Genomic DNA, 56,284 nt, shown 5'->3' on the forward strand with positions numbered 1-56,284 from the left:
AAGTGGGGCGCATTATAAGGGGATTCGAGAGGGCGTCAACCGTTTATTTCAATAAGTTGAAATGGGGCATGTACAAGCCTTCATATGACCCCTGTATCTCTCAGCCGCTTCAATTGAGCGGCGTCCAGCCCCAGCACTTCAGCCAAGACCGCATCGGTATGTTCACCCAGTAACGGCGGCGCACGCCGATACTCAACCGGGGTTTGCGACAGCCGTATGGGGCTTGCCACTTGCGGTACGCTGCCACCCAGTGGGTGCGGCATGCTGACGGCCAGGCCTCGAGCCAGTACCTGCGGGTCCTGGAACACCTGGGCCAGGTCGTTGATCGGCCCGCATGGCACACCAGCAGCCTCCAGCTGGCTCACCCACTGCGCCGTGGTCTTGAACACGGTGGCCTGCCTGATCAACGGGATCAGTTGCGCCCTGTTGGCCACGCGCAGCTTGTTGGTGGCGAACCGCGCATCGTCCGCCCACTGCGGCTGCCCGGCCACCTCAGCGAACTTGCGGAACTGGCTGTCGTTACCCACCGTCAGGATGAAGTCACCATCTGCGGTAGGGAAATCCTGGTACGGCACTATATTAGGGTGCGCATTGCCCAGACGCCGCGGTGGGTTACCCGTGGTCAGGTAGTTCATGGCTTGGTTCGCCAGGCAGGCCACCTGCACGTCCAGCAGTGCCATATCTATGTGCTGGCCGATACCTGTCTGCTCCCGGTGCGACAAGGCAGCAAGCATGGCAACGGTCGAATACAGCCCGGTAAGGATATCGGTAAGCGCTACGCCCACCTTCACCGGCCCTTCACCGGCTTCCCCCGCCGGGCGCCCCGTGAGGCTCATGAGGCCACCCAGCCCCTGAATCATGAAGTCATAACCAGCGCGCTTGGCATAAGGGCCTGTCTGGCCGAACCCGGTAATCGAGCAATAGATAAGCCTGGGGTTGACCGCCTTCAGGCCCTCATAGTCCAGCCCATAGGCCGCCAGGCCACCCACCTTGAAGTTCTCGATGACAATATCGCAGGTGGCCGCCAGCTCACGCACCAGGCGCTGGCCCTCTGGCTGGGTGAAGTCGATGGTTACCGAGCGCTTGTTACGGTTGGCCGACAGGTAGTAGGCAGCCTCACTGGTATTATCGCCTTCAGCGTTCTTGAGGAAAGGCGGCCCCCAGGCGCGGGTATCGTCCCCAGACCCGGGGCGCTCCACCTTGATCACGTCGGCCCCCAGGTCCGCGAGGATCTGCCCGGACCAAGGCCCGGCCAGCACGCGCGAAAGGTCCAGCACCCGCAGATGTGATAGCGCGCCCATGGGCCGGCTCCTTATAAGCAGATCAATAGAAGGCCTGGATACCCGTCTGGGCACGCCCCAGAATCAGCGCATGCACGTCGTGGGTACCTTCATAGGTATTGACCACTTCCAGGTTCACCAGATGACGCGCTACACCAAACTCATCGGAAATGCCGTTACCCCCCAGCATGTCCCGCGCCATACGGGCGATGTCCAATGCCTTGCCACACGAATTACGCTTCATGATGGAAGTAATCTCTACCGCCGCCGTGCCCTCATCCTTCATACGCCCCAAGCGCAGGCAGCCTTGAAGGGCCAGGGTGATTTCGGTCTGCATGTCGGCCAGCTTCTTCTGGATAAGCTGGTTGGCGGCGAGCGGGCGGCCGAACTGCTGACGGTCGAGGGTGTACTGACGTGCCGTGTGCCAGCAGGCCTCCGCAGCACCCAGCGCACCCCAGGAGATGCCATACCGGGCTGAGTTCAGGCAGGTGAAGGGCCCCTTGAGGCCGCGCACGTCCGGGAAGATGTTGTCCTCGGGGACGAACACGTTGTCCATGACGATTTCGCCAGTGATCGACGCACGCAGTCCCACCTTGCCATGGATCGCTGGCGCGCTCAGGCCCTCCCAGCCCTTCTCGAGCACAAAGCCCCGGATGTCACCCGCATCGTCCTTGGCCCATACCACGAACACATCAGCGATGGGGCTGTTGGTAATCCACATCTTGCTGCCGGTAAGGCGATAACCGCCTTCTACCTTACGGGCACGGGTGATCATCGAACCTGGGTCGGAACCGTGATTGGGTTCGGTGAGGCCGAAGCAGCCGATCCACTCGCCACTGGCCAGCTTCGGCAGGTACTTCTGCTTCTGCCCCTCGGTACCAAACTCATTGATCGGCACCATGACCAGCGAGGACTGCACACTCATCATCGAGCGGTAGCCGGAGTCGATACGCTCCACCTCACGGGCGATAAGGCCGTAGCACACATAATTCAGGCCACTGCCGCCGTACTGCTCGGGGATGGTCGCCCCCAGCAGCCCAACCTCACCCATCTCGCGGAAGATTGCCGGGTCAGTCTTCTCATGGCGGAAGGCCTCGAGGACCCGCGGCGCGAGCTTGTCCTGGGCAAACTGATAAGCGCTGTCACGCACCATGCGCTCTTCTTCAGTGAGCTGCTGGTCCAGCAGCAGCGGGTCGATCCAGTTGAAGCTTGCCTTGGGGGCCATGAGCGTATTCCTCGAATGCGGCAACAGTTCGGTATGCATTGATCCTAGGCCGCAACGGCACGCACCACAAACGACGATTACGCACCAATCAGTGATAATTTCTCACTTCGTAAACCTGTTGAAGCCCAGCTTCACCGCCTACCAAGTGAGGGATAAGCATGCGGCGCAAAATTCCCAGTACCACAGCCCTGATCTGCTTCGAGGCATCGGCCCGCCACGAAAGCTTCACCAAGGCAGCCCAGGAGCTTTCCCTGACCCAGGGCGCAGTCTGTCGCCAGGTAGGCGGGCTCGAAGTGTTCCTTAATGTGGAACTGTTCAGGCGATCACGCCGAGGCGTGAAGCTGACTGAAGCAGGGCTATCTTATAGCCGGCAGGTTGCAGCCCAGCTGGACGCGGTAGAGCGCGACACGCTATCGGTAATGCGCCAGCAGGGCGCCAACGTCATCGAGCTGGCGGTAGTGCCCACCTTCGGCACGCAATGGCTATTGCCCCGGCTGAAGGATTTCCAGCAACGCCACCCCGACGTCACCGTCAACCTCACCAACCGCACCCGGCCGTTTCTGTTCGCCGATACGCCCTTCGACGCTGCCGTGTATTTCGGCGACGGCGACTGGTCGGGTACCCAGGCCCACAGGCTGATGGGAGAGAACCCGGTACCCGTGTGCAGCCCTGCGCTGCTGCACGGGCTGCCGGCCCTGGAGGCACAGCGTATTGCCGAACTGCCACTGCTGCAGCAGAGCACACGCCCGTACGCCTGGCGCCAATGGTTCGCCAGCGCAGGGCTAAGCGTGGAGGGGGACATGACCGGGCCTCGCTACGAACTGTTTTCAATGCTCTCGCAGGCGGCCATCCACCAGATGGGCATCGCCCTGATCCCTCCATTTCTGATCCAGCGAGAGTTGGAGGAGGGTAGGTTGGTGGTCGCTAACAGGCATGTTCTGAGCAGCCACAAGGCCTACTATCTGATGATTCCGGAGCGCAAGGTACAGTCGGCATCCCTGGTTGCCTTCCGTGACTGGCTCACCGAGCAGTCACACGCGTATATAAAGACAGCCAGCGCTAACTGACCCCGTAGTCAGCTTTACCCAAAGCCTACAGATATAAATATATGTCGCACTTGATTAATTTTCATGAGCTGCACCAAAATGGTCGCCAGCCCCTTCACAGCACGTTTTGAAGCGTCATTTTGCGACATTCACCTTTCCAAACACGAATTAGGCAGAATTTATTCTGTTTTTTAGCCTAATCTGCCGACTGCCCGAATTTGCAGGGCTGCGTGAGATGCACTGCGACATGCAGTCACAGGGTGACTTGTAGTTTTACGATGGTTTCGCTCCAGAATGGCTTGTAGGGCCTGAGGTTCGTCTGCAAAATGCTTCGCCCGCCCAGGATTCGGCGGGTTGGGGCTCGATAGCCGCCCCAGCACACCACCCGAAGTGTGCTGGCATTTACAAAGACAAAAGGTCACCGCAGGAGAAATGTCGTGCACATAGGTGTTCCTCTCGAAACGCAGGCCGGTGAGGCCAGGGTCGCTGCGACCCCGGAAACCATCAAGAAACTCATTGGCCAAGGCCATCAGGTCACGGTGCAGCGCGGGGCAGGGCTCAATGCCAGCATTCCCGACAGTGCCTTCGAAGCGGTGGGTGCGGCCCTGGGCAGCGCAACTGATGCCTACGGCGCGCAACTGGTGCTCAAGGTGGTCGCGCCAAACGACCAGGAGCTGGCGCAGGTCAAGCCTGGCACCTTGCTGGTGGGCATGCTCAACCCGTTCAACAGCGAGCTGATCGCCCGAATGGCCGAGCACGGCGTCACTGCCTTCGCCCTTGAAGCAGCGCCACGTACCTCACGCGCTCAAAGCCTGGACGTGCTGTCGTCCCAGGCCAACATCGCAGGCTACAAGGCCGTGCTGTTGGCAGCGCAGCACTACCCGCGCTTCATGCCGATGCTCATGACCGCGGCCGGCACCGTCAAGGCCGCGCGCGTGCTGATTCTGGGTGCCGGTGTTGCCGGCTTGCAGGCCATTGCCACAGCCAAGCGGCTGGGTGCCGTGATCGAAGCCTCCGACGTACGCCCCGCAGTAAAGGAGCAGATCGAGTCGCTGGGTGGCAAATTCATCGACGTGCCCTATGAGACCGACGAAGAGCGCGAGTGCGCCGAAGGGGTAGGCGGCTACGCACGCCCAATGCCGGCCAGCTGGATGCAACGCCAGGCACAGGCTGTGCACGAGCGCGCCAAGCAGGCAGATATCGTCATTACCACGGCGCTCATCCCGGGCCGCAAGGCGCCTACCTTGCTCAGTGCCGAGACCGTTGCCCAAATGAAACCTGGCTCGGTGGTGATCGACCTGGCAGCCGCGCAGGGCGGCAACTGCCCACTGACCGTCGCCGATCAGGTGGTGCAGGCGCACGGCGTAACCATCGTCGGGCCGACCAACCTCCCCGCGCAGGTAGCCGCCGACGCCTCGGCATTGTATGCCCGCAACCTGCTGGACTTCATGAAGCTGCTGTTCGACAAGGACGGCGCGCTGACCATCAACCTGGAAGACGACATCGTCGCGGCCTGCCTCATGTGCCGCGACGGGCAGATCGTCCGCAAGAACGGCTGAGGAGCACGACAATGGAAGACATGCTGATTTCCCATGGCATCTACAACCTCATCATTTTCGTGCTGGCGATCTACGTGGGCTACCACGTGGTGTGGAACGTTACCCCGGCGCTGCACACCCCACTGATGGCGGTTACCAACGCCATTTCTGCCATCGTCATCGTCGGCGCGATGCTGGCTGCGGCACTGACCGTAACCCCCGCCGGCAAGGTGATGGGCACCCTGGCCGTGGCGCTTGCGGCAGTCAACGTCTTCGGTGGCTTTCTGGTCACCCGGCGCATGCTTGAGATGTTCAAGAAAAAAACCAAGAACGAGGGGCAGAAGTCAGCATGAGCATGAATCTGGTAACGCTTCTGTACCTGGTTGCCTCGGTGTGCTTCATCCAGGCACTCAAAGGCCTGTCGCACCCCACCACGTCACGGCGCGGCAACCTGTTCGGCATGATCGGCATGGGGATCGCCATCCTCACCACGGTTGGCCTCATCTATAAGCTGGGTGCCGAGCTCGCTACTGCCGGCATCGGCTACGTGCTTGTCGGCCTGTTGGTCGGTGGTACGGCCGGTTCGATCATGGCCAAGCGCGTCGAGATGACCAAGATGCCGGAGCTGGTCGCCTTCATGCACAGCATGATCGGCCTTGCGGCAGTGTTCATCGCCATTGCTGCGGTACTCGAACCCCAGTCCATGGGCATCGTCGCCGCCATCAGCGACCCGATCCCCACGGGCAACCGGCTGGAACTGTTCCTCGGCGCAGCCATTGGTGCCATTACCTTCTCCGGTTCGGTGATCGCGTTTGGCAAACTGTCGGGCAAATACAAGTTCCGCCTGTTCCAGGGTGCGCCGGTGCAGTTTGCCGGGCAGCACAAGCTGAACCTCATCCTGGGCCTGACCACCATCGCCCTGGGCCTGCTGTTCACGTTCACCGGCCACTACAGCGCCTTCACCCTCATGCTGGCCCTGGCTTTCGTGATGGGCGTGCTGATCATCATTCCGATCGGCGGGGCAGACATGCCGGTGGTGGTATCAATGCTCAACAGCTACTCGGGCTGGGCGGCTGCCGGTATCGGCTTCTCGCTGAACAACTCGATGCTGATCATTGCGGGGTCACTGGTCGGTTCGTCGGGTGCGATTCTGTCGTACATCATGTGCAAAGCCATGAACCGCTCGTTCTTCAATGTGATCCTCGGCGGCTTTGGTGGGGATACAGATGCGGGTGCGGCACAAGGCTCGAAGGAGCAGCGCCCGGTGAAGTCGGGTTCTGCCGATGACGCCACCTTCCTGCTCAGCAACGCCGACAGCGTGATCATCGTGCCAGGTTACGGCCTGGCAGTGGCCCGCGCCCAGCATGCCCTGAAGGAACTGACCGAGAAGCTGACCCACAACGGGGTGACGGTGAAGTATGCGATTCACCCGGTAGCAGGGCGTATGCCCGGCCACATGAACGTGCTGCTGGCCGAGGCAGAGGTACCCTACGACCAGGTGTTCGAAATGGAAGACATCAACGCCGAGTTCGGCCAAGCCGACGTGGTGCTGGTGCTGGGCGCCAACGACGTGGTCAACCCGGCTGCCAAGAACGACCCCAAGTCACCGATCGCCGGCATGCCCATCCTCGAAGCCTTCAAGGCCAAGACCATCATCGTCAACAAGCGCTCCATGGCCAGCGGCTATGCGGGGCTGGATAACGAACTGTTCTACCTGGACAAGACCATGATGGTATTTGGTGACGCCAAGAAGGTCATCGAGGACATGGTCAAGGCTGTGGAGTAACCACTGCTGCTGCATTGGCCTATATAAGCAGAGCCCCGGCCTGATCCAACGGGGCTCTGCTTTTTTGATCCGGATCAACGGCAGCCAACCCTGCAGGGTCATACGACCATGGTCGCGGGACGGCAACGGGCGAAAACACTAGACTGCGCTGCAGTAGCTTAGTAGCCCGAGATAACAATCCATGTACCGTGATCGTATCCGCTTGTCCTCCCTGCACAGCAAGGTAATGAGTGCGGCTGATGCCGCTGGCCTGATCGAGGACGGCATGACCGTCGGCATGAGCGGCTTCACCCGCGCCGGTGAAGCCAAGGCCGTTCCCCACGCACTGGCCGAGCGCGCCAAGCTGACCCCGCTGAAAATCAGCCTGATGACCGGCGCCAGCCTGGGCAACGACCTGGACAAGCAGTTGACCGAGGCCGGCGTGCTCGCCCGCCGTATGCCGTTCCAGGTGGACAGCACACTGCGCAAGGCCATCAACGACGGCAAGGTGATGTTCATCGACCAGCACCTGTCCGAAACGGTGGAGCAACTGCGCAACCAGCAGCTCAAGTTGCCGGACATCGCGGTCATCGAGGCGGTGGCGATCACTGAACAAGGCCACATCGTACCCACCACGTCGGTGGGCAACTCGGCCAGCTTCGCGATTTTCGCCAAGCAGGTGATCATCGAGATCAACCTGTCGCACAACCCCAACCTCGAGGGTTTGCACGACATCTATATCCCAACCTACCGCCCCACCCGTACACCGATCCCACTGGTGAAGGTGGACGACCGTATTGGGAGCACCGCTATCCCAATCGACCCGGCCAAGATCGTTGGTATCGTCATCAGCGACCAGCCGGACTCGCCCTCCACCGTGTTGCCGCCCGATGGCGAAACCCAGGGCATCGCCGACCACCTGATCAACTTCTTCAAGAAAGAAGTGGCGGCGGGGCGCCTGACCAACCGGCTGGGCCCGTTGCAGGCCGGTATCGGCAGCATCGCCAACGCAGTGATGTGCGGCCTGATCGAGTCGCCATTCGAAGAACTGACCATGTATTCCGAGGTGCTGCAGGACTCCACCTTCGACCTGATCGATGCGGGCAAGCTGCGTTTCGCCTCTGGCAGTTCGATCACCTTGTCCTCGCGCCGCAACGCTGACGTGTTCGGCAACCTGGAGCAATACAAGGACAAGCTGGTACTGCGCCCGCAGGAAATCTCCAACCACCCGGAAGTGGTGCGCCGCCTGGGCATCATCGGGATCAACACCGCGCTGGAGTTCGACATCTACGGTAACGTCAACTCCACCCACGTGTGCGGTACGCGCATGATGAACGGCATTGGTGGCTCGGGCGATTTCGCGCGAAATGCGCATTTGTCGGTATTCGTGACCAAATCGATTGCCAAAGGGGGAGCCATCTCCAGCGTCGTACCCATGGTCAGCCACGTGGACCACACCGAGCACGATGTCGACATCCTGGTCACTGAACAAGGCCTGGCCGACTTGCGTGGCCTGGCGCCGCGGGAGCGGGCGCGGGTGATCATCGATAACTGTGTGCACCCAGACTACCGCGCCGCGCTGAACGACTACTTCGACAGGGCCTGCGAGCGAGGTGGGCATACCCCGCATATCCTGCGCGAGGCACTCAGCTGGCATGAAAACCTGGAAGAGACGGGGCGCATGTTGGCAAGCTGACCGGCAACCCGCCTGCTTGTGCAACACAATCGAGGGCCGCGATGCGGCCCTTTTTCTTTGCCTGCTACAAACTGCCAGGCATTACCAAAATAAACTGTACTACTGTACTGGTTAAACCTTCAGTTCTCTGCCTGACCAGCCGAAAAAACCGCCAAGATGCACCAAAATAAGGCAGACCAATACAGTTAGGCTGCTTTCGGGTGCAACAGTACCGTTACACAGTTAACTGGCCCATTATCTTTTGAAGGAACTGTATCTACTGTTATGGACAAGAGGGGAGGATCATTGGCATCAGTTAAATCACTATCTAATGCCGCCATAAGCGGAAGGATGATCATCATGGAACGTACCCTCAGTTCCGGTCTGGTTTTTGAAAGCGAAGCTCAGCAATCCCACGCCTCTCTGCCTCTGCGTGTAGCCTCCACCCTGCTGTTGTGGCAGCGCCGCATGGCCAGCCGTCGTCAACTGGCTCGCCTGGACGCCCGCCTGCTGGCGGATGCCGGTATCAGTGAGTCGCAGCGTTACGAAGAGCTCAGCAAGCCTTTCTGGCGCTAAGCGCTGGGTTGCCAGCCAGGCTGGCACCATGAACTTCCTAAACCCGCCGCAGGCAACTGCGGCGGGTTTTTTGTTGGTGTGAATAGCGACGCCAGTCTCGTACCAGTACAATTTCCCTTGCATTGCATGAGACAGGTACAGTTGTTGCCAACGGCTGTGTTTAACATTCTGATACACCTACGCGTGATACGCTTCGGCCAACAGTCTGGTAGAACCCACCTTTGTGGGTGTCCAAAACCGCCACATTAACGTCCCAGTAGCATTACGACCCAAGCCAGGAGTTTCCCTACATGCCCCGTAACTATCTGATTGGCGCTGCCTTGATGCTGAGCCTGGCCGGCACTGCACAGGCCAGCAGCTTCATCGTGACCACCGACAGTGTGGTCGGCGCGGTAGCGGCCTCCACCGATGCCACCTCCGACGCCACCTCGTCGCTGCGCGACGACAAAGTGGTGCAAGCGGCGCGTGACGACGCCGCCAGCTTCGTCGCCAGCCAGGGTGATATCCGTGGCGCCAAGCTGGAAAGCGCGTTGCTGCACATCCGCTCACAAATGCCAGACCTGCAAGCCAGTGACGCACAACTGGCCCAGGCTATCCTCGCACTCTGAGCAAGCTCCGGCTGCCTCGTTCAACCACCATGCGCTATTTGTTGCTGCCGTTGCTGTGGCTCGCCAGTATCGCGGCAGCCCACGCCATGGATACCACCACCCAGGGGTTGGTGATTTCCGGCTATGTCACCAGCCAGGTCACCAGCGCGCCGTTCGACCGCAAACTGGTGCTAAAGGCGCGCGATGACGCTGCAGCCTTCGTGGCCAGTGGAGGGCAGTTGCGGGGTGCATGGCTGGAAGCAGCGCTGGCATCATTAAGGCGCGATTGTACGTGCGGTGGCGCCAGTGACCTGGAACTGGCGCAGGCTATCCTCGTCCAATAACTACCCCTCACTCCCTGTATTTTCGGAGATGCTCCATGCGCAAACCGCTGATTGCCGCGACCCTCGGCATGCTGTTGCTGGCCGACCTGGCTCAGGCACAGACCCTGGTGGCCACCAGCAACATCATCGTGCGTGCCTTTGGCCGCTCGATTGACTTCACGTCCGATACCACCACCTCCATCCGCGACTCGAAGGTGGTGCGTGAAGCCCATGACGACGCCGCCAGCTTTGTCGCCAGCAACGGCGACATCCGCGGGGCCCAGCTTGAAGCCGCCTTCGACACATTGCGCGAACGCGTGCCGCAGGCACGTGACGCCAGCGACCAGGTGCTGGCCGAAGCCATTCTCGCGCTGTGAACACCGTGCGTGCCTGGTTGCTCGGCTGCGCCCTGACGCTGACCGGCACGCCCGCACTGGCAGACCTGCAGCTTGAGCTGCAGGTGGCCGGCCTCGACGCGCAACAGGTAGAGGCCAGCCAGAGGCTGCTCGACGAGGCCATGGCCAAACTGCCACCTCTGTTCAAGCAGCGGCTTGACCGCACTGTTCAGGTCGGCTGGAGCGACCACATGCCGGCCAACGCCTACGGCCAGGCTTCCCCGGTGTCCACCCTCGAACTCAACCGGCGCCTGCTACCCAGCCTTGCCGACGGCAGCGCGGCAACTGAGCCTACGCAGCGCCCTCATGGCACCGTGCGCGCAGAGCTGCTGGCCACCGTGCTGCATGAACTCACCCATATCTACGACCGCGCCCGGCTGTGGCCCAGCCAGGAGCAGTCGCTGATCGCGCGCTGCAAGCGCCAGCAAGGCACGCTGGGCAAAGTGGGCTTGCCCGGCCAGTGCCGCGGCCAGGCCGAGCGCCGCTTCACCCTCAGCGACGACCCGCGCCTGCTCGACCTGGCCGGCTGGCAGCAATACGTAGGCCGGCGCGGCGAGCGTGAGCAGCACAACGGCCAGTTCGTGCGCAGCCCCGACAGTTACGAACTGAGCACCCCGAAGGAATACATCGCGGTCAACATGGAGTACTTCCTCCTCGACCCGAGCTACGGGTGCCGCCGCCCGGCGCTCAACCAGTACCTGCGCGACCATTTCGGCTGGGCGCCCCCTCAGGACACCTGCGCCAAAACCCTGCCGTTCATCAACGCCGGCAGCGACTTCGCCCGCCAGCCACTGGGTGAAGTGGACCCCGAGCGTGTGTACGAAGTGGACTTCCTGCTGGCCGAAGCCAATCAGAACCTGGTCAGCCGCTGGGGGCACAGCATGTTGCGCCTGGTCATCTGCAAGCCAGGCCGCCCACGGGGCCCGGACTGCCGGCTGGACCTGGACCAGAGCCTGGTGCTCTCGTACCGCGCATTCGTCAATGACGTGCAGTTGTCCAGCTGGGATGGCCTGGTAGGGGTGTATCCGTCACGGCTGTTCGTATTGCCCCTGGGCCAAGTGATCGACGAGTACACCAAGACCGAGCTGCGCAGCCTGGCTTCCGTACCGCTCAAGCTCAACCGGGAAGAGATCGAAAACCTGGTGCGCCAGGCGGCGGAAATGCACTGGAGCTACGACGGCAATTACTGGTTCCTGTCGAACAACTGTGCGGTGGAGTCGTTGAAGCTGTTACGCAGCGGCACTGCCAACCCCAAGCTCAACGACCTCGACAGCATCATGCCGAACGGCCTGCTGGCCGTGCTCAGCGGCCGCGGGCTGGCCGATACCCGCGTGCTCGACAACCCCCGCGAAGCGCTGCGGCTGGGTTACCGCTTCGATTCTTACCGGGACCGCTACCAGGCCATGTTCGAGGTGCTGAAGAAGCAGTTGCCGGTCGAGCAGAAAGCAGTGGAAGACTGGCTGGCGCTGGATGCCGAGCAACGCCGCAGCTGGTTCGCCAAGGCTGACCTGCGCACCAGCGCCGCGTTGCTGCTGCTGGAACAGGCTGGCCTGCGGCGGCAATTGCTGCTGGCCCAGGATGAAGTCAAGCAACGCTACCTCAATGCCGCGGCGCTCAAGGACGGTAGCATCGACAAGGCTGACGCCACCCTCAAGCAGATGCTCGCCAACAGTGGCTTCCTGAGCCGGCCGGCCGAACTGCTGGATTCAACCGGCTACGGGCTGCCTCAACCTGAGGAACGCAAGCACCTGGAAACAGTCAGCCGCGAACGCCAGGCGCAACTGCTGCGGCTGAGCACCAGCCTTGACCAGGAGGTGAGGGCGCTGCTGGAGCCGTCGAGGGCCAAGCAGATTGCTGCAGTTGAAGCCAACGTAAAACAGATCGGCGAGCACCTGCGGGCGCTGCACAAGGCAGCGGGTGGCCTGCAGTTGTGACTGTGCTGGCCATACAACCCTATAACCTTTCGCCAAACTCCGCAGGCAAATGCTCGTCCAGGTGCAACCAAGGCACCCGGCTACCCACCCAGATATGCCGATTGGCCCGCACCCGTTCCGGCTGCTCCAGCGTCGCGACCGTTACATCCACCGTGTCAGGGCTGTGCGAAGTCACCAGCGCCAGATGAGCACCGCAGCGCCCGCAAAAATAGCGGCTGCAACTGGCCGGTGCCACATAGCAGCTCGGCACCCCCTGCAACCAGCTGAAGCCCGAGCGGGGCAGCGTGACCCAGGTCACCACCAGCCCGCCACTGACCCGTCGGCAAATGGAGCAATGGCAGTGGGCGACATCTGACAAATCGCCCTCCAGCCGGTAGCGCAGGGCGCCGCAATGGCAGCCTCCTTCCGTCATATCACCCATGCATAACCTCCTGTCGACTTTGTTGCAGCGAAAGCTGGCTGAAAGCTTGCCCACCTAGGATAGCCCCCATTGCCGGCACAGACCGGTCAGCCAGGGCACGGAATACCGCGCCCGGCGCAATCCAACAACAACAATGGTGACCCCGATGCCTTTCCGTGCCCGACTCGTCGTAGCCCACATCCTGCAGCTCCATGCACAGCGCCCTAAGCGCTGACCCGCCCGAATCGCCTTAACTTTCGCGCCCCGCCTGGAGTACTGCCATGCTGACTTTCCTTGGCTTTGCCATGGTCATCACCTTCATGTACCTGATCATGACCAAGCGCCTCTCGGCCTTGATCGCACTGATTCTGGTACCCATCCTGTTCGCCATGTTCGGCGGTTTTGCCAGCAAGATCGGCCCCATGATGCTAGAAGGCATCAGCAAACTCGCGCCCACCGGCGTGATGCTGATGTTCGCCATCTTGTATTTCGCCCTGATGATCGACTCCGGCCTGTTCGACCCGGCCGTGCGCAAGATCCTCAAACTGGTCAAAGGCGACCCGCTGAAAGTGTCGGTGGGTACCGCCGTGCTGGCCCTGGTGGTTTCGCTGGACGGTGACGGCGCTACCACCTACATGATCTGCTGCGCGGCCATGCTGCCCATGTACAGCCGCCTGGGCATGAGCCCGCGGATCATGGCCGGCCTGACCATCCTGGCCGGCGGCGTAATGAACATGACCCCGTGGGGCGGGCCGACTGCACGTGCAGCCAGCGCACTGCACGTCGACCCTTCGGACATCTTCGTCCCGATGATCCCCGCCATGTTGTTTGGTGTGGTGGCCATCCTGGGTATCGCCTACCTCTACGGCAAGCGCGAGCGGGCTCGCCTGGGTGAGCTGCACCTGCCCACTGACGATATCGACCACAGCGAAATCAGCGTGTCGCAGTACCCGGAAGCCCGGCGCCCCAAGCTGCTGTACTTCAACGGCGCCCTGACCGCCGCCCTGATGGTGGCCCTGATTGCCGGTGTACTGCCGTTGCCCGTACTGTTCATGATCGCCTTCAGTATCGCCATGATCGTCAACTACCCGTGCCTGCAGCAGCAGAAGGACCGCATCGCCGCCCACGCCGGCAGCGTGCTGGCCGTGACCGGGCTGATCTTCGCAGCCGGCATTTTCACCGGCATCCTGTCGGGCACCGGCATGGTCGATGCCATGTCCAAGAGCCTGCTGGCGGTCATCCCCGAAGCGCTGGGCCCCTACCTTGCGGTCATCACAGCCATCGTCAGCATGCCGTTCACCTTCTTCATGTCCAACGATGCGTTCTACTACGGCGTGCTGCCCGTGCTGGCCGAAGCCGCCAGCCATTACGGCATCACCCCGGTCGAAATGGCCCGAGCGTCAATCGTCGGCCAGCCCGTGCACCTGCTCAGCCCCCTGGTACCCTCCACCTACCTGCTGGTGGCCCTGGCCGGCATCGAGTTCGGCGACCATCAGCGCTTTACGCTCAAGTGGGCGGTGCTGGTATGCCTGTGCATAATGTTTGCCGCGCTCTTGATGGGCATCTTTCCGCTGTTCAGTAGTCTTTAATACACTCGCATTCTCCCTTGCCGCACGCCTGGCGTGCGGCCTTTACCGCTTGAAGGAAAACACATGGAATGGCTGACCAGCCCGGAAATCTGGGTTGCCTTTTTCACCCTTACCGCACTTGAAATCGTGCTGGGGATCGACAACATCATCATGATCTCGATCCTGGTCAGCCGCATGCCCAAGCACATGCAGCCGCGCACCCGGATCTTCGGCCTGGCCTTGGCCATGGTCACCCGCATCATGCTGCTGCTGTCCATCACCTGGGTGATGCGCCTCACCAACGACCTGTTCGTGGTGCTGGGCCAGGGCATTTCCGGGCGTGACCTGATCCTGTTCTTCGGTGGCCTGTTCCTGTTGTGGAAAAGCTCCCAGGAGATCTACCACGGCCTGGAAGGCGAAGATGAAAACGCCGAGGAGCCCAAGGGCTCGGGCGGCAAGTTCTTCTACACCATCATCCAGATCGCGATCATCGACATCGTCTTCTCGCTGGACTCGGTCATCACCGCAGTGGGCATGGTTTCGCACGTACCGGTCATGATCGCCGCCATCGTGGTCGCCGTACTGGTGATGATGGCCTGCGCCGGCGCCATCAGCGACTTCATCGACAAGCACCCTTCGTTGAAGATGCTCGCCCTGTCGTTCCTGATCGTGGTGGGCACCGTGCTGATCGCCGAAGCATTCGACGTGCATGTACCCAAGGGCTATGTGTACTTCGCCATGGCGTTCTCGCTGGCGGTGGAAGCCATCAACATCCGCATGCGCACCGCCGTTGCCCGCAAAGCCGGCAAGGATCACGACCCGGTGAAACTGCGCAAGGACATCCCGGGTCAATAAACCCAGGAAGCCGCAAATCCCAAAGGGCCTTTCCAAGGCCCTTTTCTTTTTTGGGCAGCCCGCCCCATGGCATAAATGTTTCAAAATGATGACTGCCATGCGAAGCTGGCGATCGCTGCACAAAACAACTAAAGCTTTGAGTGGGCAATGGAAATTTCCACGTGCCCGCGCTTCGTCTTCTGGCCCACTGGCCAGTGCAACAGGGGGTTCCCGCCATGCTGACCCTACTCAACCTGCTCTCGGCAGTCACACTCCTGGTGTGGGGCACGCACATCGTGCGTACCGGCATCCTTCGGGTGTTCGGTTCCGACTTGCGGCGCATCATCGGCCAGAACATGGACAAGCGCCCGCTGGCGTTCATTGCCGGCATTCTGGTGACGGCCATGGTGCAAAGCAGCAACGCCACTGCCATGCTGGTGACCTCATTCGTGGGCCAAGGCCTGATGGCCATGACCCCGGCACTGGCGATCATGCTCGGGGCAGACGTGGGCACGGCGCTGATGGCGCGGGTGCTCACCTTCGACCTGTCGTGGCTGTCGCCGCTGCTCATCTTCCTGGGCGTGATCTTTTTCCTGTCGCGCAAGCAGACCCGCGCCGGCCAGCTTGGCCGGGTGGGCATCGGCCTGGGCCTGATCATTCTTGCGCTGCAACTGATCGTGCAAGCCGCCGCGCCCATTACCCACGCCCAAGGGGTGAAGGTGCTGTTCGCCTCGCTCACCGGGGATATCCTGCTCGATGCTCTGGTAGGTGCCATGTTTGCCATGGTGTCCTACTCAAGCCTGGCGGCGGTGCTGCTCACCGCCACCCTGGCCGGTGCCGAGGTAATCAGCCTGCCGGTGGCGATCGGCCTGGTGGTCGGGGCCAACATCGGCAGCGGCCTGCTGGCCTTTATCAGCACCAGCATGCAGAACGCGGCCGGGCGCCGGGTAGCACTGGGCAGCCTGCTGTACAAACTCATTGGCCTGGTGCTGATCATCCCGGTGCTGCACCCGCTGGTAGCCTGGATGGACTCGCTAAGCTTCAGCCCCCAGGAGCTGGTCATCGGCTTCCACCTGCTCTACAACACCCTGCGCTGCTTGATCATGCTGCCTACCGTCAAGCCCATGGGCCGGCTGTGCAACAGCTTGTTGCCAGAACGCGAAGCCAGCAATGGCCAGATACGCCCACGCCACCTCGACGCCTCGGCGCTGGAAACCCCTAGCCTGGCCTTGGCCAATGCCGCACGCGAAACCCTGCGCCTGGGCGATATCGTCGATAACCTGCTCGAAGCCATGCTGGGTGCACTGCGCGGTACCCAGGCTGCCCTGCCGCAACAGGTGCGGGCGTTGGGCGAAGATGCAGAAGCCCTGTACAGCGCCATCAAGCTGTACCTGGCGCAGATGGCCCGCGAAGACCTCAGCGAGCATGACAACCGCCGCTGGGCCGAGATCATCGAGCTGGCGATCAACCTGAAACTGGCCTGCGACCTGGTCGAACGCATGTTGCGCAAGGTGCAGCAGCAGAAGACCAGCCAGCGCCGCGCCTTCTCGCAAACAGGCCTGGAAGAGCTGACCGGCCTGCAGGAACAGCTGCTGGCCAACCTGCGCCTGGGCCTCTCGGTGTTCCTCAGCGCAGACCCGGAAAGCGCCCGCCTGCTGCTGCGGGAAAAGCGCCGTTTTCGCGCCCAGGAACGTCGCCTGGCTCACGCCCATGTCAGCCGCCTGCAACGCAAGGTGGTGCAAAGTATCGAAACCAGCTCACTGCACCTGGAACTGATTGCGGACATGAAGCGTTTGAACTCTTTGTTCTGTAGCAGTGCCTATGTGGTACTGGGCGGCTCGGACACGGGCGGGCTGATGCTCGACAGCGTGCCGGACGAAGCCCCTCTGCCATGATTGTGCCGACCCGAGGACCCTAGCTCGCCCATGCGTTGCCTGATGTTCATCTGCCTGCTGATCTGCAGCCTGCCTTCGTTTGCCCTGGACCGTTCGCGAGTGGAAGGTTATCTGTTGCCCAACGGCCTGCAGGTCATCCTGAAAGACGGCTACGAACGGGATCATGTATCGATCCGCCTGGTGGTAGGCGTAGGCCTGGACGACTTCGGCTGCGAGCAGAAAGAACTGCCGCACCTGCTTGAGCACCTGCTGTTCAGCGGTATCGACGAAGCAGGCGAGGGTGGCCTGGAGCGGCGCCTGCAGGCGCTGGGTGGTGAGTGGAATGCCTACACCAGCAATGCCGACACTACCTTCGTGATCGAAGCCCCGGCGCGCAACCAGCGCAAGGTGCTGGACCTGTTGCTGGCGATCCTGCAAGACACGCACATTGATGCCAAGGCACTGGCTACCGCCAAACGCATCATCGAGCGCGAGGACGGTGGCCACTACGGTCATCTGCAGCGCTGGCTGGACCGCCAGGACATCGGCCACCCTGCCAGCCAGCAACTGGCCACCGAACTGGGCCTGAAGTGCCCGGAGCGTTCCAACCTGGATGACATGACCCTGGAACAGGTACAAGGGCTGCGCGAACGCTGGTACGCGGCCAACAACATGACGCTGATCATGGTAGGTGGCCTCGATCGCCTGCTGCCCGCCTACCTGGAGCGCACCTTCGGTGAACTGCCGGCTACCGAGCCCGAAGAACGCCGCGACCTGGAAACCATCAGCCACAAGGCAGACCAGCGCCGCGACCTGATGCACGGCTGGCTGGGTGATAGCGCCAAACTTCACTGGCTGTTCATCGAGCCGGTGCTGGACAACGATCACCAAGCCACCCTCGACCTGCTGTCGCGCTACCTGGACTGGGCGTTGTACGACCAACTGCGTTTGCGCAACGGCCTGTCCTACGGCCCCTCAGTACAACGTGAAAGCTATGGCGACACCGGGCTGATCAGCCTCAATGCAGACCTTGAGCGTGACGACATCGGCCGCGCCGTTGACGTGATGCAGTCGCTGTTCGAGCACCTGCGCAAGGACGGCCTGGATGCAGACACCTTCGCCCGCATCAAGCAGGCCAGCATCGCCAGGGAAAGCTGGAGTACCCAGGGCAACAGCGCGCTGGCCGATTATTACTGGGGGGCGCTGAACGACTACACCGATGGTCGCTTCGCCAGCCCAACCCGCCAGTTGCGCCATGTCACGCTCGAGCAAGCCAACCAGGCCCTCAGGCAGCTGCTCAAGGGCGACGGGTATATCCGCATCGAAAAACCGCTGCTCGGCTACGACGAGCTGTATGGCCTGGTGTTTCTGGTGCTCGGGCTGATACTGGCGGCTGGCCTGCTGCGCTGGCGCCGGCAGGCGCCCCACAAGCCCAGTGGTGCTACACGGCAGCGGTGAATCGGCGGTATTCTTTTGCCGGTATCGGGCTTGCGGTCGCTTGCGCGTCATGGGCCTGGTACAGCCACTTCACTCTTGCGTCGTAGCCCTCAATGCCCCCAATACCCCAGATCGTCCAGCGCATCATCGAACTGCTCAAACGCTACCCGGGCGTCATTGCCCTGGGCGGTTTTCTGTCGGGTATCGGCAGCTTCATCCTGGTCGACCGGCAGGCTGGCCTGGCCAGCTGGGTAGCGGTGCTGTTGCTGGTCAGCTGGGTGTGGCTGATGCTGGAAAACACCCTGACCGGCCTGTTCGCCCGTACCTTCAAGCGTGAAATACCCCAGCCGCTGCTACGTTACGCCACGCAGATGATCCACCAGGAATCGCTGTTCTTCGTTCTCCCGTTCTTCTTCATCACCACCACCTGGAACAGCGGCCAGCTGGTGTTCACCGGCCTGCTGGGTGTGGCGGGGCTGATCTCCATCATCGACCCGCTGTACTACCGGTGGCTCGCGCCCCGGCGCTGGCTGTTCATGGCGCTGCACACCTTCACCCTGTTCGCGGCACTGCTCACCGCGCTGCCAATCATCATGCACCTCACCACCGCGCAGAGCTTCAAGCTGGCGCTGATCGCTGCCATGGCGCTCTCGTTCCCGAGCCTGGCCAGCAGTTTCCCGATCAACAGCTGGCGGCGTGGCCTGGCCCTGGTGGCCATGACCCTGGTGGTGGGCGGCGGGGGCTGGTTGCTGCGCTCATGGGTACCCCCGGCCACCCTGTGGATGACCGAGGTTGCGGTCAGTACCGAGGTGATCAACCGCCAGCCCGGCGAATCGCTGGATGAAATCGCCGCCAGCCGTATCCGCAGCAGCGGCTTGTACGCCTATACCGCCATCAACGCGCCCCGCGGCCTGAACGAGCGCATTTATCACGTGTGGCAAAAGGACGGGCAGGAAGTGGACCGCATTGCCCTGGACATTCATGGCGGGCGCAAGGAAGGCTATCGGGCCTGGACGCACAAGCAGAACTTCCCGCCCAACCCGGTGGGCAGGTGGCAGGTGAGGGTGTTGACAGAGGATGGTCAGGTGATAGGGGTGTTGCGCTTCAAGGTAGTGGACGACGCGCAGGCGGGATAAGGCAATGGCGGGTGATCCGGCGCCCACATGCGCTATGATCAGCCCCTGAGCCCTAGCGCAGAGCCTGTAGCATGGAGCCGTTGTCACCCCCCAGCGCCACCCTCGATACATCCAGCCACCCAGCCTGCCTGCGCATCGCCGGTGACTGGACGCTGGCGCACTATGCCAACCTCAGGCGCCAGAGCCAGAGCTTGCACACCCAGTACGGCGACGATGCCGTCGCCGACCTTAGCCAGCTGGGCCGCCTGGACACTGCCGGCGCCTCGCTGCTGGCTGAGCTGCTGGGGGCGCAACGCCTGGCCCGCTGTACGGCTCAGTTGCCGGAGGCAAACCGCGCACTGCTGAACACCGTCTATACCTCGGTCGAAAACTACTGCATCCCGGTGAGGGAACCTGAGCGCAATGCGCTGCTGATGCTGCTGGAACGCATCGGCTGTGCAGTGGGCACGTTGTGGCGGGACACCCTGCAATTGCTCGGTTTCGCCGGCGTAATCCTGCAAACCCTGATGCGCCGCGCCCTGCAGCCCCACCGCTGGCGCTGGACACCCGTCGTTGCGCACATCGAGCAGACTGGCCTGGACGCTGCCCCCATCGTGGCCCTGCTCACGTTTCTGGTGGGGGCGGTGGTGGCCTTCCTCGGGGCCACGGTATTGGCAGACTTCGGCGCCACTATTTTCACCGTCGACCTGGTGGCTTTTTCATTCCTGCGCGAGTTTGCCGTGCTGCTTACCGCCATCCTGATGGCCGGCCGCACTGCCAGCGCCTTCACAGCGCAAATCGGCTCGATGAAAGCCAACGAGGAAATCGACGCCATCCGCACCCTGGGGCTCAACCCCATCGAATTGCTGGTGCTGCCCAGGGTGCTGACGCTGCTGATCTCATTACCCCTGCTGACCTTCGTCGCCATGCTGTGCGGCATGGTCGGTGGCGCCGTGGTGTGCGCGTTGTCACTGGATATTCCGCCGGCCATGTTCCTGTCGCTGCTGCAAACCGACATTGGCGTGCAGCACCTGCTGGTAGGTTTGGTGAAAGCACCGTTCTTCGCGTTCCTGATTGCTGCCATCGGCTGCCTGGAAGGCTTCAAGGTCAGCGGCAGTGCCGAATCGGTAGGCGCGCACACCACTTCAGCGGTGGTGCAGTCGATTTTCGTGGTGATCGTACTGGATGCCGTTGCAGCACTGTATTTCATGGAGATGGGCTGGTGAGCACAGACAACACCGTCATCCAGGCCCGGGGTATCTGCAACCGTTTCGGGCAACAGGTGGTGCACGAAAACCTTGATCTCGACCTCTATCGGGGTGAAATCCTGGGGGTGGTCGGTGGCTCGGGCAGCGGCAAGTCGGTGCTGCTGCGCAGTATCGTGGGCCTGCGCCGCCCCGACGCAGGGCAGGTCAGGGTGTTTGGCCAGGACCTCGCCAGCCTGGGTGAAGAACAGCGCTCGGCCGTTGAAAGGCGTTTTGGCGTGCTGTTCCAGAAAGGCGCGCTGTTCTCTTCGCTGACCTTGACCGAGAACGTGGCATTGCCGCTGATCGAGCACGCCGGCCTGTCCCGTACCGACGCCGAACACCTGGCCGGGGTCAAGCTGGCCCTGGCCGGGTTGCCGATCTCGGCCGCCGACAAGTACCCGGCATCGCTGTCAGGGGGGATGATCAAGCGGGCGGCGCTGGCCCGTGCCCTGGCGCTGGACCCTGACATCCTGTTTCTTGACGAACCCACTGCAGGCCTGGACCCGATCGGTGCAGCCGCCTTCGACCAACTCATCCTGACCCTGCGTGACGCGCTGGGCCTTTCGGTGTTTCTGATTACCCACGACCTGGACACCCTCTACACCATTACTGACCGCATCGCGGTGTTGTCACAGAAGAAGGTGCTGGTGGCGGGCCCACTGGCAGAGGTTGCGCAACACCCCGACAGCTGGATCCAAGCGTACTTTCATGGCCCCCGCGGGCGCGCAGCCGAGCAGGCCGCCCTCCGTACCGGGCAGGAGCACTGAGCAATGGAAACCCGAGCCCATCACGTTCTCATCGGCCTGTTCACCGTCCTGGTGGTGGCCGGCGCCATGCTGTTCGGCCTGTGGCTGGCCAAATCCAGCGTGGACGATGCTTTCAAGGACTACGAGGTCGTGTTCAACGAAGCCGTGTCCGGGCTGTCCCGGGGCAGCGCCGTGCAGTACAACGGCATCAAGGTGGGCGATGTGTCCAGCCTGCGCCTGGACCCGAAAGACCCTCGCAGGGTCCTGGCACGCGTACGCCTGAGTGCCGACACCCCTGTGAAAGAAGACACCCAGGCCAAGCTGACCCTGGCCGGGGTAACCGGCAACTCGTTCATCCAGCTGAGCGGTGGCACGCCCCAGAGCCCGGAGCTGAAGGGAAGGGACGGCCAGTTGCCGGTGATCATCGCCTCGCCGTCGCCCATTGCGCGGCTGCTCACCGACGGTAGCGACCTGGTCACCAACATCAACCTGCTGCTGCACAATGCCAACCAGATGTTCTCCGAGGACAACATCGGCCATTTTGGCAACACCCTGGCCAACCTCGACAAGACCACAGGCGCATTGGCCGGGCAGCACGGCAGCATCACACAGGCCATCGAGCAGCTGGTACAGGCGGGCAAACAGGCCAGCGCCACCCTGGCCGAAACCCAGGCCCTGATGCGTAACGCCAATGGCCTGCTCAACAGCGAAGGGCGCCAGGCCATCGGCAGCGCCGAGCAGGCCATGCAGTCGCTGGCCCAGAGCACGGCCACCATCAACCGCCTGCTGCAGGACAACCGCGAAGCGCTCGACAACGGCGCCCAAGGCCTCGACCAGCTGACGCCAGCCATTCGTGAACTGCGTGAAACGCTCAATGCGCTCAAGGGCATTTCCCGGCAGCTGGAAGCCGACCCCAGCGGCTACCTGCTGGGCCGCGACAACCACAAGGAGTTTCAGCCATGAGCGCCACAATGCGCCTGCTGGGCGCGGCCGTGGCGATGAGCCTGGCCAGCGCCTGCTCGATCCTGCCGCACAGCGAGCCGGTCGACCTCTACCGCCTGCCAGTCGACCAGCCAAGCCGGGCGGTGCCAGCGGTGGAGTGGTCACTGCGCCTGAACAAGCCCCTGGCCAGCGAGGCGCTCGCCGGGCCACGAATTGCCGTCGTCCCCCACGGGAATGTAATCAGCAGCTACAAAGGGGCACGTTGGGCTGATGCCGCCCCCATTCTGGTACGCAACCGCCTGCTCGATGGCTTCCAGCGGGACGGCCGCGTGCAGCGCCTGAGCGCTGACGACAGCAACCTGCAGGGCGACTTCGAGCTGGTGGGTGAATTGCTGGCCTTCCAGACCGAATACCGCCCGGACGGGGCCGTGGAAGTGGTGGTTCGCTATGACGCGCGCCTGGTGCAAGGGCGCACCCAGCGCATCCTTGCCAGCAAGCGGTTCGAGGTGCACCAGCCGCTGGCTGATACGCAATTGCCAGCCGTCGTCGCCGGCTTCGGCCAGGCCAGCGACCAGCTGACCGGGCAAGTGGTGGGTTGGACCATCACACAGGCCGGGGCCTGGCTTCAGGCGAAGAACCAGTAGCAGACGAAGATCGCCGCCACCACGCCGGAGAACTCGGCCAGCAACGCGCAACCGACCGCATGCCGGACGCGCTGGATACCCACCGCGCCAAAGTACACCGCCAGCACGTAGAAGGTGGTTTCGGTACTGCCCTGAATGGTCGCGGCCACCAGCGCCGGGAAACTGTCCACGCCCTGCGCCTGCATGGTCTCGATCAGCATGGCCCGCGCCGCGCTCCCCGAGAACGGTTTGACCAGCGCGGTGGGCAAGCCATCGACGAATCGCGTATCCAGGCCCAGCCAAGTCACCAGGTGGCGGATACCGTCCAGGGCGATCTCCAGGGCGCCTGAGGCGCGCAGCACGCCAACCGCCACCAGCATTGCCACCAGATAAGGCAGCAGGTTCCTGGCCACATCGAAGCCTTCCTTGGCGCCCTCGACGAAGGCTTCGTACACCTTCACCCGCTTCAGCGCACCGATGACCAGAAACAGCATGATGACCCCGAACAGGGTGAGGTTGCCCAGTATGGACGACAGGTTGGCCAGCGCAGCCGCCGACAGGGTGCCCAAAAACGCCATGAAACCGCCCAGCAGCAAGGCACCGGGGATCAGATAGGCCAGCACCACCGGGTCCCACAGCCGCAGGCGCTGCATCACCGCCACGGACAACAGGCCCACCAGGGTCGAGACGCTGGTGGCCAGCAGAATGGGCAGGAACACCATGGTCGGGTCAGGTGCCCCTTGCTGGGCCCGGTACATGAAGATGGTTACCGGCAACAGGGTGAGCGAAGAGGCGTTCAGTACCAGGAACAGAATCTGTGCATTGCTTGCGGTAGTGCTGCTGGGGTTCAGCGCTTGCAGGGCCCGCATCGCCTTCAGGCCGATGGGTGTGGCAGCGTTGTCCAGGCCCAGGCCGTTGGCGGCGAAGTTCATGGTGATCAACCCCAGCGCCGGGTGCCCAGGGGGTACTTCAGGCATCAGCCGGGCGAACAGCGGGCCCAGCACCTTGGCCAGCCACTCGACGATACCGGCCTGCTCGGCAATTTTCAGAAAGCCCAGCCACAGGGTGAGGGTGCCGAACAGCAACACCATCACCTCGACCGACAGTTTGGCCATGGCGAAGATACTCTCGACCATCGCCGCGAAGATGCCAGCGTTGCCACCTACCAGCCATTGGGCCATGGCAGACACTGCTGCCACCAGGAAAAAGCCGAGCCAAAGGCCGTTGAGCATCCGCGTGTACCCCCTGAAAAATGCCCGAATGATAGCGGAAGTTGCCCCTACCGGCTTCACCCCTGGTAGGGCCGGCTTGCCGGCCATAGGGCCAACTGCACCCTACAGCCCTTACAGACAGCAAAAAGCCCCGACAAATCGGGGCTTCTGTTCAAGCAACCATCACGCTCAGCGCTTGACGGGCTCGCCAACCACCGCAGCCTGCTGCTTTTCGGCAACCAGCGAGGCGTAGTACTGCTCGCCCTTGGCCGCATCGTACATGCCTTCCCAACGGGAGATCACCAGCGCCGCCAGGGCGTTGCCGATCACGTTCAGCGCAGTACGGGCCATGTCCATGATGCGGTCGACACCGGCGATGAAGGCCAGGCCTTCCAGCGGGATGCCCACGCTGCCCAGGGTAGCCAGCAGCACCACGAACGACACGCCCGGCACGCCCGCGATACCCTTGGAGGTCACCATCAGGGTCAGCACCAGCAGCAACTGCTGGCTCCACGACAGGTCGATACCGTACAGCTGGGCGATGAAGATGGCCGCAATGCTCTGGTACAGGGTCGAGCCATCGAGGTTGAAGGAATAGCCGGTTGGCACCACGAACGAGCAGATCGACTTCGGCGCGCCGTACTTCTCCATCTTCTCGATCACCCGCGGCAGCACGGTTTCCGAGCTGGAGGTGGAGTAGGCCAGAATCAGCTCATCTTTCATGATGCGCATGATCTTGATCACCGAGAAACCAAACAGCCGCGCCACCAGGCCCAGCACCATGAAGGCGAAGAAGGCGATGGCGAAGTACACCAGCAGCACCAGCTTGGCCAGCGGCAGCAGCGAGCTGAAGCCGAAGTTGGCCACGGTCACGGCAATCAGGGCAAACACACCGATCGGGGCGTAGTTCATGATCATGTGAGTGACCTTGAACATGGTTTCCGAAACGGCCTGGAAGGTGCGCACCAACGGGTCACGCAGCTCTGCCTGCAGGCTGGAGAGGCCCAGGCCGAACATCACCGAGAAGAAGATGATCGGCAGCATTTCGCCACGCATCAGCGCTGCAAAGATGTTCGACGGGATCAGGTTGAGCAGCGTTTCGATGAAGGCATGCTCATGCTGCACCTCAGCCGCGGTTGCCTGGTACTTGGAAATGTCCACGGTACCCAAGGTACTCATGTCGATACCGGCACCTGGGTGGAACAGGTTGGCCAGCACCAGGCCCACCACGATGGCAATGGTGGTGACGACTTCGAAATACAGAATGGTCTTGAGGCCGATACTGCCCAGCTTTTTCGCATCGCCAACCCCAGCGATACCCACGATCAACGACGAAATCACGATCGGGACGACGATCATCTTGATCAGGCGAATGAAGATGTCACCAGCTGGCTGGAGGACGTTGCTGATCCACCATGCCTTTTCCGCACTGAAGTGATTCAGTAGCGCACCGACTGCAACGCCCAGCAGCAGACCGATGACGATCTGCCAGGCGAGGCTCAGTTTTGCCTTCTTCATGTCTTTACCCTTTGTTCTAGTGGTCATGCCACCTCACGGAAACCCGCAGACCCTGCCATCGGCAAATTCCGGCGGTAACGCCTTCCGCAAGGCAACGTGTTGTAAGGACAGCGCAGGCGGGCGTGAGGGCGCCCTGGCCGGCGAAAAAGGCGGCAACTATTGCGATGGCAAAAGGGGAAATCTAATGCCTGAAATGCATAGCCCATACCGATAACGCATAAGGATTTCAGCGTTATTGAGCCCTGCAATGAGCCTGGATGGTCCGCGTTCGGGATACCGAACAAGGCCATAGCGCCAAATCAAGGCAGAAATGACAGTAGCGGAAGGTAGGAAGATTCAGCTTGTTCGACAATCCGAATGGCAAAAATGCCACCCGAATGAATGAAGGGCAGGGCGAAAAAAAACTGATGTACGGTTGAGACAAAATGTGTCTTCAAACAATAAACGTGCAAGCCCAGCGCGACGGGCTCCTCGGAAGCCAGGCCTGCCATGAGCCTTTCCATGGCACCCAGCCTGACGCTTCCGATTCCGCCTTTTCCTGACCCGGCCCACTGAATGGAGGCACTCCCTGTACCCCTAGGCCACTCCGACCCTGCAACAGCCAGAACAGCCCGGCCCCATGGTCATGTGCTGCTCCTCCTCGGAGCGGCGCATCATGGAAGGCTGACACTATAGGGCCGTTCAGCTTCCATTTCGTGACAGTGCAGGGCGTTCTACCCGTACCGTCAGCAAACACTCAATACCAGTTCGGGTCACGCTTGAGCTGGTCCTGCAGCAACGCCTTCATGCCGTCATCCGGCTTGCCGAACCAGGTGTACTTGGCGTGACGGGTCGGCGACTTGTCGCTTGGCAGGCCCTCAGGCACTTCCACCAACATGCCGTAGGCATCATCCTTGTCCCAGCTTACCGCCACGATCAGGCGCTTGTACGTGCAGTTGTTGTCTGACTCGCACAGCGGGCCGACCAGGTACTTGTCGCCATCTTCGGTCAACGCCGACATTTGCTGAGACGAACTGCCCGACAGGTTGATTACCCACTCAGGCAGGTTCTCCTTACCCTTGATGGCGTCGTGCCAAGCTTCCCTGTATTTGGCGTCGGTCCCCAGCAACTGGTTTACACGCAGTTGGCCATCATTGGCCGCCACCGCCGCGCCAGTGGCGCTCAACAGCAGAGCGCCAGCCAGAACGTTACGCAACAGGCTGCCCATTACCGTCGACCACGTCCGAAGAAGAAGGAAGCGACGAACAGAACCAGGAAGACGATGAACAGGATCTTGGCAATCCCTGTCGCAGCGCCCGCGATGCCACCAAAGCCCAGAACTGCAGCGACGATAGCGATGATGAGGAAAGTGATAGCCCAGCTCAGCATGGTGATTCTCCTTTCTTTTTGACGGCAGTGTGGGTCAGAACACCCAACGATCCTGAGGTACGACGTGTTCAACGGTGGCCGGTGAAGCGGCTTTGCCTTGCGAAGGCAGCTGCTCTGCTGCCTTTACCAGGTTACTGGCCCGCGTCGACTGGATCTGGGACAGCAAGGCGGTTTGCGCCGCCACCTGATCCGCAAGGCGGGCTGTTTGAACGCTGTAGTAGAAGAGGCAGGCTGCCAAAGTCAGCACCACCGCAACCCCCAGCGACAAGATTTGGCGCAGAGGCAGTGCAGCGACTTGCGAGTGGTTGACGGGTTGGCGGCTCATGCTGGCTCTCCTGCTGTAATTTTTGTCCAGACCTGAACAAGTAATTGCAGCCTGCGTGCCAGCTTTTAAGCCATTAAAAAGTCCTTATAAATCAACAACTTAAAATATTGAACCAATCAACCCTGGGACGTATCCTGCACGATGCCTGATTTACCTCCGTGCGAAATGCACGATCAGCCTTCCACCTTCGTCGCGACCTTGAGCATGTCTGCATCCACGCCACGCACGCCGATGATCTGCCGGGCGATCTCAGAGGCGATGGTTTTTTGCTCAGGGCTGACCACCTCACCCAACAAGCGCACCATCCCTTCCTCGCTTACAACCTTGAGGTTGAGGCCATCCAGATTGCGGCTGAAGCGGTAACTGCTCTGGATCTTGTCGACGATCCAGCCATCACTGGGTTGCGGCCCGCTGGGCAGGCCTACCGGTGCGTTCCTGGCCTTGGCCATGGCTGCAGTGTCCAGGCTGACCAGGTTGTTGACCAGGTAAACGCCGTCGGTAGTGCGCGCCACTACCCCCGCCAGCTCCTTGGCCTCGGTGCTGTCCACCCGGCCACGCAGCGTTACCACGCCGTTGTCGCTGTTTACCTCGATAGGCGCTTTTTCGGTGATGCGGCTCCAGGATAAACGCGCCCTGATCACAGCTGCCAAGGTGGCGTCCTCCACGCGCCGGGCGTAGGCACGCAGCTCAAGCGGGCGCTCGACCAGGCTCGGGTTCACCTGCAACTGGTTCTGCACCTTGTCGATGCCGGAGGTGGCCAAGGCGACATCCTCGGCCAACCGACGCTCGACAGCATTTTCCACCTCACCCGACAGCTGCGCCTGAGCACCGTCCACCTCGACCTTGATGCGGTACGGGTTCAACACCGGGTTAAGCGACAGTGCAGTTTGCAACGCCCCCTGCAGGCGAGCATCGTGCACGGCGTCAGCGGCTGCAGGGTGCGCAATTGCCAGCAAGCTGACACCCAAGGCCAAGGCGCGGAAAGGAAATGGCATGGCTTTCTCCCTTTTTGTAGGCAAAATCTGTAATCCGTCGCAACCAATGTGCCAAGCGCTGCCTCTAAGCAAATCACCGGCAGATTGCGGCTTTCAGGCATCATTCGGCCATTTGCTAGCATGCAAAGGGCAGAATCCTTCAGAATTGACCATGCAACTTGCCCGATTTTTCCCACACTAAACAAAGATATTTCCCTAAGGAGCGCAGGTAATGGAATCAGCCCAGGACAAACAAGGCCGGATTCTGCTGGTGGATGACGAGTCCGCGATCCTGCGCACGTTCCGTTATTGCCTGGAGGACGAGGGCTACAGTGTCGCCACCGCCAACAGCGCATCCCAGGCAGATACCCTGTTGCAACGCCAGGTGTTCGACCTGTGCTTCCTCGACTTGCGGCTGGGTGAAGACAATGGCCTGGACGTGCTGGCACAGATGCGCATCCAGGCCCCGTGGATGCGCGTGGTCATCGTGACCGCACATTCCGCCATCGACACGGCAGTGGATGCGATCCAGGCCGGCGCCGCCGACTACCTGGTCAAACCCTGCAGCCCGGACCAACTGCGCCTGGCCACCGCCAAGCAATTGGAAGTGCGACAGCTCTCGGCACGCCTGGAAGCCCTAGAAGGCGAGGTGCGCAAGCCCAAGGACGGCCTGGACTCGCACAGCCCGGCCATGATGGTGGTACTCGAAACTGCCCGGCAGGTGGCCACCACCGATGCCAACATCCTGATCCTCGGCGAGTCGGGTACCGGTAAAGGCGAGCTGGCCCGCGCCATCCACGGCTGGAGCAAACGTGCCCGCAAGGCCTGCGTCACCATCAACTGCCCATCGCTGAACGCCGAGCTGATGGAAAGCGAGTTGTTCGGCCACACCCGCGGTGCGTTCACCGGTGCCAGCGAAAGCACCCTGGGCCGGGTCAGCCAGGCGGACGGCGGCACCCTGTTCCTCGACGAGATCGGCGACTTCCCGCTGACCCTGCAACCCAAGCTGTTGCGCTTTATCCAGGACAAGGAATACGAACGTGTCGGTGACCCGGTTACCCGCCGCGCCGACGTGCGCATCCTCGCCGCCACCAACCTCAACCTTGAAGAAATGGTCCGGGACGGGCGTTTCCGAGAAGACCTGCTGTACCGCCTCAACGTGATCACCCTGCACCTGCCGCCGCTGCGCGAGCGCAGCGAAGATATCCTGACCCTGGCAGATCGGTTCCTGGCCCGCTTCGTGAAGGAGTATTCGCGCCCAGGCCGCGGCTTCAGTGACGAAGCACGGGCGGCCCTGCTGAACTACCGTTGGCCAGGCAACATCCGTGAATTGCGCAACGTGGTAGAGCGGGCGAGCATCATCTGCCCACAGGAAAAAGTTGAAATCAGCCACCTGGGCATGGGCGAGCAACCTGCGGGCAATGCACCGCGGGTAGGGGCCGCCCTGAGCCTGGACGAGCTTGAGCGTGCCCACATCGGCGCCGTGCTGGCGGCCAGCGATACCCTCGACCAGGCAGCCAAGACCCTGGGCATCGATGCATCGACCCTGTACCGCAAGCGCAAGCAGTACAACCTGTGAAATGGCCAACCATGAAGCTGCGCACGCGGCTGTTCCTCAGCATATCGGCGCTGGTCACCGTGGCGTTGCTTGGGTTGTTGCTGGGGCTGGTCAGTGTGCTGCAGATGGCCTCGGTGCAGCAGCAACTGGTGCGCGACACCACCCACTCGCTGGAGGTAGGCCTCAAGCTGCGCCAGAACCTGGGTAACCAGTTGATTCAGATCCTCGATGAAACGCCTGCCACTGAGAACCTTCAGGTTCTTCAGGAGGACTTCCAGCAGCTACTCGGCCAAGGGGTAGCCCAGGGCAGCGAGCGCGAAGGCTTCATCAAAGCCAGCGCGCATTATCAGGACTTCCTCAAGGCCTACCGCGAGAGCGCTACGCCTTCGCGCAGCATGGGCGTGGACCAACCATTGGGCGCTGCTTTCAACCAGGTCCGCACCGACCTGATCGACGCCCACAAGCAGGCCTTGCAATACATCAGCCGCAGTGAAGAGCAATCCCGTGACCGGGCGCTCCTGGTCAGTGGCACCCTCGGCCTGATGGGCCTGGTGGTGCTGGTGCTGGGCTTCATCACCGCACACAACATTGCCCGGCGCTTTGGCCAGCCCATCGAGGCTCTGGCCAAGGCAGCAGACCAGCTGGGCAAAGGCAACTTCGATGTCACGCTGCCGGTAACCCAGGCCAGCGAGCTCAACCAGCTCACCCGCCGGTTCGGGCTGATGGCCGATGCCCTGCGCAAACACCAGGCGACCAATGTGGACGAGTTGCTGGCAGGCCAGCAACGCCTGCAGGCCGTGCTCGACAGCATCGACGACGGGCTGCTGATCATCGACCGGCAAGGCCTGCTGGAACACCTCAACCCCGTGGCCCAGCGTCAGCTGGGCTGGACCGACAGCCGGGTCGGCAGCAGCCTGGCCGAAGCCCTGCAACGCCCGGAGCTGGAGCAACAGTTGCGCCAGGTACTGCGCGGCGGCAGCCTGGACCGGCCACCCGACGACCTGAACATGGAGGTGGACGAGGAGGCACGCCTGCTCACCTACAGCCTCACGCCCGTCAGCCACCCGCAAGGGCCTATTCTGGGCGCGGTGATGGTGCTGCACGATGTTACCGAGCAGCGCGCCTTCGAGCGGGTTCGCAGCGAATTCGTGCTGCGCGCCTCCCATGAGCTACGCACCCCGGTCACCGGCATGCACATGGCCTTCGGCCTACTGCGCGAGCGGGTGTCGTTTGCGCCCGAAGCCCGCGAGAACGACCTGCTGGACACCATCGGCGAAGAAATGCAGCGCCTGACGCAGCTGATCAACGACCTGCTCAACTTCAGCCGCTACCAGAGCGGCTTGCAAAAGCTGGAGCTTGCGCCCTGCGCCGTCGACGAACTGCTGGAGCGTGCCCAGGCGCGCTTCGCCGAACAGGCGGGGCAGAAAGACATCGAACTGGTGCTGGCCCTGGAGCCCCCGCTGCCGCGTATACAGGCCGACCTCGCCCAACTCGACCGGGTACTGGACAACTTGCTGCACAACGCCATCCGCCATACCCCGCAGGGCGGGCGTATCCGCCTGCACGCCCGCCGGCATGCCGAGCGGGTCATCGTCAGTGTCGAGGATAATGGCGAAGGCATCGCCTACGGGCAGCAGGGCCGCATCTTCGAACCCTTCGTGCAGGTGGGGCGCAAGAAAGGCGGCGCCGGCCTGGGCCTGGCGCTGTGCAAGGAGATCGTGCAATTGCACGGGGGGCGCATGGGCGTGTTTTCCCGGCCAGGGCAGGGCACGCAGTTCTATATGGCCTTGCCGGTGTAATCCACAGGGTTAACGCTGCCGCCCATGCGGCAGCTTCCCCCGCGTTACCAGCTCGGCGAACTGCCGGGCAGTGAGCGCCTTGGCGAACAACCAGCCTTGGCCGTAGTTCACCCCTTCACTGAGCAGCAGCACTGCCTGGTCTTCGCGCTCGATACCTTCCGCGATCACTCGCAAGTGAAGGTCATGGGCCATGCGGATAATGTGCGGCGCAACCCCACTGCTGGCAGCATCGTGCCCGAGGGCACCAATGAATGCCTTGTCGATCTTCAGGCAATCAACCGGCAGGGTTTGAAGGTACGCCAGGCTGCAGTAGCCAGTGCCGAAGTCGTCGATCAGCACCTGGTGCCCCTCCGCACGCAGCGTCTGCAAGTTGTCGCGTGCCACTACCACGTCGATCAGGCCGCGCTCGGTGACCTCGAAGGCGATCTGGCTCGCATCAACCCGGTGCAACGCCAGCAGCCGCGCCGCCACCTCGCCGATACGCGGCACCATGACGTCACACGCCGCCAGGTTCACCGAGATGTACAACTTTGGGTGCGACCTCAGCAGCGCGCCCAGTTGCTCCAGCACGCGCTGCAAGACGAAGTCGGTGATCTGGCGGATCTGGCCGGTATTTTCGGCCAGCGGTATGAACAGGTCGGGGCTGGTAAGAGTGCCATCAGGCCGGCGCCAGCGCACCAACGCCTCGGCCCCCACACAGCGCCGGGTGTCGAGCTGGAAGATGGGCTGGTACAGCACCTGCAACTGACCACGGCGCAGGGCATGTTGTAGCTCCGAACTCATCGACCGGCGTTGCTGTATCAGCTGCAGCACCAGCCAGCCAATGCAACAGGCCCCCAGCACACTGCCCGGGAACAGCAACCACAAAGTGCCGTTCATTCTCAACGGCAGGCTGGCGCGTGGGGCGATCAGTACAAGCTGATAATCGGGCGACTTGGTCGGCATGCGATAGATCAGGCGATCGCTGAACTCCAGCAGCGTCTTGTGGCTGCTGGACCATACAGACGGCGGCGGCCATACCTGGGCCGGGCCAAGCACGGGTATCGCCCTCGCACCGTTGTCCAGCACCACCAGCAGGCTGCCCCCCGGGGGCAAGTCCACCACATCGGTCAGGTGCCCCCGCGAGGTGGACACCAGAAACTTGCCACGGCCCAGCATCAACGCCGCCAGGTTTTCGTCAGGCTCGGTGGTTGTATTAAGCCAGTAGCTGTAGACCGGGCCCTTGATGTCCGGCGCACGCAGCGGTACGAATGCACGCTCGTCTCCCCGGTTGGAGCAGGCCGAATTGCCGTCCACGTAAGCCGCTTCGTAGATGAACCGTGAACTCAGGCCCACCCGTTGCAGGGCAGCCAGCATGGCCGGGCTGCAGCCGCGCACGGGTTGCGCCTGCAGCAGGTCGACGCCTTCACGCAACTGGCCGAACACCTGCTCCAGGCGTTCGAGAAAGCGCTCGCCTTGGGCGTTCATCTGCTCGGTTTCGCTCTGCTTCATCTGTTGCAAGGCAACACCGATGCTGGCCGTGAGCAACAGGGCAGCACTGGCCAACGCTGCCAACGTGGCCAGCATCCAGGGATGGTTGAAAATTTGGCGCAGCGTAGCGGTGGTGTCCGGCATCGAAGGCATCCAGTTGATTACCAAGGTATAGCAACTGGATCAGGATTTACCTTCGCCGTTTGGCGCTTCGTCCGAGCACGGCCTGCCCGCCTGGGCAGGGGGCCTTAGCGGGTACGGTTCAACACCTGCAATATTGCCGCCGTCTGGGCGTCCGGCAGGCCGTCGAAGCGCTGCGGCCGGAACCGCATCTGGAAGGCCGCTAGCACATGCCGGGTGGCCACATCCAACACACCGGTCTGCTCGATGGCGTAACCAAAGCGCGACAGTTCCTGCTGGTACCAGCCGACACCAGGCGGGTTGACGTCGAAATAGGCCTGCTGGCGTGCCACCGCGTTTGCATCGGGCCAAATGCCCAGGCCCTCGTCGGCCAGGCGCTTCCATGGGAACATCGGGCCTGGGTCGAGCTTACGCAACGGGGCGATGTCGCTATGGCCGATGATGTGCTTTGGCTCGATATTGTTGCGCTTGACGATGTCCTTCAACAGTGCGATCAGTGACTGGATCTGCGCTTCGCTATAAGGGTGCCACACCCGGCCTGCGGGCGTGTCGGTGAAGCCCGGGTTGACGATTTCGATCCCGATCGAGGATGAGTTCAGCCAGGTACGGCCCTGCCACTGGCTGTCGCCTGCGTGCCAGGCGCGGCGGTTTTCGTCTACCAGTTGATAGACCGTACCCGGCCCGTCGCCGATCAGGTAGTGGCTGCTGACCTCGCCATGGGTGAGCAACGCCAATGAGCGTTCCAGCGATGCATTGGTGTAATGCAGCACCACGAACTGGATACGGTTGTCCTGGTTGGCTGAGGGGTGGCTGCGGTCGATACGCAGGCCCGTCGAGCATCCGGCCAGGGTGAACAGCAGCAAAGTGATCAGCGTTGTTTTCAGCGTGGAAAGCACATCGGTGGCCTCAGCAAATGAGCGCTACAGTATAACGTGCTCCATGACGGCGCGCTCGCGGGTCTAGGAGCCGCTGATCAGCCTTGCTCGATGCGGTTTCGCCCCTGTTCCTTGGCCCGGTAGAGCGCTGCATCGGCACGCTTGAGCACTTGGTCGCCGTGCTCGCCGGCCCGGAACGCACTCAGGCCGATGGAGGTGGTAATGACCACCCGCTCCCCCTTGAAATGGAACGGGCAGGCCTGTACCGCCGCGCGCATGGCCTCGGTAACCTCCAGTGCCTGCGCGGGTGTGGTCTGCGGCAGCAGCAGGACAAATTCCTCACCGCCGAAGCGGGCAATGAAATGCCGGCCGCGCAAGCGCTTGCGCAATTGATCGGCAACGATCTTCAACACCTTGTCACCGGCCAGGTGCCCATAGCTGTCGTTGATCCGCTTGAAATGATCCAGGTCGAGAATGGCCATGGCCAGGTGACCACCGTGCGCCTGCCACGCCTGCACTTCGGCATCGAGCTGCTCGCTCCACGCGGCGCGGTTGGGCAGGCCGGTGAGCGGGTCCAGCAGGGCCTTCTGGCGCTGTTCTTCCAGGTGCTCGCGATAGCCAAGGGCTTCCTGCTCCATGCTGGCCACCCGCTCGGACAACCCGTGCAGGCGGCCCGCCAGCTCCTGCTCGCGGCGGTCGCGTTCATGCTTGTGCTGGTCCATGGTAACCAGCAGGCTTTCGAGCCGGCCGTCCAGCGCCTGCTTGAGGCTCACCACATCGGCGGCGCACTGGACATCGCTCTGCAGGCCGTCCACATGCTCACGCAACTGGGTATCCAGCTCCCGCGCTGCGCTGCTGTTGTCGGCATGGCCGGCGCTGGCCTGGTGCAAATAGTCGTGAAAACCTTCCAGGCGCTCGTTGAGCAGTTGCAGGTAGGTTTCGAATTCGTGCTGGCCGCTGTCGGTGATGGCCAGCAACAGAACGGCAAGGTCATCGAGCACCGGTATCAGCTCGTACCAGTTAAGCCCACGCGCAACCCGGTCGCGCATGGCCTGCGCCTGAGCCTTGTGCCGCTCCGGCAGGCTGAGGTCATCCAGCAGGCCGATCAGGGTCTGCTGGATGTGCGCGGCCACCTGGCTGTAGGGCGGTTCTACCGCGTAGGGCAGGGCGTAGGCCTCATCGGCGGCTTCCCGGCTATCCGGCGGAAGGTGCTCGGGCGTTGGGACGGTTGGCGGTGGGGTGGCGGCTACGTGAGCTTCTGGCAACGGGTCGTTGGCAGGTTGGACTGCGGGCTCGGCAGCAGAATCGACCTCAGGGGCATGCGGTGCATCGAATGCATCGATGCTGTGCGCCGCCGGGGCCTGGGCAAGCGCCGATGGCGGCTCGATGAGCGGCGCTGGTGACGCTGGCGCTTCCGGTGCGGGTGCTGGGGCTGGGGCTGGGGCTGGATCAGCCTCAGGCACCGGGGCCGCAGGCACCTCGTCCTCACGACCCTTGAACAGGCGCTGCAGGAACCCCCCACGCGGCTCGCCAGCCGACTTGCCCAACGCTGAAAGCGCACGCTCCTGCAAGCCGCTCAACTCGCCCAACAGCGGCGGCAGGTCACGCGATTGGCTCACCCCTGCCTCCAGGCGTTTAGCCAGCTTTTTCAAAGGCCGGGACACATCGCTGGAAAGGGGCAGGCCTTGCAGTTGCCCTACCAGCGAGGTCAGTGCATCACCCACTTGGTTCATGCGGGTTTCGCGGCGCTGCTCAGAGTCCAGCACCGCCTTCTCCAGCCGCGGTATGAGCCCGGCCAGCCCGGCGTCCATATTGTCACCACGGATCACCTCGCGCATTTCCTTCATGCACTGGTCCACGATCTTGTCGCTGCCTTCAGCGGCCAGGGTACTGCGCACCAGGCCACGGCGCAGCAAGTCGAGGCGAGCCTCCCAACGCCGCTCGAGCTTCTCCTGCTGCTCGATGCTCTTGAGGTATTTTTCTTTCCAGCGCTCGGCTTCTTCGGTCATGCCTGTGTCCGCACGGGTGATACAACTGGGGCTGTCTGATACACACTGTCGGCGCACACCCCGGGCACTTTAGGGCATGCACAGCTTCAGTTGATTCAGCTCAAGGCCGGCAGCGTATCCACAGTCAATGCATCAGGCAATCGGATCTCGACGGCGACCGGAAGGTGGTCGGAGATCGGTTGGGCCAGCACCTCCACGCGCTCCAGCGTCAGGCTGGGGCTGAGCAGAATGTGGTCCAGGCAACGCTGGGGTCGCCAGCTGGGGAACGTGGCCTCCACCTGCGGGGCAATCAGGCCAAGGTCGCGCAACGGCGAATGCTCGAGCAGGTCCGTGGCATGGGTGTTCATGTCACCCATCAACACCTGGTGACGATAACCGCCAATCAGCTCGCGGATATAGGCAAGCTGCAGGGCCCGGGTCTTGGCACCCAATGCCAGATGCATCATGACCACGATCAGCGCATCCTCACCCTCGCCGAAGCGCACCAGAATGGCACCCCGCCCGGCGGGGCCGGGCAGCGGATGGTCTTCGAGCTGGTGCGGTTTCAGGCGGCTTAGCACGCCATTGCTGTGCTGGGCAAAGCGGCCAAGGTTGCGATTGAGTTGCTGGTACCAGTAGGGGAAAGCGCCCAACTGGGCCAGGTGCTCGACCTGGTTGATGTAGCCCGAACGCATGCTACCGCCGTCGGCTTCCTGCAAAGCCACCAGGTCGAAGTCGCTGAGCAGTTGGCCAATCTTCTGCAGGTTACCGGCCCGCCCGGTGTGTGGCAGCAGATGTTGCCAACTGCGGGTCAGGTAGTGCCGGTAGCGTTCGGTGCTGATGCCCACCTGAATGTTGAAGCTGAGCAGCCGCAGGCGACCATCCTCGGGCAGGCCAGGGGCCTGCAGGTGATGCTCGTTGACCTGCGGCTGGTGCAGGCCAATGCCACGCGTTGACCGGAAGCGGGGCATGGTAGCGCCGCCTACTTGGCGGCGCGCTCCTTGTCGATCAGCTGGTCGGCAACGTTCAGTACGGCCTCGGCGCCGCCGGCGGTACCCAGGTCGAAGCGATACTTGCCGTTGACGATCATGCTCGGTACGCCAGTGATTTCGTACTTCTTCGCCAGCTCTTTGGCCTGGTTGACCTGGCCTTTGATGGCGAACGAGTTGAAGGTGGCCAGGAACTTGTCCTTGTCCACGCCTTGGGTCGCCAGGAAGTCCGCCATGTCCTGTGGATCGGTCAGGCGCTTGCGCTGGTTCTGGATAGCATCGAAGACGGCAGCATGCACTTTATGCTCGACACCCATGGCTTCGAGGGTGAGGAACATCTGGCCATGGGCATCCCACGGGCCGCCGAACATGGCGGGGATACGCTTGAAGTTGACATCCTTGGGCAATTTTTCCACCCAAGGGTTGATCACCGGCTCGAAGCTATAGCAGTGCGGGCAGCCGTACCAGAACAGCTCGACCACTTCGATCTTGCCAGGGACGGAAACCGGAACAGGGTTGCTCAGCACCAAATATTCCTTGCCGGCAATAGGCTCTGCGGCCTGGACGGCAGTCATACCGAATACGCTGGCAGCGACCAGCGCAGCGCTGAGAATCAGTTTACGCATGCTTTACTCCTGAGCAGTCATGGGTCGCCGCGACGCGACCTGCACTGAGACAGGCCGGGAAGGGCTCAAGTTCTGTAGTGTAACGGCTGCGGGCAAAAAAAAGGGCGGCCGCACCGCCCTTTCATCATTGGCTGGCAACATTAACCGAATGTTAATGCAGGCCCTGGATATAGCTGGCCAGGGCTTCGATATCATGGTTGCTCAGCTTGCCGGCGATGGTGCGCATGGTCATGGCATCGCCGTCGTTGGTGCGGTTGCCTTCGCGGAAGTCGGTGAGCTGCTTGCTCACGTACTGCGCGTGCTGGCCGCTCAGGTGCGGGAAGCCGGCAAGCGCAATACCGGCGCCGTTGGGGGAGTGGCAGCCGGTACAGGCAGGCATGCCCTTGTCGAGGTCACCGCCATTGAACAGTGCGCGGCCGCGTTCGACCAGCGCCGGGTCAGCAGCCCCCACGCTGCCTTTCTGGCTGGCGAAGTACGCGGCGATATCGGCCAGGTCCTGGTCGCTGAAAGCGGCCAGCATGCCGGTCATCTCCAGCACGGTGCGCTTGCCGGACTTGATATCGTGCAGTTGTTTTTCGAGGTAGCGCTGGCCTTGGCCAGCCAGTTTCGGGAAGTTCGGTGCCAGGCTATTGCCGTCGGGGTTGTGGCAGGCGCCACAGACGGCGGTCTTGGCCTGGCCCGCGGCAGCATCGCCCATGACAGGTTGTGCAGCAGTGGCCGCACCTGCGACACCCAGGGTCAACAGCAGACTCACGACTAGTTTGTTCATCAGCTAATCCAACACGGCTAAGGGTGAAATGTTATGTATCGGGACTGCCACTCATCCAAAGGATGACCAAACGGTAGTCCTCGGCACTGCAGTCCATGCACAATCCACGCGGCGGCATAGCCTTGAAACCCTGGGTCACGTGCCTTACCAGTACCTCCATGCCCTGCGCCAGCCTTGGCTCCCACGCTACCCGGTCGCCCTGCCTGGGCGCCTGTGGCAACTGCCCGGCGTGACAGGCCGCACACGTGCGGTTGTACAACACCTCGGGATCCTGTGTAGCCTGTGCGCTGAAAACCGGCAGAAACATACCGACAGCAAGCAGCCATTTCGCCATGCGGAACGACCTTCAGGGTTGGGGGCCGCGCTGCGTTCTGTTGCGCGAGCTATTGATCGACACCCCATGCCCGTTCCCCTACGTTGGGAGAATGAGCACACAAAAACTGGGGCATTATATACTTCCGTCGTCCAAACGGAAACGACACCGCTTGCCAGGCTCAGGCCAATCGAGCCCGGCAACACCCACATCGGATATCCCATGCAAGTCAAGAACCCCATCCTCGGCCTGTGCCAGAAAGCCCAATTCGCTCTCAGCGCCGCCAAGGTCGAACAATGCCCCGACGACCAGGGTTACGAGGTGGCTTTCGCCGGCCGGTCCAATGCCGGCAAGTCCAGCGCCCTCAACACCCTGACCCACGCCAGCCTGGCACGCACCTCGAAAACCCCGGGCCGCACTCAGCTGCTGAACTTTTTCAGTCTGGACGATGAACGGCGTTTGGTCGACTTGCCGGGTTATGGCTATGCCAAGGTACCGATCCCGCTCAAACAGCACTGGCAAAAGCACCTGGAGGCCTACCTGGGCAGCCGCGAGTGCTTGCGCGGCATCATCCTGATGATGGACGTGCGCCACCCCATGACCGACTTCGACAAGATGATGCTCGACTGGTCCAAGGCCAGCAGGATGCCCATGCACATCCTCCTGACCAAGGCCGACAAGCTGACCCACGGCGCAGCCAAGAACACCCTGCTTAAAGTGCAGTCGGAAATCAGAAAAGGCTGGGGCGATGGCGTGACCATCCAGCTGTTCTCGGCGCCCAAGCGCCTGGGCGTAGAAGACGCCTACCGCGTGCTGGCCGGCTGGATGGAGCTGGAAGACAAGCCTGCGGTGTAACGCTTTGCCAAATCGCAGGCAAAAAAAACCCCGGACTTCGTATGGGGAGGGGGAAGTTCGGGGTTCAAGTCCGGACCGCTAGGGCGGGGTCCAGATATCTGCCAACACTTAACACAACATAGGAGCATCGAAAGGCTTCACCAGCCATTCAGGACCTCTGAGTCGCAATTCACCCTTTAAGTTCCTGACCGCTGCTTCAATTTGTGCGCTGTTTCATGAAACGCCATCGGCCACCGAGGTGGCCGGCATCCAGTCATGCGGCGATAAGTCGCAGAGGCTCGTGAGTTTTAACCGCTAGATCAGTGCGCTTCGTCCCAGTTCGCGCCCACGCCCGCTTCAACCAGCAGCGGTACGTCGAGTTTCGCGGCGTTACTCATGTGCAGGCGAATTTCATCTTTGACCTGTTCAACCAGGTCCTCACGCACCTCCAGCACCAGTTCGTCGTGTACCTGCAGGATCACCCGGGCGTCCAGCCCACTCTCGCTCAGCCAGTTGTCCACGTTGACCATCGCCCGCTTGATGATGTCTGCGGCAGTACCCTGCATGGGGGCGTTGATCGCCGTCCGTTCGGCGCCTTTGCGCAGGGCAGGGTTCTTGGCGTTGATGTCGGGCAGGTACAGCCGGCGGCCAAACAGGGTTTCGACAAAGCCCTGCTCCGCCGCCTGGGCGCGGGTGCGCTCCATGTAGGCCAGCACGCCAGGGTAGCGGGTGAAATAGCGGTCGATGTAGTCCTGGGACTGCTTGCGGTCCACGCCGATCTGCTTGGCCAGGCCAAACGCGCTCATGCCGTAGATCAGGCCGAAGTTGATCGCCTTGGCGCTACGGCGCTGGTCGTTGGTCACCTGTTCGAGCGCCACGCCAAACACCTCTGCCGCCGTGGCCCGGTGCACGTCCAGGTCATTCTGGAAGGCATGCAGCAAGCCCTCATCCTTGGCCAGGTGGGCCATGATGCGCAGCTCGATCTGCGAATAGTCGGCAGCCAGCAGCTTGTAGCCGGGGCTGGCGATGAACGCCTGGCGGATGCGCCGGCCCTCGGCAGTACGAATGGGGATGTTCTGCAGGTTCGGGTCGCTGGACGACAACCGGCCGGTGGCCGCCACCGCCTGCTGGTAGGAGGTGTGAATCCGCCCGGTGCGGGGGTTGATCTGCCCCGGCAGCTTGTCGGTGTAGGTGCTCTTGAGCTTGCTCAGGCTGCGGTACTGCATCAGCACCTCAGGCAAGGGGTAGCCTTGCATCGCCAGGTCGTCGAGCACCGCCTCGGCGGTGGACGGCTGGCCCTTGGCGGTTTTGCTCAAAACCGGCATGCCCAGCTTGTCGTACAGAATCGCACCCAGTTGCTTGGGCGAGCCGAGGTTGAACTGCTCACCGGCCAGCTCGAAGGCGCGTTGCTCCAGCTCGGCCATCTTCACGCCCAGCTCACCGCTTTGTACCTGCAACAAGGCAGCATCCACCAGGGCGCCCTGGCGCTCGATCTTGGCCAGCACCGGTACCAGCGGCATTTCGATGTCCATCAGCACCGGTTGTACACCGGGGGTTTGCGCCAGCCGTGCCTGCAATGCCTGGTGCAAGCGCAGGGTGATATCGGCATCCTCGGCCGCATAGGGGCCCGCCTTGTCCAGGTGGATCTGGTTGAAGGTGAGCTGCTTGGCGCCCTTGCCAGCGATGTCCTCGAAGGCAATGGTGGTGTGGCCCAGGTACTTCTGCGCCAGGCTGTCCATGTCGTGCCGGGTAGCGGTGGAATTGAACACGTACGACTCAAGCATGGTGTCGTAGGCAACACCCTGCATGTGGATGGCGGGCGAGCCGTTGGCGAGGATGTTGATATCGTATTTGGCGTTCTGCCCTACCTTGGCCTTGGCTGGGTCTTCCAGTAGGGGTTTCAGTGCCAGCAGCACGGACTCGCGATCCAGCTGGGCGGGCGCCCCCTCGTAGTCGTGCATCAATGGCACATAAGCGGCTTCGTGGGGTTCCACGGCAAACGAGATGCCCACCAGCTGCGCCCGCTGGGCATCCACGCTGGTGGTTTCGGTGTCGAACGCGATCAGTGGCGCGTTGCGCAGTTTTTCCAGCCAGGCATCGAAGCGGGCCTGATCGAGGATGGTTTCGTACTTTGCCTCGACGACCGCCGCCGGCGCTTGCACGGGGGCTACTTCATCACCTGCGCGGGCGGCATCGCGCTGCACATCGGCCACCCAGCTCTTGAATTCCATCTCGGTGTACAGCGCCAGCAGCGCCTCGCGGTCCGGCTCGCCGCACACCAGGGCGTCCACTTCGATGTCCAGTGGCACGTCGATCTTGATAGTGGCCAGTTCATACGACAAGAACGCCGCGTCGCGGTGTTCCTCAAGCTTGGCGGGCAGGCTCTTGGCGCCACGGATGGCCAGGGTGGGTACCTTGTCCAGGTTGGCGTACAGCTCGCTGAGCCCGCCACCGATACCGGTCAGCAGGCCAGCGGCGGTCTTTTCACCTACGCCCGGTACGCCTGGAATGTTGTCGACCTTGTCGCCCATCAGGGCCAGGAAGTCGATGATGTGCTCGGGCCCGACGCCAAACTTCTCATGCACGCCAGCCACGTCCAGCACGCTACCGGTCATGGTGTTGACCAGGGTAATGTGCCCGTCCACCAGCTGCGCCATGTCCTTGTCGCCCGTGGAGATGATAACCGGCCGGCCAAGCGCGGCACTGCTGCGGGCCAGGGTACCGATCACGTCGTCAGCCTCCACCCCCTCAACGCATAACAGGGGGTAGCCCAAGGCCTTCACGCTGGCGTGCAAGGGCTCGATCTGCACCCGCAGGTCGTCAGGCATGCTCGGGCGGTTGGCCTTGTAATCGGCATACAAGGTGTCGCGGAAGGTGCCGCCCTTGGCGTCGAACACCACGGCGAAGAGGCTTTCGGGGTACTGCCTGCGCAAGCTCTTGAGCATGTTCAACACACCCTTCACCGCGCCAGTCGGCATGCCCTTGGACGTGGTCAGGGGCGGCAGCGCATGGAAGGCACGGTACAGGTAGGAGGAACCGTCCACCAGGACGAGGGGCGCTTGGCTCATGTGCAGAATCAACCTTTTCGACGGGTCCGGCGCTAGAATAGCCAGAATCATTGACGACAAAGGGACTAGGTTATCATGCGTACACTCAATCGCCTGTTACTGCTCGGCCTGTTGGCAACCACGCCTGTCGTAGCCCTGGCGGCGGACGACGCGCCCTCGGCCGATCCCGAGGTGACCATTCGCACGGAAGGCGACAAGACCATCCAGGAATATCGCCAGAACGGCTTCCTGTATGCGATCAAGATCACACCGAAACATGGCAAGCCTTACTTTCTGGTACGCGCCGATGGCTCCGATGGCAATTTCATTCGTTCCGACCAACCGGACATGCTGATTCCGGGCTGGAAGATCTTCGAGTGGTAATCTGACGCGCACCGTTCACATCAACCCGGCACTTCCCGGCGGAAGTGCCTGCATGGGCAATCTTTCATCATGTCAGTCTTCACCCCCGTGACCCGGCCTGAGCTGGAAACCTTTCTGGCGCCCTACCAGCTGGGCCGCCTGCTCGACTTCCAGGGCATCGCCGCCGGTACCGAAAACAGCAACTTCTTCGTCAGCCTCGAACAGGGGGAGTTCGTGCTGACGCTGATCGAGCGTGGGCCCAGCGAAGACATGCCGTTCTTCATCGAACTGCTCGACACCCTGCACGCCGCGGACATGCCCGTGCCCTATGCCGTGCGTGACCGTGACGGCAACGGCCTGCGTGAGCTGTGCGGCAAGCCGGCACTGCTGCAGCCAAGGTTGTCGGGCAAGCACATCAAGGCGCCCAACGCCCAGCACTGCGCCCAGGTCGGTGAATTGCTGGCACACATTCACCTGGCTACGCGCGAGCGCATCATCGAACGCCGCACCGACCGCGGGCTGGACTGGATGCAGGCCGCCGGGGCCGAGCTGCTACCGCGCCTCACCGCGGAGCAGGCTGCGCTGCTGAGGCCGGCACTGGCCGAGATGGCCTTGCACAAGGCACAGATCCTGGCGTTGCCCCGGGCCAACCTGCACGCCGACCTGTTCCGCGACAACGTGATGTTCGAGGGCACCCACCTGACGGGTGTGATCGATTTCTACAATGCCTGCTCGGGGCCGATGCTCTACGACCTGGCCATTACGGTGAACGACTGGTGCCTGAACGACCAGGGCGGCGTCGATGCACCACGCGCACAGGCACTGCTGGCGGCCTATGCTGCGCTGCGACCGTTTACGGCGGCCGAGGCCGAGTTGTGGCCAGAGATGCTGCGGGTAGGCTGCGTGCGGTTCTGGTTGTCGCGGCTGATTGCCGCTGAATCGTTCGCCGGCATGGACGTGATGATCCATGACCCGCGTGAGTTCGAGGTGCGCCTGGCGCAGCGTCAGCAGGTGAGCCTGCACTTGCCGTTCGCGCTGTAAACACGCGGTCGCGCGCGCCTGTCACAGCCGTGATTGGCCCGAAACAAGCGTAGGAGCGAGCGCAGCTCGCGATGCGCCGCGCGGGCGGCGCTCGGTCTCATAGGCGCAGACTCTTTTGTGGCGAACACCTGGCGGCCATCACGCAACCTAGGCCCGGTCCCTTCACCGGCAGAATACGGTGGGGCTGGGAAGTTGTCACCGGCACAGTTTTCAGCGCCTGGGCGATCGAGCGCCGCCCGCGCGGCGCATCGCGAGCTCCGTTTGTTTCGGGCCAGTTTGGCTGCGCCCCTACGGCGCATGGCGCGTTATGGCACGGTTACAACTGCTCCAGGCACCCGGCCAGGTCATTACCCAGCTTCTCCAGCAGGCGCTCATACCCTTTGCCATCTACCGGGTCTGTACCGCCCAGCGCGTCCAGCTCGGCCAGGCGCACCGGCAACCCTGCGGTCAGGGTCTCGGCCAGGCGTGGGCGCAGGGGCGGTTCGCTGAAGACACAGGTTTTGCCCACCTCCTGCAACCGCGTGCGCATGGCTGCCACATGCTGCGCACCGGGCTGTACCTCCGAAGCCACACTGAACACGCCTGTGTGCTTCAGGCCGTACTCCGCCTCGAAGTAATCGAACGCCTCGTGGAAAACAAAGTACGGTTTGCCTGCTACGCCCGCCACCCGGGCCTTGATTCGGCCATCCAGGGCATCCAGGCGCCCATCAAAGGCCTTCAGGTTGCTCTGGTAACGGGCAGCATTGGCAGGGTCGACCTGGGCAAGGTCAGCGGCCATCTTCGCGGCAATCACCCGTGCGTTGACCGATGATAACCACAAATGCGCATCCAGGCTGCCTGGGCGGTGATCATGGTCATGATCGTCCTGGGCCTCGTCATGGGAGTGGCTGTCCTCGCCAAAGTGGCGCAACTTCATGTTCGCCAGCGACTGCACCGCCACTGTGGGTTTGCTGCGGCTGCCCAGCACCCGAGGCAAGAAGCCCTCCATGTCCGGGCCGATCCAGTACAGCAGGTCGGCATCACCCACACGCCGCACATCGGAAGGGCGCAGCGCGTAATGGTGCGGTGAGGCACCGGGCGGCAACAGCACCTCAGGGCTGCCAACCCCGTCCTGAACGGCTGCGGCAATCTGCTGCAGGGGCTTGATACTGGTCAGCACACGCACGTCGGCGTGGGCTGAGAATGCGATGAAAGCGACAAACAGGGCCAGGAATCGGGACACGGTAGGTACTCGAATCGTCTAAAACAGGTAACATAATAACGTCTCTGTCCAGAACCGTCGCTGCCCATGTCCATCACGCCGCTGGCCAACCGCCCCCATGATCATTCCCATTGCGTACACAGCGCCCTGGCCGAAGCCGACGCGCTGTGCGCGCGCCAGGGCCTGCGCCTGACCGCACTGCGCCGCCGCGTGCTGGAGCTGGTATGGCAAAGCCATAAACCGCTGGGTGCCTACGACATCCTGGCGGTGCTCAGCGAACAGGACGGGCGCCGGGCGGCGCCGCCCACCGTGTACCGCGCACTGGATTTCCTGCTGGAAAACGGCCTGGTGCACCGCATCGCCTCACTCAACGCCTTCATGGGCTGCAGCCACCCGGAACACGCTCACCAAAGCCAGTTCCTGATCTGCCGCGTCTGCCATGTGGCCATCGAGCTGGAGCAGGACAGCATCAGCGACGCCATCATCGGCAGCGCCAGGCACGTCGGCTTTACCGTCGAGAACCAGACCGTGGAAGTGGTGGGCCTGTGCAGCAATTGCCGGAGCGCGGCATGACCGACGCGCTCATCCGCCTGGAGCAGGTCGGCGTCACCTTCGGTGGGGAGAACGTGCTGGACAGCATCGACCTGTCGGTGGCACCCGGCCAGATCGTGACCCTGATCGGCCCCAATGGCGCAGGCAAGACCACCCTGGTGCGCGCCGTGCTGGGGCTGCTCAAGCCACACCGCGGTTCAGTATGGCGCCGGCCCAAGCTACGCATCGGCTACATGCCGCAAAAAATCCAGGTGGATGCCACGCTACCGCTCTCCGTGCTGCGCTTTCTGCGCCTGGTGCCGGGTGTTGACCGGGCGGCCGCCTTGGCAGCGTTGCACGAAGTGGGTGCCCAGCACGTGATCGACAGCCCGATCCAGACCGTGTCCGGTGGCGAGATGCAGCGCGTGCTGCTGGCCCGTGCCCTGCTGCGCGAGCCACAGCTGCTGGTGCTGGACGAGCCGGTACAAGGTGTGGACGTGGTCGGCCAGACCGAGTTGTACAACCTCATCACCCGGCTGCGCGATCGCCTGGGCTGCGGCGTGCTGATGGTGTCCCACGACCTGCACCTGGTGATGAGCGCCACCGACCAAGTGGTGTGCCTGAACCGCCATGTCTGCTGTTCGGGCCACCCGGAACAGGTCAGCGGCGACCCGGCGTTCGTCGAACTGTTCGGCCAGACCGCGCCAAGCCTCGCCATCTACCATCACCATCACGACCACAGCCATGACCTGCACGGCTCCGTGGTCGCCCCTGGCAACCCTGTTCATGGAGCGCACTGCAAGCATGGCTGATTTTCTTCTCTACGCCCTGCTTGCCGGTCTGTCCCTGGCACTGGTGGCCGGGCCGCTGGGCTCGTTCGTGGTCTGGCGGCGCATGGCCTATTTCGGGGACACCCTGTCACACGCAGCGCTGCTCGGCGTGGCCATGGGCTTTGCCCTGGATGTAAGCCCGGCGCTGGCAGTGACCGTGGGCTGCCTGCTGCTGGCCATTGTGCTGGTTACCTTGCAGCAGCGTCAGCCACTGGCCTCCGACACCTTGCTGGGCATTCTCGCACCCAGCACGCTGTCGTTGGGGCTGGTGGTGCTGAGCTTCATGCATGACGTGCGCATCGACCTGATGGGTTATCTGTTCGGCGACCTGCTGGCCATCAGCCCCACCGACCTGGCCTGGATCCTCGGCGGCAGTGCCCTGGTGCTGGTGCTGCTCGCTGTGCTGTGGCGGCCATTGCTGGCCGTGACCGTGCATGAAGAGCTGGCCATGGTCGAAGGCCTGCCCGTCGCCGGCCTGCGCATGGCGCTGATGCTGCTGATTGCCGTGGTCATCGCCGTGGCCATGAAGATCGTCGGGGTGCTGCTGATCACCTCACTGCTGATCATTCCAGCAGCTGCGGCGCAGCGTCACGCCCGCTCTCCCGAGCAGATGGCGCTGGGGGCCAGCCTACTGGGCGTCACCGCAGTTTGCGGCGGGCTGGCGCTGTCCTGGTTCAAGGATACCCCTGCCGGCCCCTCCATCGTGGTGTGCGCTGCAATGCTATTCTTGCTGAGCCTGGCACTGCCAAAACGGTGAAAAACCGGCGTGCCGGGGCTGCCTCTGCAACCTTGGGCGAAGTAAAGGGTCTGTAAGACCTGTTTTCGAGCGTGCGCACCTGGGTGTAGACTTGCTCGCTTTTTGCGCAAATAGAGAGTCGCAGGAATGAAGCCGTTTGCCTCCCGTTGTCTGCTTGTTGCCGCGTTTTCACTGTTTCTGGCCGCCTGTTCCCATGCGCCAGTGCAACAGGCCACCGCACCTGCCCAAGCCGATGCCTGGCAGCAGTTGCAACAAAATATTGCCAGCAATGAGCTGGCCACCGCCGAAGACCAGTTGGCCGCGCTGCAAGCGCAGGCGCCAGGTGACGCGCGTATCGAGCAATTCCAGCGCCAGCTGGCCGAAGCCTATCTGCAACGCAGCCAGATCGTGCTGCAGAAAGGTGACGTGAACGCCGCTGCCACGGCACTGGCCAGGGCCCGCGCATTGATGCCCCAGGCACCTGCCGTGATCGGTGGGGACCCGTTGACGCAAGCGCGTAAAGCCGAGCTGGCCAAGGCCGAGGCTGCGCTGCAGGCAGCCGAAGCCAAGCCCAAGGCACGGCTGATCGACCCGACAGCGCCCAGCACGGTCGTTGCGTTGAAAACCACGGATATTGGCGCAATGCGTCATCAGCTGGACGATATCGCCCAGGACGTCGTCAACTACCGATGCGAAGTGGTGTTCCAGGTGCCCCGCAGCGCTGATGCACCGTGGCTCAAGCACCTGCTTGAAAAACGTGTGCACAAGCTGGACAGCGGGTACAACCTGAAGCTCAAGCATGAGATCCAGCGTGCATTGCCGGCGCAGGTGGTTCTGGTCCCACACCAGCAATAACGTCGTAGGCCCCGCCAGCAGGCCGGCTCCAAAGGTCGCCGGCCACGGGGTGGGCCGTCAGGCTGGCACAGCCTCGGCTGCCGCTTCACGCTCCCAGACGCGGTGCCCTTCTACCGCCTTGACGAACGCGTCCACGGTTTTCTGGTCATCGCCTGTCAGCAGCCCCTTGTCCTCTTTGAGGCCAAGCGTTGCCAGCAGCTCCTTGGTCAGCACCATGGCCTTCAGGTGTTTGTAACCTTCGAGCAGGAAGTGCTTGGCCACGCCGCTGCCAGCCAGCGCATCACCAGAGGCTTTGCCCGCCGGCACGATAATGCCGTCGAACATTACCGACGGCATGCCCTCCATCGACGCATCCACCGGCAACTGCTTGCCGTCTGCGGCCTTCACCGGCGCCGAAGTCGGCCCCAGCAGCATCGGGCGGGCACTCTGGGCTTCCAGTGCCTTGACCAGCTTGTCGACACTGCCCGCATCCACGCCATTGGCCACCAGAATGGCAATCTTGCGCCCCTTGATGCCCACCTTGCCCGGCAGGTTCATCTGGCTAAGCGTAGGCGACGTCGCCTGCTTGCTGCCCTTGACCTGGACCGTGCCGGCCTTGGGGGCAGGCAGGCCGAGGTTCTCGGCAACTGCTGCCGCCAGTTTGAGATCGATGTTGGCCAGGATCTCATTCACCTGACGTGCGCGAATGGCCTCACGCTCGACCTTGCCCAGTTCAAAGCTGTAAGCCTTGATGATGTGCTGCTGCTCGGTCGGGCTCATGCTCTGGAAGAACAGACGCGCCTGGGAGAAGTGATCGCTGAACGAGTCGCTGCGCTGGCGAATCTTGTGCGCATCGATGCGTTCCTGGTAGCTCTCGAAGCCACCGTCACGGGCGCCCGGCGGGGTTTCCTTCGGCCAGCCGCCATCGATGGAGTTAGGCTCGTAGGACGCCTGGCCCTTGTGCACGATGTGCTGGTGAATGGCATCGCGCTGGTTGTTGTGGAACGGCGCAACCGGGCGGTTGATCGGGATCTGGTGGAAGTTCGGCCCACCCAGGCGGCTGAGCTGGGTATCGGTGTAGGAGAACAGGCGCCCCTGCAGCAGCGGGTCATTGGTGAAGTCGATGCCCGGCACAATGTGGCCTGGGCAGAATGCAACCTGCTCGACCTCGGCAAAGAAGTTGTCCGGGTTGCGGTTAAGCACCATCTTGCCCAGCGGTGTAACCGGCACCAGCTCTTCGGGGATGAGCTTGGTCGGGTCCAGCAGGTCGAAGTCGAACTTGTGCTCATCAGCCTCCGGCACGATCTGCACGCCCAGCTCCCACTCAGGGTAGTGCCCGGTTTCGATGGCTTCGCGCAGGTCGCGGCGGTGGTAGTCGGTATCCTTGCCCGCCAGCTTCTGTGCCTCGTCCCACAGCACCGAATGCACGCCTTCGCTCGGCTTCCAGTGAAACTTCACGAAGCTGGCCACGCCCTCGGCGTTGATCAGGCGGAAGGTGTGCACGCCAAAGCCTTCCATCATGCGCAGGCTGCGCGGGATGGCCCGGTCGGACATGGCCCAGATGACCATGTGCGCCGATTCTGGCACCAGCGACACGAAGTCCCAGAAGGTATCGTGAGCCGAGCCGCCGGTCGGCATTTCGTTGTGCGGCTCGGGCTTAACCGCATGCACGAAATCAGGGAACTTGATGGCGTCCTGGATGAAGAACACCGGCATGTTGTTGCCCACCAGGTCGAAGTTGCCTTCGTCGGTGTAGAACTTCACGGCAAAGCCGCGAACATCGCGCACTGTGTCGCCCGAGCCGCGCGGGCCCTGCACGGTAGAGAAGCGCACGAACACCGGGGTGATCTTTTCAGGGTCCTGCAGGAAACCCGCTTTGGTCAGCTCGGCATGGCAGCCATAGCTCTGGAAATAACCATGGGCGCCCGTGCCGCGGGCATGAACGATACGCTCAGGGATGCGTTCGTGGTCGAAGTGGGTGATCTTCTCGCGCATGATGAAGTCTTCAAGCAGCGAGGGCCCACGGGGGCCAGCCTTGAGGGTGTTCTGGTTATCGGAGATGCGCACACCCTGGTTGGTGCGCAGCGCCTGCCCAGTGGCGTCACTGCGGTCGGCCTCCAGGCTCTGCAGCTTGGCGTTGGTGTTGGCCTTGTCCGGGCTCTGGTTGCCCGCAGCCTCGCTGTGCTTGGGGGCGTCCGTCTTCTTGCTGGGCATGTTCGGCTCTCCTCATCAGTATTCAGGCGTGCCCGTTCGGGCTATGTTCTGGTAGTGACTGGAGGGGTTCGGTGAGCGTTCAATCAGGTTTACCAGTTGTCGACATATGCCCGTTGGCTTGGTCCAAGGCGAAATAAATGCTAAGAACAGCGGGTGGAAAAGGCTAAAATGCGCCACCCAGCCAACCGCTGACCCAAATTCATGCGCCCCACAAGGTTCGCTACGTGATCGAGTTCCAACAGGTACACAAGACCTACCGCGTCGCCGGTAGGGAAATCCCCGCCCTCAACCCGACAACCCTCACCATCGAGAATGGCCAGGTGTTCGGCCTGATCGGCCATTCCGGTGCCGGCAAAAGCACCATGCTGCGCCTGATCAACCGCCTGGAAGAGCCTTCCGGCGGCACGATCATCGTCGATGGCGAAGACGTCACCGCGTTCAACGCCACCCAGTTGCGCGGCTTCCGCCAGCAGGTCGGGATGATTTTCCAGCACTTCAACCTGCTGGCATCCAAAACCGTCGCCGATAACGTCGCCCTGCCACTCACCCTGGCCGGCGAACTGTCGCGCAGCGAGATCGACAAACGCGTCACCGAACTGCTCGCCCGCGTCGGCCTCTCGGACCACGCTCGCAAGTACCCGGCCCAGCTCTCGGGTGGCCAGAAGCAACGCGTGGGTATCGCCCGGGCGTTGTCGACCAACCCCAAGATCCTGCTGTGCGACGAGGCGACCAGTGCCCTCGACCCGCAGACAACCGCCTCGGTGCTGCAATTGCTCGCCGAGATCAACCGCGAACTGAAGCTCACCATCGTGCTCATCACCCACGAGATGGATGTGATTCGCCGGGTCTGCGACCGTGTTGCGGTAATGGACGCCGGCCATATCGTCGAGCAGGGCTCGGTGGCCGATGTCTTCCTGCACCCGCAGCACGCCACCACCAAGCGCTTCGTCCAGGAAGACGAGCAGGTGGACGAAGGCGAGCAGCGTGACGACTTCACCCATGTGCCGGGCCGCATCGTGCGCCTGACCTTCCAGGGTGATGCCACCTATGCCCCGTTGCTCGGCACCGTGGCCCGTGAAACCGGCGTGGACTACAGCATCCTTGCCGGGCGTATCGACCGCATCAAAGACGTCCCCTATGGCCAGCTCACCCTCGCCTTGATTGGCGGTGACATGGAAGCGGCCTTCGCCCGCTTCAAGGCAGCTGACGTTCATATGGAGGTACTGCGTTGATGGACGCCCTTAATTTCTTCGCCAACGTCGACTGGGCCGAAATCTGGCTGGCCACCGTCGACACCATGATCATGCTGTTCGGTTCGCTGTTGTTCACCGTGCTGCTGGGCCTGCCACTGGGCGTACTGCTGTTTCTGTGCGGCCCCAAGCAGATGTTCGAACAGAAGGGCGTTTACGCGCTGCTGTCGTTGGTGGTCAACATCCTGCGCTCGCTGCCGTTCATCATCCTGCTGATCGTGATGATCCCGATCACCGTACTGATCACCGGCACCTCGCTGGGCGTCGCTGGCGCCATTCCGCCGCTGGTGGTGGGTGCCACGCCGTTCTTTGCCCGCCTGGTGGAAACCGCCCTGCGTGAAGTGGACCGCGGCATCATCGAAGCCACCCAGTCGATGGGCGCCACCACGCGCCAGATCATCACCAGCGCCTTGCTGCCAGAAGCCCGCCCGGGCATCTTCGCCGCCATTACCGTCACCGCCATCACCCTGGTGTCGTACACCGCCATGGCCGGTGTGGTCGGTGCGGGCGGCCTTGGCGACCTGGCCATCCGCTTTGGTTACCAGCGCTTCCAGACTGACGTCATGGTCGTCACGGTGGTGCTGTTGCTGGTGCTGGTGCAAGTGCTGCAAAGCGTCGGCGACAAGCTTGTCGTGCATTTTTCCCGTAAGTAACCCCAATGGGGCAGACCCGTTCGGGGGCCGTCGCGGCCCTCACAAGGAGTGATCAATGAAGAAGCTGCTTGCTGTTGCTGCCGCCGTGGCGGCCTTTTCGGCCCAGGCCGATACCCTGACCGTCGCTGCCTCGCCGGTGCCCCACGCGGAAATTCTCAACTTCGTCAAACCACAGCTGGCGAAGGAAGGTGTAGAGCTCAAGGTGAAAGAATTCACCGACTACATCCAGCCCAACGTGCAGGTTGCGGAGAAGCGCCTGGACGCCAACTTCTTCCAGCATCAGCCGTACCTGGATGAGTTCAACAAGGCCAAGGGCACTGACCTGGTGAGCGTGACCGGCGTGCACATCGAGCCGCTGGGTGTTTACTCGGGCAAGCTGAAGAAGCTGGACGAGCTGCCTTCCGGCGCCACCGTGGTCATCCCCAACGATGCCACCAACGGTGGCCGCGCATTGCTGCTGCTGGACAAGGCCGGGGTGATCAAGCTCAAGGACAACAAGAACATCCTGTCGACCGTGAAGGACATTGCCGAGAACCCGAAGAACATCAAGTTCCGCGAGCTCGAAGCGGCGACCATTCCGCGTGTACTGACCCAGGTGGATGCGGCCTTGATCAACACCAACTATGCGCTGGAAGCCAAGCTGAACCCGGAGAAAGACGCCCTGGCCATCGAAGGTGCGGATTCGCCGTACGTGAACATTCTGGTTGCCCGGCCGGACAACAAGGATTCGGACGACATGAAGAAACTCGCGGCTGCACTGCATTCGCCTGAGGTGAAGCAGTTCATCACCGAGAAGTACAAGGGCGCCGTGGTTCCGGCGTTTTGATGTGATGGTCATGGGGCCGCGTTGCGGCCCCTGAAACCGTTGGCGCAGGCTCACCCGCGAACGGGCAGAGCCGACAGCCTCAGTCCTGCTTCACCAATGCCGGCAACCGGGCTACCAGCTTCTGGTTGTTGAACGGCGCACGTATGAACCCCCGCTGGCGCCCGTCCGGGCCGACCACCGCCAGGTTGCCACTGTGATCAACCGTATACCCCGGCTTGCTGGTATCTGCCGGGATGAACGGGATGCTCAAGGCATTGGCCAGCTTCTGCGTATCCTCGATCGACCCTGCCAGCCCGACGAAGTCCTTGTCGAAGTAAGCCAGGTACTGCTTGAGCTGGTTGGGCGTGTCGCGGTTGGGGTCCACGCTCACCAGTACCACTTGCAGGCGGCTTAACGCCTCCTGGGGCAGCTCGCTTTTTACCTGGCGCAACTGCGCGAGGGTGGTCGGGCAGATATCCGGGCAATAGGTATAGCCAAAGAACAGCAGCGACCATTTGCCCTTCAGTTCGTCCAGGTGAACCGGCTGGCCGTCCTGGTTGGTCATGGTCACATCGGGCACCGCGCGGCTCTGCGGCAGCAGGATGATGCCTGCATCGATCAGCTCGGTGGGGTTTACCTGGCCCCGGCCGTTGAGCACCTTGTTGACGGTAAGGCCCAGGATCAGCGCGACCAGGGCAACGAGGATGAAGACGGTTTTCTGGGTTCGGGTCATAAGCTCGGCAACAGTTCGTGGTCAACGGGCGCCGCGATCAATGGCGCGCACAGGAAGCCGATAGAGTACGCGAAGGTGCTGGCCACTGCATGCGGCCGGCTGCCACGGGTCGGTATCGGCATGGGCCAGCGGGGTGAGGCGCCAGGCTGCAGTGATGCGCGGCTTGTCGACCACGCGGATGCGGAAGTTGACTAGCACCATGGCCAGCAACAGCACCGCACCACCCGCGTTATGCAGCACGGCAACGGCCAACGGTACGTGCAGCAGCACATTGGCGACGCCCAGGCACAGCTGCAGCCCTAGCGCCGCCAGCACCATCACGGCCAGGCCGCGCAAGTGCAACCGATGCAGCTTCCAGCCAAGCAGCAACAGCACCCACGTCACCATCAGTGCACCCAGGCGATGGCTGACATGGATGGCCGTGCGCGCATCGCTGTCCAGCTGCCCGCCCAGGTAATTGGGCCCCACGTGCTGGGTGAGGTGGAAACCATTGCCGAAATCGGCAGCCGGCCACCATTGGCCATGGCAGGTGGGCAGGTCAAGGCAGGCGACGGCAGCGTAGTTGGCACTCACCCAGCCACCCAGGGCAATCTGGCCGATCACCACCAGCAATGCCAGGGCTGCCGTGCGGCGCAAGCTCAACGGCAGCTTGGGCATTGGCGGCAAACGCCCGCACAGGCGCAGCGCCAGCAAAAACAGCAGGCTCACGGTGGTGAAGCCGCCCAACAGGTGCGCAGTGACCACCTGCGGCCACAACTGCAGCGTTACTGTCCACATGCCGAAGGCCGCCTGGCCCAGCACCACCGCAAGCAGCAGCAAGGGCAGGCGCCGGGGCAGGCCATCGCCAGGGTGACCACGCAATGAGCGCAAGGCCAGCCAGGCAATGGCCAACGCCAGCGCACCGGCGAAATAGCGGTGGGTCATCTCTGCCCAGCCCTTGGCTTGCTGCACCGGGTGGTCCGGGAAATGCCGCTCGGCGTGAGCCAGTTGGGCATCGGTCTTGGGCACGGTGAGCATGCCGTAGCACCCCGGCCAGTCCGGGCAGCCCAACCCGGCATGGGTCAGGCGGGTGTAGGCGCCCAGCAACACGACCATCAAGGCCAGCAGGGTGGCGAACACAGCAAGGCGAAATCCAGGTCGGGCCATGGTGTTCTCCTAGCCGATGTTGGACAGCTTGAGCAGGTGGCGCAGGTCGTCGAGGACATGCTTGCCGTTCACCCCGGCGTCATAGCGCAGCACCAGGTTGCCATGAGGGTCGACGATCCACAGCTGCGGCCCGGGCTGGTTCACACGCTGCCGGTAACGCACAGCATCCAGCGCATAACGTTGCAGCCGCGGGTATTCGCGACCGAGCAGCGCCTGGTAGGGGGCGCTCAGGGGCTGGGATGCGGCCAGGGCATGGCTGGCACGGCTGGCATCGCGGCCCAGGCCAACCTGTATCTGCCGGGCCAGGTACACCAGCCGCTGGCAATCGTCTGCGCACTCCGCGGGCGCCGTGACCAGCAGCTGCCAGCGCTCATCCTGGCCCGCCACGCCCAGGTCGGCGCGGCCTTCGCCATTGCCAACCAGCACGCCATGGAAGCTGCGGCCATCCGGCACCCAGAACCCCAGCTTGTACATGCAGGTGGCCAGCACCATGGGCCCGATCACCAGCAACAGGATCAACAGCAGTTGCAAGCGCCCGCGGGCCTTGCGCTTGCCGCGTTCAGGCGCGGTCAGTGGCGTGGCGGTGGCCATGGCGTTTCTCCTTGTGCTGATGCCAGCCGAAATAGAGGTAGAGCACCACCAGGGCAATGGCCAGGGCGAACCACTGCACGGCATAGCCCAAGTGCTTTTCCGGGCCCATGACCACTGCCGGCCAGCCCAGGCGATAGGCAGCGGGGCCAGGTTCGAGCCGTAGCTCGTGGGCAAAGCCCTCACGCCCCAGCTGTTGCCACAGGCCGCTGGGGTCGACGGCCGTCAGCAGGTGGGGCCATTGCCCGCCGACAGGGTCGGCGTGCAACTGGAATGGGGTGCCGGGGGCGACATAGACAGAGGCCTGCAGTGCCAGCGCCTTGGCTGGGGTTTCGAAGCGCACCGGCACACGCCGGTCAGGCCATGCCAGCCAGCCGCGGTTGATCAGCACCCACACACCGCTCGGTTGGTCGTGAAAGGGTTG

General features: G+C 62.6%; 55 protein-coding genes (1 of these 55 cut by a window edge). 31 read left to right on the plus strand and 24 right to left on the minus strand.

Annotated elements, in window-relative coordinates; all coding sequences use genetic code 11:
- Positions 1–80: 80 nt before the first annotated feature.
- Both IAE33_RS09955 and IAE33_RS09960 read right to left on the minus strand, forming a co-directional pair.
- Positions 81–1,301 (minus strand): CaiB/BaiF CoA transferase family protein, encoded by a 1,221-nt coding sequence (locus tag IAE33_RS09955; protein WP_201163383.1) that lies wholly within the window; start codon positions 1,299–1,301, stop codon positions 81–83.
- Between the two features lie 22 nt (positions 1,302–1,323).
- The gene (locus tag IAE33_RS09960) at positions 1,324–2,505 is read right to left on the minus strand and encodes an acyl-CoA dehydrogenase (RefSeq protein ID WP_201163384.1); all 1,182 of its coding nucleotides are present in this window, start codon (positions 2,503–2,505) and stop codon (positions 1,324–1,326) included.
- A 158-nt stretch (positions 2,506–2,663) separates the two neighbouring features.
- Here IAE33_RS09960 and IAE33_RS09965 point away from each other — a divergent pair, with 158 nt between their 5' ends.
- The 5 genes from IAE33_RS09965 to IAE33_RS09985 all read left to right on the plus strand — a co-directional run bounded on the left by IAE33_RS09965 (position 2,664) and on the right by IAE33_RS09985 (position 8,550).
- Positions 2,664–3,572, plus strand: coding sequence for a LysR substrate-binding domain-containing protein (locus IAE33_RS09965; protein ID WP_201163385.1), 909 nt, complete (start codon positions 2,664–2,666; stop codon positions 3,570–3,572).
- A 416-nt stretch (positions 3,573–3,988) separates the two neighbouring features.
- The gene (locus IAE33_RS09970; RefSeq protein WP_201163386.1) at positions 3,989–5,110 is read left to right on the plus strand and encodes a Re/Si-specific NAD(P)(+) transhydrogenase subunit alpha; all 1,122 of its coding nucleotides are present in this window, start codon (positions 3,989–3,991) and stop codon (positions 5,108–5,110) included.
- Between the two features lie 11 nt (positions 5,111–5,121).
- Positions 5,122–5,442, plus strand: a complete 321-nt coding sequence (locus tag IAE33_RS09975; protein ID WP_028633089.1) for an NAD(P) transhydrogenase subunit alpha — start codon at positions 5,122–5,124, stop codon at positions 5,440–5,442.
- Positions 5,439–6,875 (plus strand): NAD(P)(+) transhydrogenase (Re/Si-specific) subunit beta, encoded by a 1,437-nt coding sequence (locus tag IAE33_RS09980; RefSeq protein WP_028633090.1) that lies wholly within the window; start codon positions 5,439–5,441, stop codon positions 6,873–6,875. Before IAE33_RS09975 ends, IAE33_RS09980 begins: the two co-directional genes overlap by 4 nt.
- 181 nt (positions 6,876–7,056) lie before the next feature.
- Entirely contained in the window at positions 7,057–8,550 is a 1,494-nt protein-coding gene (locus IAE33_RS09985; RefSeq protein WP_028633091.1) for an acetyl-CoA hydrolase/transferase family protein, read from the plus strand.
- A gap of 185 nt (positions 8,551–8,735) precedes the next feature.
- On the opposite strand, the gene IAE33_RS09990 is transcribed toward IAE33_RS09985, so the two are convergent.
- Positions 8,736–8,891: a hypothetical protein gene (locus IAE33_RS09990; protein ID WP_201163387.1), complete on the minus strand. Its 156-nt coding sequence runs from the start codon at positions 8,889–8,891 to the stop codon at positions 8,736–8,738.
- On the opposite strand from IAE33_RS09990, the gene IAE33_RS09995 reads away from it, so the two are divergent.
- From IAE33_RS09995 to IAE33_RS10015, 5 genes are all read left to right on the plus strand, one after another.
- A complete protein-coding gene (locus tag IAE33_RS09995; RefSeq protein WP_028633092.1) occupies positions 8,890–9,105 on the plus strand; it encodes a DUF1127 domain-containing protein in 216 nt (71 codons plus the stop codon). The genes IAE33_RS09990 and IAE33_RS09995 overlap by 2 nt on opposite strands.
- Before the next feature lie 290 nt (positions 9,106–9,395).
- Positions 9,396–9,713: a DUF2388 domain-containing protein gene (locus tag IAE33_RS10000; protein ID WP_201163388.1), complete on the plus strand. Its 318-nt coding sequence runs from the start codon at positions 9,396–9,398 to the stop codon at positions 9,711–9,713.
- 29 nt (positions 9,714–9,742) lie between these two features.
- The gene (locus tag IAE33_RS10005) at positions 9,743–10,036 is read left to right on the plus strand and encodes a DUF2388 domain-containing protein (protein ID WP_201163389.1); all 294 of its coding nucleotides are present in this window, start codon (positions 9,743–9,745) and stop codon (positions 10,034–10,036) included.
- A gap of 35 nt (positions 10,037–10,071) precedes the next feature.
- Positions 10,072–10,392 carry a DUF2388 domain-containing protein gene (locus tag IAE33_RS10010; RefSeq protein ID WP_028633095.1) on the plus strand — a complete coding sequence of 107 codons (321 nt, stop codon included), beginning with the start codon at positions 10,072–10,074 and terminating at the stop codon, positions 10,390–10,392.
- On the plus strand, positions 10,389–12,344 hold the full coding sequence (locus IAE33_RS10015) for a DUF7844 domain-containing protein (RefSeq protein WP_201163390.1): 1,956 nt from the start codon (positions 10,389–10,391) through the stop codon (positions 12,342–12,344). Before IAE33_RS10010 ends, IAE33_RS10015 begins: the two co-directional genes overlap by 4 nt.
- A 19-nt stretch (positions 12,345–12,363) precedes the next feature.
- Here IAE33_RS10015 and IAE33_RS10020 read toward each other — a convergent pair whose 3' ends face one another.
- Positions 12,364–12,765, minus strand: coding sequence for a GFA family protein (locus IAE33_RS10020; RefSeq protein WP_201163391.1), 402 nt, complete (start codon positions 12,763–12,765; stop codon positions 12,364–12,366).
- A 260-nt stretch (positions 12,766–13,025) separates the two neighbouring features.
- On the opposite strand from IAE33_RS10020, the gene IAE33_RS10025 reads away from it, so the two are divergent.
- From IAE33_RS10025 to IAE33_RS10065, 9 genes are all read left to right on the plus strand, one after another.
- A complete protein-coding gene (locus tag IAE33_RS10025) occupies positions 13,026–14,333 on the plus strand; it encodes a CitMHS family transporter (RefSeq protein WP_028633098.1) in 1,308 nt (435 codons plus the stop codon).
- A 63-nt stretch (positions 14,334–14,396) separates the two neighbouring features.
- Positions 14,397–15,167, plus strand: a complete 771-nt coding sequence (locus IAE33_RS10030; protein WP_028633099.1) for a TerC family protein — start codon at positions 14,397–14,399, stop codon at positions 15,165–15,167.
- A 215-nt stretch (positions 15,168–15,382) separates the two neighbouring features.
- Complete coding sequence (locus tag IAE33_RS10035) at positions 15,383–17,041, plus strand: Na/Pi cotransporter family protein (RefSeq protein ID WP_060482627.1); 1,659 nt, start codon at positions 15,383–15,385, stop codon at positions 17,039–17,041.
- 30 nt (positions 17,042–17,071) lie between these two features.
- Entirely contained in the window at positions 17,072–18,478 is a 1,407-nt protein-coding gene (locus tag IAE33_RS10040) for a M16 family metallopeptidase (protein WP_201163392.1), read from the plus strand.
- Between the two features lie 92 nt (positions 18,479–18,570).
- Positions 18,571–19,593 carry a DUF5924 family protein gene (locus IAE33_RS10045; RefSeq protein ID WP_201163393.1) on the plus strand — a complete coding sequence of 341 codons (1,023 nt, stop codon included), beginning with the start codon at positions 18,571–18,573 and terminating at the stop codon, positions 19,591–19,593.
- Positions 19,594–19,664: 71 nt separating this feature from the next.
- Positions 19,665–20,798: an ABC transporter permease gene (locus IAE33_RS10050; RefSeq protein ID WP_201163394.1), complete on the plus strand. Its 1,134-nt coding sequence runs from the start codon at positions 19,665–19,667 to the stop codon at positions 20,796–20,798.
- On the plus strand, positions 20,795–21,586 hold the full coding sequence (locus tag IAE33_RS10055; RefSeq protein ID WP_060482623.1) for an ABC transporter ATP-binding protein: 792 nt from the start codon (positions 20,795–20,797) through the stop codon (positions 21,584–21,586). The genes IAE33_RS10050 and IAE33_RS10055 overlap by 4 nt, the downstream gene beginning before the upstream one ends.
- 3 nt (positions 21,587–21,589) lie before the next feature.
- Entirely contained in the window at positions 21,590–22,528 is a 939-nt protein-coding gene (locus IAE33_RS10060; protein WP_201163395.1) for an MlaD family protein, read from the plus strand.
- Positions 22,525–23,151, plus strand: a complete 627-nt coding sequence (locus IAE33_RS10065) for an ABC-type transport auxiliary lipoprotein family protein (protein ID WP_201163396.1) — start codon at positions 22,525–22,527, stop codon at positions 23,149–23,151. The genes IAE33_RS10060 and IAE33_RS10065 overlap by 4 nt, the downstream gene beginning before the upstream one ends.
- On the opposite strand, the gene IAE33_RS10070 is transcribed toward IAE33_RS10065, so the two are convergent.
- The 6 genes from IAE33_RS10070 to IAE33_RS10095 form a co-directional block, all read right to left on the minus strand.
- Entirely contained in the window at positions 23,133–24,362 is a 1,230-nt protein-coding gene (locus IAE33_RS10070; RefSeq protein ID WP_201163397.1) for a nucleoside recognition domain-containing protein, read from the minus strand. The genes IAE33_RS10065 and IAE33_RS10070 overlap by 19 nt on opposite strands.
- A 168-nt stretch (positions 24,363–24,530) precedes the next feature.
- Positions 24,531–25,859 (minus strand): glutamate/aspartate:proton symporter GltP, encoded by a 1,329-nt coding sequence (gltP, locus tag IAE33_RS10075; RefSeq protein WP_060482619.1) that lies wholly within the window; start codon positions 25,857–25,859, stop codon positions 24,531–24,533.
- A gap of 736 nt (positions 25,860–26,595) precedes the next feature.
- Positions 26,596–27,066 (minus strand): inhibitor of vertebrate lysozyme family protein, encoded by a 471-nt coding sequence (locus IAE33_RS10080; protein WP_201163398.1) that lies wholly within the window; start codon positions 27,064–27,066, stop codon positions 26,596–26,598.
- The gene (locus IAE33_RS10085; protein WP_023532363.1) at positions 27,066–27,227 is read right to left on the minus strand and encodes a DUF1328 domain-containing protein; all 162 of its coding nucleotides are present in this window, start codon (positions 27,225–27,227) and stop codon (positions 27,066–27,068) included. Before IAE33_RS10085 ends, IAE33_RS10080 begins: the two co-directional genes overlap by 1 nt.
- A gap of 34 nt (positions 27,228–27,261) precedes the next feature.
- The gene (locus tag IAE33_RS10090) at positions 27,262–27,552 is read right to left on the minus strand and encodes a hypothetical protein (RefSeq protein ID WP_201163399.1); all 291 of its coding nucleotides are present in this window, start codon (positions 27,550–27,552) and stop codon (positions 27,262–27,264) included.
- Between the two features lie 173 nt (positions 27,553–27,725).
- Complete coding sequence (locus tag IAE33_RS10095) at positions 27,726–28,547, minus strand: BON domain-containing protein (RefSeq protein ID WP_201163400.1); 822 nt, start codon at positions 28,545–28,547, stop codon at positions 27,726–27,728.
- Positions 28,548–28,758: 211 nt separating this feature from the next.
- On the opposite strand from IAE33_RS10095, the gene algB reads away from it, so the two are divergent.
- Together algB and IAE33_RS10105 are read left to right on the plus strand one after the other, a co-directional pair.
- Entirely contained in the window at positions 28,759–30,105 is a 1,347-nt protein-coding gene (gene algB / locus IAE33_RS10100) for a sigma-54-dependent response regulator transcription factor AlgB (RefSeq protein WP_028633113.1), read from the plus strand.
- Between the two features lie 11 nt (positions 30,106–30,116).
- Positions 30,117–31,883: a KinB sensor domain-containing domain gene (locus tag IAE33_RS10105; protein WP_201163447.1), complete on the plus strand. Its 1,767-nt coding sequence runs from the start codon at positions 30,117–30,119 to the stop codon at positions 31,881–31,883.
- 9 nt (positions 31,884–31,892) lie between these two features.
- Here IAE33_RS10105 and IAE33_RS10110 read toward each other — a convergent pair whose 3' ends face one another.
- From IAE33_RS10110 to IAE33_RS10140, 7 genes are all read right to left on the minus strand, one after another.
- Positions 31,893–33,497, minus strand: coding sequence for an EAL domain-containing protein (locus tag IAE33_RS10110; protein ID WP_442967364.1), 1,605 nt, complete (start codon positions 33,495–33,497; stop codon positions 31,893–31,895).
- A gap of 104 nt (positions 33,498–33,601) precedes the next feature.
- Positions 33,602–34,390 carry an N-acetylmuramoyl-L-alanine amidase gene (locus IAE33_RS10115; RefSeq protein WP_201163402.1) on the minus strand — a complete coding sequence of 263 codons (789 nt, stop codon included), beginning with the start codon at positions 34,388–34,390 and terminating at the stop codon, positions 33,602–33,604.
- A 77-nt stretch (positions 34,391–34,467) separates the two neighbouring features.
- Complete coding sequence (locus IAE33_RS10120; protein WP_201163403.1) at positions 34,468–36,378, minus strand: GGDEF domain-containing protein; 1,911 nt, start codon at positions 36,376–36,378, stop codon at positions 34,468–34,470.
- Positions 36,379–36,473: 95 nt separating this feature from the next.
- A complete protein-coding gene (locus IAE33_RS10125) occupies positions 36,474–37,328 on the minus strand; it encodes an endonuclease/exonuclease/phosphatase family protein (RefSeq protein WP_201163404.1) in 855 nt (284 codons plus the stop codon).
- Between the two features lie 11 nt (positions 37,329–37,339).
- The gene (dsbA, locus tag IAE33_RS10130) at positions 37,340–37,972 is read right to left on the minus strand and encodes a thiol:disulfide interchange protein DsbA (protein ID WP_201163405.1); all 633 of its coding nucleotides are present in this window, start codon (positions 37,970–37,972) and stop codon (positions 37,340–37,342) included.
- A gap of 151 nt (positions 37,973–38,123) precedes the next feature.
- On the minus strand, positions 38,124–38,741 hold the full coding sequence (locus tag IAE33_RS10135; protein WP_028633120.1) for a c-type cytochrome: 618 nt from the start codon (positions 38,739–38,741) through the stop codon (positions 38,124–38,126).
- 31 nt (positions 38,742–38,772) lie between these two features.
- Positions 38,773–39,075 (minus strand): c-type cytochrome, encoded by a 303-nt coding sequence (locus IAE33_RS10140; RefSeq protein ID WP_201163406.1) that lies wholly within the window; start codon positions 39,073–39,075, stop codon positions 38,773–38,775.
- 201 nt (positions 39,076–39,276) lie between these two features.
- On the opposite strand from IAE33_RS10140, the gene yihA reads away from it, so the two are divergent.
- The gene (yihA, locus tag IAE33_RS10145) at positions 39,277–39,909 is read left to right on the plus strand and encodes a ribosome biogenesis GTP-binding protein YihA/YsxC (protein WP_028633122.1); all 633 of its coding nucleotides are present in this window, start codon (positions 39,277–39,279) and stop codon (positions 39,907–39,909) included.
- Positions 39,910–40,208: 299 nt separating this feature from the next.
- On the opposite strand, the gene polA is transcribed toward yihA, so the two are convergent.
- Positions 40,209–42,956 (minus strand): DNA polymerase I, encoded by a 2,748-nt coding sequence (polA, locus tag IAE33_RS10150; protein WP_201163407.1) that lies wholly within the window; start codon positions 42,954–42,956, stop codon positions 40,209–40,211.
- A gap of 75 nt (positions 42,957–43,031) precedes the next feature.
- Here polA and IAE33_RS10155 point away from each other — a divergent pair, with 75 nt between their 5' ends.
- Both IAE33_RS10155 and IAE33_RS10160 read left to right on the plus strand, forming a co-directional pair.
- Positions 43,032–43,319 (plus strand): DUF2782 domain-containing protein, encoded by a 288-nt coding sequence (locus tag IAE33_RS10155; protein ID WP_028633124.1) that lies wholly within the window; start codon positions 43,032–43,034, stop codon positions 43,317–43,319.
- A 69-nt stretch (positions 43,320–43,388) separates the two neighbouring features.
- Positions 43,389–44,339, plus strand: a complete 951-nt coding sequence (locus IAE33_RS10160; protein ID WP_201163408.1) for a homoserine kinase — start codon at positions 43,389–43,391, stop codon at positions 44,337–44,339.
- A 316-nt stretch (positions 44,340–44,655) separates the two neighbouring features.
- Here IAE33_RS10160 and IAE33_RS10165 read toward each other — a convergent pair whose 3' ends face one another.
- Complete coding sequence (locus IAE33_RS10165) at positions 44,656–45,561, minus strand: zinc ABC transporter substrate-binding protein (RefSeq protein WP_060482608.1); 906 nt, start codon at positions 45,559–45,561, stop codon at positions 44,656–44,658.
- Between the two features lie 66 nt (positions 45,562–45,627).
- Between IAE33_RS10165 and zur the strand changes: the two genes are divergently transcribed.
- The 4 genes from zur to IAE33_RS10185 all read left to right on the plus strand — a co-directional run bounded on the left by zur (position 45,628) and on the right by IAE33_RS10185 (position 48,492).
- Complete coding sequence (gene zur / locus IAE33_RS10170; protein WP_028633127.1) at positions 45,628–46,113, plus strand: zinc uptake transcriptional repressor Zur; 486 nt, start codon at positions 45,628–45,630, stop codon at positions 46,111–46,113.
- On the plus strand, positions 46,110–46,883 hold the full coding sequence (gene znuC, locus IAE33_RS10175; RefSeq protein WP_028633128.1) for a zinc ABC transporter ATP-binding protein ZnuC: 774 nt from the start codon (positions 46,110–46,112) through the stop codon (positions 46,881–46,883). Before zur ends, znuC begins: the two co-directional genes overlap by 4 nt.
- Entirely contained in the window at positions 46,876–47,658 is a 783-nt protein-coding gene (znuB, locus tag IAE33_RS10180; RefSeq protein ID WP_028633129.1) for a zinc ABC transporter permease subunit ZnuB, read from the plus strand. The genes znuC and znuB overlap by 8 nt, the downstream gene beginning before the upstream one ends.
- Positions 47,659–47,784: 126 nt before the next feature.
- Positions 47,785–48,492, plus strand: coding sequence for a PA5502 family lipoprotein (locus tag IAE33_RS10185; RefSeq protein WP_201163409.1), 708 nt, complete (start codon positions 47,785–47,787; stop codon positions 48,490–48,492).
- 57 nt (positions 48,493–48,549) lie between these two features.
- On the opposite strand, the gene katE is transcribed toward IAE33_RS10185, so the two are convergent.
- Positions 48,550–50,685: a catalase HPII gene (gene katE, locus IAE33_RS10190; protein WP_201163410.1), complete on the minus strand. Its 2,136-nt coding sequence runs from the start codon at positions 50,683–50,685 to the stop codon at positions 48,550–48,552.
- 224 nt (positions 50,686–50,909) lie between these two features.
- On the opposite strand from katE, the gene IAE33_RS10195 reads away from it, so the two are divergent.
- Genes IAE33_RS10195 through IAE33_RS10205 form a run of 3 tightly spaced genes read left to right on the plus strand, consistent with a single transcriptional unit; the run spans position 50,910 to position 53,414 of the window.
- On the plus strand, positions 50,910–51,917 hold the full coding sequence (locus tag IAE33_RS10195; protein ID WP_028633132.1) for a methionine ABC transporter ATP-binding protein: 1,008 nt from the start codon (positions 50,910–50,912) through the stop codon (positions 51,915–51,917).
- On the plus strand, positions 51,917–52,588 hold the full coding sequence (locus tag IAE33_RS10200) for a methionine ABC transporter permease (RefSeq protein WP_028633133.1): 672 nt from the start codon (positions 51,917–51,919) through the stop codon (positions 52,586–52,588). The genes IAE33_RS10195 and IAE33_RS10200 overlap by 1 nt, the downstream gene beginning before the upstream one ends.
- A 55-nt stretch (positions 52,589–52,643) precedes the next feature.
- Positions 52,644–53,414 (plus strand): MetQ/NlpA family ABC transporter substrate-binding protein, encoded by a 771-nt coding sequence (locus tag IAE33_RS10205; protein WP_201163411.1) that lies wholly within the window; start codon positions 52,644–52,646, stop codon positions 53,412–53,414.
- Between the two features lie 79 nt (positions 53,415–53,493).
- On the opposite strand, the gene IAE33_RS10210 is transcribed toward IAE33_RS10205, so the two are convergent.
- The 4 genes in view from IAE33_RS10210 to IAE33_RS10225 are tightly spaced (at most 21 nt apart) and all read right to left on the minus strand, a layout consistent with a single transcriptional unit that may run on beyond the window.
- A complete protein-coding gene (locus tag IAE33_RS10210) occupies positions 53,494–54,126 on the minus strand; it encodes an SCO family protein (RefSeq protein WP_028633135.1) in 633 nt (210 codons plus the stop codon).
- A 21-nt stretch (positions 54,127–54,147) separates the two neighbouring features.
- Entirely contained in the window at positions 54,148–55,272 is a 1,125-nt protein-coding gene (locus IAE33_RS10215; RefSeq protein ID WP_201163412.1) for a COX15/CtaA family protein, read from the minus strand.
- A gap of 9 nt (positions 55,273–55,281) precedes the next feature.
- Positions 55,282–55,863, minus strand: a complete 582-nt coding sequence (locus IAE33_RS10220; RefSeq protein ID WP_201163413.1) for a hypothetical protein — start codon at positions 55,861–55,863, stop codon at positions 55,282–55,284.
- Positions 55,832–56,284 carry the 3' portion of an SURF1 family protein gene (locus tag IAE33_RS10225; RefSeq protein ID WP_201163448.1) on the minus strand. It continues 285 nt past the right edge of the window, so the window shows 453 of its 738 coding nt (coding positions 286–738); the start codon falls outside the window, past its right edge; its stop codon occupies positions 55,832–55,834. The genes IAE33_RS10220 and IAE33_RS10225 overlap by 32 nt, the downstream gene beginning before the upstream one ends.

Origin of the sequence: Pseudomonas sp. S60 (assembly GCF_016647865.1) — a bacterium.
In the GTDB taxonomy this organism is placed as follows: Bacteria; Pseudomonadota; Gammaproteobacteria; order Pseudomonadales; family Pseudomonadaceae; genus Aquipseudomonas; species Aquipseudomonas parafulva.

Excerpts from the sequence above, each read along its gene's own strand:
- IAE33_RS10140 (WP_201163406.1), bottom strand. The coding sequence starts at position 39,075 with ATGGCGAAATGGCTGCTTGCTGTCGGTATGTTTCTGCCGGTTTTCAGC.
- algB (WP_028633113.1), top strand. The coding sequence starts at position 28,759 with ATGGAATCAGCCCAGGACAAACAAGGCCGGATTCTGCTGGTGGATGAC.
- IAE33_RS10155 (WP_028633124.1), top strand. The coding sequence starts at position 43,032 with ATGCGTACACTCAATCGCCTGTTACTGCTCGGCCTGTTGGCAACCACG.
- IAE33_RS10095 (WP_201163400.1), bottom strand. The coding sequence starts at position 28,547 with ATGCCATTTCCTTTCCGCGCCTTGGCCTTGGGTGTCAGCTTGCTGGCA.
- IAE33_RS10205 (WP_201163411.1), top strand. The coding sequence starts at position 52,644 with ATGAAGAAGCTGCTTGCTGTTGCTGCCGCCGTGGCGGCCTTTTCGGCC.
- IAE33_RS10020 (WP_201163391.1), bottom strand. The coding sequence starts at position 12,765 with ATGGGTGATATGACGGAAGGAGGCTGCCATTGCGGCGCCCTGCGCTAC.
- IAE33_RS10050 (WP_201163394.1), top strand. The coding sequence starts at position 19,665 with ATGGAGCCGTTGTCACCCCCCAGCGCCACCCTCGATACATCCAGCCAC.
- IAE33_RS10005 (WP_201163389.1), top strand. The coding sequence starts at position 9,743 with ATGCGCTATTTGTTGCTGCCGTTGCTGTGGCTCGCCAGTATCGCGGCA.
- dsbA (WP_201163405.1), bottom strand. The coding sequence starts at position 37,972 with ATGCGTAAACTGATTCTCAGCGCTGCGCTGGTCGCTGCCAGCGTATTC.
- IAE33_RS09975 (WP_028633089.1), top strand. The coding sequence starts at position 5,122 with ATGGAAGACATGCTGATTTCCCATGGCATCTACAACCTCATCATTTTC.
- IAE33_RS10085 (WP_023532363.1), bottom strand. The coding sequence starts at position 27,227 with ATGCTGAGCTGGGCTATCACTTTCCTCATCATCGCTATCGTCGCTGCA.
- IAE33_RS10135 (WP_028633120.1), bottom strand. The coding sequence starts at position 38,741 with ATGAACAAACTAGTCGTGAGTCTGCTGTTGACCCTGGGTGTCGCAGGT.
- IAE33_RS10105 (WP_201163447.1), top strand. The coding sequence starts at position 30,117 with ATGAAGCTGCGCACGCGGCTGTTCCTCAGCATATCGGCGCTGGTCACC.
- IAE33_RS10080 (WP_201163398.1), bottom strand. The coding sequence starts at position 27,066 with ATGGGCAGCCTGTTGCGTAACGTTCTGGCTGGCGCTCTGCTGTTGAGC.
- IAE33_RS10160 (WP_201163408.1), top strand. The coding sequence starts at position 43,389 with ATGTCAGTCTTCACCCCCGTGACCCGGCCTGAGCTGGAAACCTTTCTG.
- IAE33_RS10065 (WP_201163396.1), top strand. The coding sequence starts at position 22,525 with ATGAGCGCCACAATGCGCCTGCTGGGCGCGGCCGTGGCGATGAGCCTG.
- IAE33_RS10000 (WP_201163388.1), top strand. The coding sequence starts at position 9,396 with ATGCCCCGTAACTATCTGATTGGCGCTGCCTTGATGCTGAGCCTGGCC.
- IAE33_RS10185 (WP_201163409.1), top strand. The coding sequence starts at position 47,785 with ATGAAGCCGTTTGCCTCCCGTTGTCTGCTTGTTGCCGCGTTTTCACTG.
- polA (WP_201163407.1), bottom strand. The coding sequence starts at position 42,956 with ATGAGCCAAGCGCCCCTCGTCCTGGTGGACGGTTCCTCCTACCTGTAC.
- znuB (WP_028633129.1), top strand. The coding sequence starts at position 46,876 with ATGGCTGATTTTCTTCTCTACGCCCTGCTTGCCGGTCTGTCCCTGGCA.
- katE (WP_201163410.1), bottom strand. The coding sequence starts at position 50,685 with ATGCCCAGCAAGAAGACGGACGCCCCCAAGCACAGCGAGGCTGCGGGC.
- IAE33_RS10030 (WP_028633099.1), top strand. The coding sequence starts at position 14,397 with ATGGAATGGCTGACCAGCCCGGAAATCTGGGTTGCCTTTTTCACCCTT.
- IAE33_RS10220 (WP_201163413.1), bottom strand. The coding sequence starts at position 55,863 with ATGGCCACCGCCACGCCACTGACCGCGCCTGAACGCGGCAAGCGCAAG.
- gltP (WP_060482619.1), bottom strand. The coding sequence starts at position 25,859 with ATGAAGAAGGCAAAACTGAGCCTCGCCTGGCAGATCGTCATCGGTCTG.
- IAE33_RS09985 (WP_028633091.1), top strand. The coding sequence starts at position 7,057 with ATGTACCGTGATCGTATCCGCTTGTCCTCCCTGCACAGCAAGGTAATG.
- IAE33_RS10210 (WP_028633135.1), bottom strand. The coding sequence starts at position 54,126 with ATGACCCGAACCCAGAAAACCGTCTTCATCCTCGTTGCCCTGGTCGCG.
- IAE33_RS09960 (WP_201163384.1), bottom strand. The coding sequence starts at position 2,505 with ATGGCCCCCAAGGCAAGCTTCAACTGGATCGACCCGCTGCTGCTGGAC.
- IAE33_RS10060 (WP_201163395.1), top strand. The coding sequence starts at position 21,590 with ATGGAAACCCGAGCCCATCACGTTCTCATCGGCCTGTTCACCGTCCTG.
- IAE33_RS10120 (WP_201163403.1), bottom strand. The coding sequence starts at position 36,378 with ATGACCGAAGAAGCCGAGCGCTGGAAAGAAAAATACCTCAAGAGCATC.
- IAE33_RS10045 (WP_201163393.1), top strand. The coding sequence starts at position 18,571 with ATGCCCCCAATACCCCAGATCGTCCAGCGCATCATCGAACTGCTCAAA.
- IAE33_RS10040 (WP_201163392.1), top strand. The coding sequence starts at position 17,072 with ATGCGTTGCCTGATGTTCATCTGCCTGCTGATCTGCAGCCTGCCTTCG.
- IAE33_RS10070 (WP_201163397.1), bottom strand. The coding sequence starts at position 24,362 with ATGCTCAACGGCCTTTGGCTCGGCTTTTTCCTGGTGGCAGCAGTGTCT.
- IAE33_RS10090 (WP_201163399.1), bottom strand. The coding sequence starts at position 27,552 with ATGAGCCGCCAACCCGTCAACCACTCGCAAGTCGCTGCACTGCCTCTG.
- IAE33_RS10035 (WP_060482627.1), top strand. The coding sequence starts at position 15,383 with ATGCTGACCCTACTCAACCTGCTCTCGGCAGTCACACTCCTGGTGTGG.
- znuC (WP_028633128.1), top strand. The coding sequence starts at position 46,110 with ATGACCGACGCGCTCATCCGCCTGGAGCAGGTCGGCGTCACCTTCGGT.
- IAE33_RS09955 (WP_201163383.1), bottom strand. The coding sequence starts at position 1,301 with ATGGGCGCGCTATCACATCTGCGGGTGCTGGACCTTTCGCGCGTGCTG.
- IAE33_RS09995 (WP_028633092.1), top strand. The coding sequence starts at position 8,890 with ATGGAACGTACCCTCAGTTCCGGTCTGGTTTTTGAAAGCGAAGCTCAG.
- IAE33_RS09990 (WP_201163387.1), bottom strand. The coding sequence starts at position 8,891 with ATGATGATCATCCTTCCGCTTATGGCGGCATTAGATAGTGATTTAACT.
- yihA (WP_028633122.1), top strand. The coding sequence starts at position 39,277 with ATGCAAGTCAAGAACCCCATCCTCGGCCTGTGCCAGAAAGCCCAATTC.
- IAE33_RS10010 (WP_028633095.1), top strand. The coding sequence starts at position 10,072 with ATGCGCAAACCGCTGATTGCCGCGACCCTCGGCATGCTGTTGCTGGCC.
- IAE33_RS10110 (WP_442967364.1), bottom strand. The coding sequence starts at position 33,497 with ATGCCGGACACCACCGCTACGCTGCGCCAAATTTTCAACCATCCCTGG.
- zur (WP_028633127.1), top strand. The coding sequence starts at position 45,628 with ATGTCCATCACGCCGCTGGCCAACCGCCCCCATGATCATTCCCATTGC.
- IAE33_RS10125 (WP_201163404.1), bottom strand. The coding sequence starts at position 37,328 with ATGCCCCGCTTCCGGTCAACGCGTGGCATTGGCCTGCACCAGCCGCAG.
- IAE33_RS09965 (WP_201163385.1), top strand. The coding sequence starts at position 2,664 with ATGCGGCGCAAAATTCCCAGTACCACAGCCCTGATCTGCTTCGAGGCA.
- IAE33_RS10200 (WP_028633133.1), top strand. The coding sequence starts at position 51,917 with ATGGACGCCCTTAATTTCTTCGCCAACGTCGACTGGGCCGAAATCTGG.
- IAE33_RS10025 (WP_028633098.1), top strand. The coding sequence starts at position 13,026 with ATGCTGACTTTCCTTGGCTTTGCCATGGTCATCACCTTCATGTACCTG.
- IAE33_RS09980 (WP_028633090.1), top strand. The coding sequence starts at position 5,439 with ATGAGCATGAATCTGGTAACGCTTCTGTACCTGGTTGCCTCGGTGTGC.
- IAE33_RS10215 (WP_201163412.1), bottom strand. The coding sequence starts at position 55,272 with ATGGCCCGACCTGGATTTCGCCTTGCTGTGTTCGCCACCCTGCTGGCC.